Here is a 57671-nt window from a genome sequence, read left to right on the forward strand (position 1 = left end):
TGCGTAAAGAACCAGAGCGCCTAAAAGAAGTGTCATGGGCACACGAAGGTAGCGGAGGGGTATTTCAGGCGGATCTCGAGCTGCAGGCGCTCGATCGCACCGGCCTCTTAATGGAAATTACCAAGGTAGTTAGTGAGCAGAAGGTTGTTGTCCTGTCGATGAGTTCAACAGCAGCCGATGATCATATCGCGACAGTGCGCTTTAAATTTACGGTATCTGATAAAAAGCAACTGGGAGCGCTCATGGTGCAACTTCGAAACATTGAGGGCGTTTTCGATGTCTACCGAGTGCTGTGAACATAATTTAACTGCACCTCCCTCGTGCGGGTAGGTGCAGTTCCTTGCTGTTAGCTTAAATCTTCAATAATTCTCGAGCTTTAGCAACCAGGCCAAAAAGTGCCCCGAGAGCGCTAAAGATGGTGGCCGCTATACCGATCCAAGCGGTGGCTTTTTCCAGGTCGGTTTGGGGCTCTTTATCCTCTGTTGCTTCGTTATTAGTGCCACCCTTATTAGCATCTCCTCCCAGCCCGAGAAGATTGGAGAGATTACCTCCAGTGATGGCATTGATGAGAGCCAAGAGGACGTTTTTGAAGCTGGAGCCCTCTTTACTCGGTTTCTCAGGCTTAGGTTCGGTGGTAGGAGAAGGGGCTTTAGTTGTGGAGGTTTTCTCCGGGAGTGGGACCTCACTGGTGGTCTCTGACGCACTTGCGGAGGGAGTGGTGGTTACGGGTATTTGTACGGACGTCTCCTCTGGAGAAGCCATCGGCGCGCTAGTCGTCGGTACAGCAGGAGGTTCTGCTGCGGTGACTGGCGAGACGGTGGTGCTGAGCGCAATACTCAAAGCGATGGTTGTGGCTAGGTTCCGCTTTAACTTTTTCATGATTGTTTCTGAGCTTTCTTGTGGAGCGTATATGATGTTTCCTGCGTCAGCCGTCCCAGTTCCGTCTCAGAACTAAGGCGGTAAAAGTGACGGCCGTGAATCACATCAGTTGATAGAGCTGATGGTCTGCTAAAGACATTAGCAAACGTAGAAACAAGGAGACGAGTGGATTCTCTGCAAAGAGATTCCACTCGTCAAAATAACTGTACGTAGCTACGGCGTTACTGTAGTTACCGAATTAGAAAAGTTGCTTCTGAGCCTTAGCGAGGAAGCCTAGCAGGGCACCCAAAACGCTGATGACGCTGGTGATAACCCCGATCCATTCACCAATCTTCTTGGCGGAGATATTGCCGTTTGCATCCTGGGAACCAGCCTGAAGGTCCTCGGAGGATGAGCGCTCACCGGTTGGCTTAGGTGAATCAGGGGCAGTGGAGGTTGAAGTAGTGGTCGCAGCCTGGGAAACAGCGGCGGTTCCAGTGGTCAACAGAGCAGCGGTGGCAATGGAAGCCACGGCGGTGCGAATAATTTTCATACTTATCCTTTTATTAAGAGGGTAGATCTGTGTTGAGTGCTTTGATCTTAGCATGAGTGAAAGCAATGCTAAGAATGAAGCCGGGCGGAAGAAATTTTCCTCTCGCTTGTGACAGTAATTGTCTCACAACTTGTGTCAATTTCTAACTTCGCCCTTCGAGTGTTTTTAACTTGCCCCCATTCAAGGGCAACTGTCACCGCATTTGCGATAACCCGCATTAACCAAATAGGTTATTTGCTTTGCCGGCGAGGCTGGTGAGAGATTCCAGGGTGCGCAGGATATCACTGATCATTTTGATAAAATCCTTGACCTTGTCAGGGCTGGGGATGGTATTGCCGTTGGCATCGGTTTCCGAGGACATAAAGGCGAGTCCAGCAAAGAAGGAGTCATCCTTCGGGGCCTCAGCGGCGATAGCGGGGGTAGTCGCGCCACCAATCATGGCTGCAGACAGAGCCAGGGCAGCAACAGTGGAACGGGAAAAGCGCTTCATAAAAGCCTTCTTTCGAGATGAGAGTAAGTGAAGTGAATCTGGCGTTGAAGATGTCAATATTCCAGATACGCCTACAGTGACCAAGATAGGGAAGTTCTTCAGTTTTTTCAAGGGCGCTAGCCAAGATCGTAGCCTGTGCATATGGAAATACCCGATGCCAGAGGTCATTCTCGAGCATCGGGTATTTTCGCTGGGTAGGTGGCCCGGAAGATCTAAGAGCCCACGGTTACCTTAGAAATCTTGACTTCTTTGGCTGGTGCACCGTCCATCGCGTCGCCGTCGACACCTTCCTTGGCGATAGCATCTAAGGTCTTAAGACCAGCTTCATCGATCTTGCCAAAGTAGGTGTATTGGGGAGGGAGGGTGGAATCGCCGTAGTTAAGGAAGAATTGCGAGCCATTGGTATCAGGGCCTGAATTAGCCATTGCGATGGCGCCGCGGGGATAGATCACCGGTAAAGTTGCCGCATCCTCAGACGCTTCGTCGGTGGGGTACTCGTTGGCGAAACTAAAGCCAGGCCCACCAGTGCCAGTTCCGGTGGGGTCACCGCACTGCAGTACTTTCAGGCCTTCGGACGTAGTCAGACGGTGACAGACGGTGTCGTTGAAATAGCCCTCTGAAGCTAAGTGCGTGAAGGCATTAACCGTGCAGGGGGAAACCGAGCGATCGAGGTCGAGATTGATCTCGCCGCTATTCGTAGTCATTGTTGCAGATACTGTGCCAGTTGCCTGGATATTGGATGTATCTGGCAAGCTCACCTTCTTTGCAGCAGTACCAGACTCAGCGTAGTCGCAACTTACCGTATCCTGCAGAGACTCAGCGCGGGCTAGAGTCAGAGGTTCGGCTGCAAAAGAGTTCTCTTGATCGATTGACTCCGCCGCTGAATTGCTGGCGTCATCACCGGTGTACTTCACTGCGAGAACAACGCCGCCTACGATAACCACAATTGCTAAAGCTGCAGTGAGAATCAATCCCAGTGGTTTAAGGCGCTCGGCTCGATCCCGCGAAGCAATCTCCTTCTCCAAATCGCGTAGTGCTTCTTCACGACGTTGTTTGTTATCGCTCACCAAAATTCCTTAATCTTCGACGTATGCTAGTGATGGAGCAGGCTGCCCCCACCCCGTCGGTCATCAACTGCCAAGGTGGGAGTGAAGCGGGAACAGAGTTCATCAGACGATCAAGGGAAAAGCCCACGGACTGATTCGATATCGTCCCCGTTCAACGACTTTAGCCTATCGACGGTGAAGTCGGTGAAGTGGCGCTACTCTTGAAGACTATGAGTACTACACATTTCCACGGAAACGAAGTTCCACTAGTCGGAGACCTCCCGGTGGTCGGCGACAAACTACCATCATTCGCGCTCGTTAAAGGAGACCTAAGCGAAGTAACGAATGCCGATTTTGAAGGCAAGCGTCTTATACTTAATATATTCCCCTCGGTAGATACGGGGGTATGTGCCCAATCGGTTCGAGTCTTCAATGAAAAAGCCTCGCAACTGGACAATACAGTCATCCTCTGTATCTCGGCAGATCTTCCCTTCGCGCAATCTCGATTCTGCGGGGCAGAGGGCATTAACAAGGTCGAAACTGTTTCGAGTTTCCGCTCCAGTTTCGGAAAAAATATGGGAGTTCTTCTTGCTGGCTCTCCACTCGCTGGTTTGCTCGCCCGGGCGGTCATCGTGGTTGATGAGAGTGGTATCGTCCGCCACGTGGAGCTTGTCGAAGAAATCGCGCAAGAGCCTAGTTATGATGCGGCACTTGCGGTGCTGGGCTAAAAGTTAGAGTTCGTATCCCAAAACTTCTTGGAGCCCGCCCTCCAGGTGCTTTAATGTGGTTGGCATGAAGATATTCGGATTCCCCACGGGCCCCTACCAAACGAATTGCTATATTCTGACGTATGAGGGGCGGGCAACAATTATCGACCCAGGTATGCATGCCATCGATAAAGTAGTAGCTCACTGTCGCACTGAGCGAGTAGATCCCGAGCGTATCGTGCTCACTCATGGGCACCTCGATCACACTCGCAGCGCCGCCGAACTGGGGAATCGCTTTAATATACCGGTCTATATTCACCCTGACGACGCTTTTATGCTTGACGGTGGGGCCGGCCTCAGCGACGAATCGCGCGTGCTATTTCGAGCCCACCACATGCCTCAAGTAAAAAATCTACAGGCTCTCCGACATTTAGATACCTTGAATGTCGGAGAGGAGGTGCTGAGTGTTCGTCACGCGCCTGGGCACACAGCCGGATCCATACTTCTGGTTGGAAAAAAGGTCGTCTTTACTGGAGATGTGCTGTTCCAAGGAACCATTGGACGCACTGATCTACCTACTTCTTCCCCAGCAGATATGGAGAAGTCATTGAGGGAGGAAGTGATGGCCCTGGACGATACCCTCGATGTGCTTCCCGGACACGGGGCTTTGACCACGATACGTGAAGAAAAACGCTCAAATCCATTTCTTGCTAAATTCGCATAACTCACTAAGGTTGAAATTCGTGTCTGAAAAGAAGCTCTCCAAAATCTCCGCCCCTAAGGGCGTCCCCGATTATATTCCCCCACGATCGCGTGAATTCTTAGCAGTTCGTGATACATTTCTCAACCACGCCCACCGCGCCGGATTTGAGCATATCGAGTTGCCAATCTTTGAAGAAACTTCACTTTTCGCCCGCGGTGTAGGGGAATCAACGGATGTGGTCTCCAAGGAGATGTATACCTTCGCGGATCGTGGAAACCGCTCTGTGACCCTGCGCCCTGAGGGCACGGCGGGTGTCATGCGCGCGGTAATCGAGCATAACCTGGATCGCGGACAGCTTCCCGTTAAACTTTGCTATCAGGGGCCATTTTTCCGCTATGAGCGCCCGCAAGCCGGACGCTACAGGCAGTTGCAACAAATGGGCGTTGAGGCTATTGGAGTGGACGATCCCGCCCTTGATGCCGAAGTCATTGCGCTAGCTGATCGATGCTTCCGAAGCATCGGGCTCACAGGCTACCGCCTCGAGTTGACAAGTTTGGGTGACCGCCATTGCCGACCACAATACCGTGAAAAGCTGCAAGAATTCTTGTTCACTTTACCGCTCGATGAGGAAACTCGTCGCCGTGCTGCATTAAATCCGCTGCGAGTCTTAGATGATAAGCGTGCAGAGGTCCAAGAGATGACTCATAACGCTCCGCTGATGCTAGATTATCTGTCTGCCGAGAGCCAAGCCCACTTCGAAAAACTAACGGGGCATCTCGACGACCTGGAGGTGCACTATGAAATCAATCCTCGTATGGTGCGCGGCTTAGACTATTATACCAAGACCTGTTTTGAATTCGTCCACGACGGTCTGGGTGCGCAGTCCGGAATCGGGGGCGGGGGCCGCTATGATGGCCTGATGTCACAATTAGGAGGTCAAGACCTCTCCGGAATCGGTTTCGGTCTCGGAATTGACAGAGCTCTGCTGGCGCTCGATGCGGAAAACCGAAGCCTCACCGATAATAGTAAAGTTGAAGTATATGGCATCGCCTTAGGCGGCGAAGCGAAAAGCGCTATGGTGAAAATTATCGATGAGCTGCGTGCCGCGGGGATTAGTGCGGATATGGCCTACGGCGATCGCGGGCTGAAAGGGGCCATGAAGGGCGCAGATCGTGCGGGGGCGCGGATCGCTGTGGTGATTGGCGATTCCGAGCTGGCAGCCGGGGTGGTGAGCGTGAAGAACCTCAAAACTCACGAACAGATCGAGGTTGCCCGCAATAAGGTGATTGAATACGTGCTCGATATATAAAGGATCAGCCCTCTGGCGCAGCCGCTGTCTAACATTCGGTTAGAGAGACCGGCAAACCTAGGGTGACTGCGAGACCACCCGTGGAGGTTTCTTTATATTTGCTCATCATATCGCGGCCGGTTTCGGCCATTGTTTGGATGACATCGTCGAGTGAAACTCGGTGCAGACCACTGCCGAGCAGGGCCAGACGCGCCGCATTGACAGCCTTAACAGCTGCAATTGCATTTCTTTCGATACAGGGGATTTGTACAAGGCCGCCTACCGGATCGCACGTCAAACCTAAATTATGTTCAAGTGCGATTTCGGCAGCATTTTCGATATGTGAAGGGCTTGCGCCCAAAACTTGGGCCAATCCGGCACTCGCCATAGCAGCCGCAGAACCAACCTCTCCCTGGCAGCCAACCTCGGCCCCGGAAATGGAGGCATTTTTCTTGATTATTATCCCTATAGCTCCTGTGGTCAGGAGGAAGTCGCGGTGCCACATGGGGTTGCTCGGCTTCCGAAAATCTCTTATATAGTGCATGACTGCTGGGATGATACCCGCGGCACCGTTGGTGGGCGCAGTCACAACTCTTCCGCCCACTGCGTTTTCCTCATTGACAGCTAAAGCGTAGACGTTGAGCCATTCCATACCCGCTAAAATATCCTGGTGCTCTGCGTCCTCAAGGGTGGTGAGACGCGCATAAAGATCGGGCGCCCGGCGCGCAATATGCAATCCACCTGGCAGTACCCCGCGTGTTGTCAGACCCGAGCGGACGCACTCTTGCATATGTTGCCATACCAGGTCAAGATAGGCACAGACGTCGAGGCCTGAGTTATCGATAGCGCTTTCGTTGGCTACGATAATGTCCGGAATCGGGAGCCGGATACTCCGTGTCAGTTTTAATAGCTCGTGTGCGGAATGAAATGGATGAGGCTCTCGGGAGCTCGCGGAGCTGGCGGTGTTAGCTAAACGCTGAGATATCCCGAGGTCATCTGCGCTGACAACAAAGCCGCCACCTACCGAGAAATATCTACGGCTGATCGCATCAGTTGCGAAGGTGAGTGCGTTGGGGTGTTCGGCGAGGGGTACGGGTGAGAACTCTAGGTGATACGTGATTTCAGCGATCTTACCGTCTACAGGAATAGCGGTTCCATATACCGGTGTTGTATGAGGGGATATAGTTTCCGGGGCATAGCCTGCTAGACCTAAAAGTATGGCACGGTCGGTCCCGTGACCCTTCCCGGTAGCCGCAAGCGAGCCATACAGAGTGATCGTCACATGATCGCCAGGTTGCAGGGCGGCGGTTTCGGCAAAGATTTTAGCGGCCCGCATGGGTCCGACAGTATGGGACGATGACGGGCCAATCCCGATACTGAAAAGATCCTTCACGCTGATAGTCATAATTGGCGATCGTAATAAATGGCACGGAAAGGAGCACCGTTAGCTCTGCGCTAGGCGGATTGCTTCGCTTGCTGTTATCAGACGTATCGCTTTCTCATCGCGCCGCCCATGAGCTGTGATGATGACCGCCTGCGGACGTTCGGACTCACCGATTGTATTCAGTGCTGTGATAACCTCGGGGACCGTAGCGAGTTGATCGAGAAAAACTACAGGTCGGTGCTTGGCTGACTGGGCTATTATGTCCTCAACTCGCAGCGTTTCAGGGATTGTCCATTGCGAAGAACTGTCGCGCAAATAGTCGATGATATCGGCGGGAATCAATAATCTCTGGAATATATCTCCTTTGTAGATCGGGTACTTGTTCACACGAGAACTCAGCAGCTGGACAATAGGATGATGTGGTTTGAAGATGCGGACCTTTTGTGGGGGCAGCACCTGCATTACCGGAGGCGTCGTGTGTAGCATTTTCCGTAGCGCGACGATTTGGCGCACCGTTTTCTCATTGGGCTCGGCAATCGGTTCGAAGTCTTCATCATAGGCACCGTGCGCAAGGGCGTTACGAAGCTCGGCAAAATCGATCAGCATCTGAGCTTGATCTTTACTTAGTAATTTGTCTTTAACAGCACCATAGACAAGTTGCCGAAAACTTTCGTGGTGAGGGGCTTGTAATTCACCGCGCAAAAGGCTTTCGATATCATTGAAAGCTGCTAGGAAGGGCCAAGCACGGTGGACGTGGGAGTCGGTCGTCGCGGAATCCATATCTTGACTGTAACTAAAAATACTGCCGCAAGGGTCGAAAATTGTTCGATAGGTGAAACGGGTGGCGTCATTACGGATGCGGGTGGAACAGCTCAAGTCACAGAGAATAAAGAGAATAAGTGGAAGGGCGGAGATTGGAAAAATTATGGGCGCATGGTTTGCTTACCGTCCCGGTTATAGACGCGGTCAGACCTTGTGGGTTTCAGTGCGGCAATATCGGATTAAACTAGCTAGAGGGATCAAATTTATTACCCCAACACCAGCGGCTTAGTGGCTGATATGTCAAGAAGTGAGGCTTCAGAAGAGGTCGAAGAAACAGTGGGTGAGCTTTTGATTGTCCGAAGGCTGAGAGTCTAATCGGGACACGAGTACCCGGGTTTTAGCGTTCCGGATCGAGGGCCAACATTCCCCTATACAGCGCGTAAACGAGCATCAACCCTCCTTTCCTTCACTTTTGCTGGGCGCATGAAATCCAAAAGAGGTGTTATTTTTTCTCCAATATTCACGCTCACTCCAGGAACGCTTTTCTGCTATTGGACTTGCGGGGGTCCTTGAGTTTGACAGTTCGCAGTGTGGTGCGAGAGCAGGCGGCTTGGCAGCTGCCATGGTATCGCCGCACACCCAACAGCATCGACGATCTCGCATATTATCAGTTTTTAGTCTCAGCGCTTGGCTTTGCCGGCGGTGTTACAGGAGAGGACTGCATTCCAGATACGAGAGCCAGTAGAACGATAGTAGGAGATTTGGAGCCGTATCAGCGATTCCTACTAACAATAGTGCTGGCTTTAATGTCCAGGCCGCAGGCACGACTGTCGGTCGTCGACGGTTGTGACCAATTGCGCAGTATAAAGCTGTGGCAGCAGCGTATGGAAATTCTCGGAGCGTTCAGCGCTACAATGCCAGTGATCGTTAGCTCCTGCAACAGTGACACGGCGGGAATAGAGTGCATCTTTTTAAATTTGACCCATCCAGATTCACAGAACCAGGTAGACCTGGACCAGCATGCTGAATGTGGGAGAGTTAAATAGCTGTGAGTATTTTCCATATCGGCACTGAGCTGGGACGCTTTGGCCGCGGAACGTTGCCGCCGCTGGTGATTTTGGGTGTCGTCTTATTTCCGCTTCTTTTTGGTGGCCTTTCCGTATGGAGTTACTAGGACCCTATAGGTAGGCTCAACCAATTACCGGTTGCCCTGATCAACTCCGATCAGCCTGCAACAGTGAAGGGCGAGGACGTCAATGCCGGCGAGCTCGTTGCCCTAAAAAAATTATTGAGGGGAAGGCTGTTGGTTGTCATCTTGTATCTGCTGCAGAAGTAAAGAGGGGGTTCGGTAGCGGCACGTACTACTTTGGGCTGGAGATCCCTCGGGATTTTTCTCAGGCAATTGTCAGTGCCTCGAGTCCCCATCCTCTCCGAGCTATTATTAATGCCGCCTTTGATAATGCTGATGGGTTGATTGCAACCACCCTCGGTAACCACGTAGTGACACGAGTGCTCGCAACTATAAGCGAAAACTTGAGAACCGAGGTCGCCGACCAATTGGTGGTGGGATTTTCCACGATCGATAAAGGTTTAGAGCGTGCCAGTGTCGGTGCTACACCTCTCCATGTTGATTATGCTCGAGCGGAAGCGGGGGCTACCGGACTCCGTGATGGTAGCGCGGAGCTTGCACAGAGTATGCGGCGGGCTGAAGCTGGCGTTGTTGAGCTTGATAACGGTGCCACCTTACTTAGCGAGAAGCTAGGGGACGCGGTAGAGGGAGCCGCTGCACGTGCAGCGGGTATGAATCAGTTACAAACTGCCACCAATCAGCTAGGCGCTGGTGCGGAAAAGCTTTCGGAAGGCGTAGAAAAACTTACCGGCAGCGCTACTGGTCTCGTGGCCGCGCAAAAAAAGGGCTCTCGTACCACTGACTGACTAGAGTGCCGAGTTGCGGTTGACGGGCATTCCCCAAGCAGTAGCACTTGTCGACGCTGCCGATAGTCTGGTGTCCGATAGTCGAGCGCGTGGCCTAGGCTCGGGACCGGATCTCATATCTCAGATGCACCAACTGAATATGGGGCAAAAGAAATTTACCATCAGCTCAGCAACCTTGATGCTGCATATCGATCGGGTATCAATCAAGCGACTCACGGGGCAAATCGCCTAGGTCGGGCCTAAAATTGCTGCACGGCGGCTCTGCGGAACTTGTCGTGGGATTCGCACACTTGCCTCCGGCACCTCCCAGTTGGCAGCCGGATCCGAGCAACTCACGGTGGGTGCCGCACAGTTGGCTAGTGGGCTAGTTACTTTAGATGCCGGCAGTGGCGAACTAGCTTTGAAATTGCATCAAGCTCGCGATGAGATGCCCCATTGTGCCGATAATGCGGCGGCCAGCATATCGACGCGAGTCCCAATCTTAGAAACGCGGGATTCTCTCGGACTATTTGGTCCAGGACTGAGTCCCATCTTCGTTTCTTTGGGGTTGTTCAAGAGTTCCACTGTGATCGTCATGTTGCTGCGCCTTCTAGGCAGGCGCACCGTCGATTCTGGGTCGGGAGTGCTCAGCGGGGTGCTCGCTAGCTATATTCCAGCAGCGATGATCAGCTTGTCGCAGGCTACAGCGATGTTCGTAGTATAAGCAGGTGCCTTACAGTTGCGCGCTCACCATGAAGTGGGTTTGTGGTTATTCATGTGCCTGGTCTCGTTGAGCTTTGTCACCATTACGCAGGGCTTCAATGCTCTCCTGGGGCCAGCGGTTGGTCGGGTGTCGTGTATTGCAGTTATGGCTTTGCAGGTGGTTTCCTCAGGCGGGCTCCACCCACCTGAGACGCAGCCTACCTCTCTGCGCTTATTCCATACCATAGATCCCATGTCCTACTCGGTAAATCTTCTGCGGGAGATGATCTATCACGGTTCGATATTCGCTAATCACCGCGGCGTCATAGCTGTTCTGGTTCTCGTAGGTATCGGTATGGGATTTATGAGCCTATTCATGCTGGCTGCTAAGAGGCGTCGGCAGTGGACGATGCGAGATTTCCGTCCAGAGATGTCCGTTTAGCGAGTTGTATTGAGGATGGCGTCGAGGGAGCACTGGCTCATCTCTCCCGAACGATAGCCGGCATAAAAGGCCTTTTCGCGCTGATCTGAACGACCATGGGTGAAAAGGTCCGGGCGAACCTCACCGCCTCTGTGTTGTTGAATATGATCGTCACCCACACTTCGGGCGGCGGCGAGTGCATCCAACACCTGCTCCCGGGTGACGGGTTCCAGAAAAGCATCGGGTCCTTTGTCGGCAAAATGCGCCCAAATGCCAGCATAGCAATCAGCCTGCAACTCTATACGCACCGCATTCGACTCTGGGCCGGGATCGTTATAGTTGGATAGCCCCAGTGTTCCTTGCAGTTGCTGGATATGATGGCCGAATTCATGGGCCACAATATATTCTTGAGCAAAAGGAGCATTCCGGGCCCCGAGTGTTTCTAACTGGTGGAAGAATTCCGGATCAAAATAAGCGGTCCTATCACCAGGGCAATAGAAAGGCCCCGTTGCGGTACCGGCCACACCGCAGGCTGATCGCGTGCGGCCGGTAAAGATCACTAGCCCTGGCTTGTTGTAGTTAATTCCAATTTGTCGTGGTAATTCGCGTGCCCACACAGCATCTAGGGAAAGGGCCGTGAACTCGATACGGCAATCAACGTAGTTGTTGGCGTCTGCGCCAGTCTTGCAATGGTCGAGGGATTGGGCCGGACCCGCCGGCGCGCTCATCGAGGAGTCTTGGCTATTAAGGCCGTTGAGCAAGCCTAGGATTTCCTGCGGACTTCCACCAAGGGCCCACACAATCAGCACAAGGATGATGGTTCCTGCCCCTCCGCCCAAGGCGATTTTTCCGGTTCCTCCACCGGTACGAGCTCGGGGGGCAGTTTTACGTTGGTTATGACGAAAAGTCATTAGTTCCCTCTCCACCCTGATCACATCGCATGAACAGGTTTTGATCTGGTCCACAACAAGTCTCTTGATCATATACGTTTCTGCGCAAGCAGAGAGTGCCTCAGTAATCGGACTCGGTTGCGGCAGTTGAGATCACAGGGACTGAAATTCGGAGATAGGACGGTCAAGAATCTATGGGTAAAGCTGGGAGATGAATATTGGGAGCTTCGTGCAACGCGTGTAAGGTGAATTGCTTAGAAGAGAGTCTGCATTCTTGACTTATTGAGAGAAATGGAAAGGATTTGGTGCACGTGCTGCGCACTCATCTCGCCGGTGAACTCCGCAAGGAACTAGCTGGAGAAACAGTAACCCTCACTGGTTGGGTTTCCCGTCGTCGTGATCACGGTGGTGTGATATTTATAGATCTACGGGATTCCTCTGGCCTAGCTCAAGTGGTCTTCCGTGAGAGTGACGTGGCCGAAAAGGCACACCACTTGCGTAGCGAATTCTGCATTAAAATTACCGGATCTGTTGAACCACGCCCGGAGGGTTCCGAGAACCCTCAGCTTGCTAGTGGCGATATTGAGGTCAACGTCAGCGATATCGAGGTGCTCAACGAAGCAGAGCCGCTGCCTTTCCAAGTAGAGGACTCGAGTAAGAGCGGCGAAGTGGGCGAGGAAACTCGACTGAAATACCGCTACCTAGACTTGCGTCGACCAGCACAAGGGGGAGCGTTACGCCTGCGTTCGGCAGCCAACAAAGCTGCCCGTACGGTTCTCGATCACCACAACTTCGTCGAGATCGAAACCCCAACTCTCACTCGTTCTACCCCCGAAGGCGCCCGAGACTTCCTCGTGCCGGCACGTTTGCGCCCTGGTTCGTGGTACGCGCTGCCACAATCCCCTCAGCTATTCAAGCAGCTGCTCATGGTTGCTGGGATGGAGCGCTACTACCAAATTGCGCGTTGCTACCGAGACGAAGATTTCCGCGCCGACCGCCAGCCTGAGTTCACGCAGCTCGATATTGAGATGAGCTTTGTGGAACAAGACGACGTTATTGCGTTGGCCGAAGAGATTGTTAAGGAACTGTGGAAACTCATTGGCTACGAGATTTCCACGCCGATCCCACGGATGACCTACGCAGATGCGATGAAATATTATGGCTCCGACAAGCCTGATCTTCGCTTCGATATCAAGTTGGTCGAGTGCACCGATTTCTTCAAAGATACACCATTTAGGGTCTTTCAAAACGAGTACGTTGGTGCCGTTGTTATGGAAGGTGGCGCCTCGCAACCTCGACGCCAGCTTGATGCCTGGCAGGAGTGGGCCAAGCAGCGCGGCGCCCGCGGTCTCGCATATATCCTTATCGATGATCAGGGCGAACTAGCTGGTCCCGTCGCGAAAAATCTATCCGATTCGGAACGTGCTGGTATTGCCGCCCATGTCGGTGCTAAACCCGGCGATTGTATTTTCTTTGCTGCAGGTGACACCAAGAGCTCACGCGCGCTGCTAGGTGCGGCACGTAATGAGATCGCCCGCAAACTAGATCTCATCAAGGGTGGCGAGTGGGCCTTCACCTGGATTGTCGATGCTCCGCTCTTTGAGCCCTCGGCTGATGCAACCGCCTCGGGCGACGTGGCGTTGGGCCATTCACAGTGGACGGCTGTGCACCACGCATTCACCTCGCCTAAGCCTGAGTGTCTCGACACCTTTGACACCGATCCTGGTCAAGCCTTAGCTTATGCCTACGATATTGTGTGCAACGGTAACGAGATTGGGGGCGGCTCCATTCGTATTCATCGCAAGGATATCCAGGAGCGGGTATTTAAAGTGATGGGCATTAGTAAAGAGGAAGCAGCCGAGAAATTTGGTTTCCTCCTTGAAGCTTTTGCTTTTGGAGCGCCGCCTCATGGTGGTATCGCCTTTGGTTGGGACCGCATCGTATCGCTTCTGGGAGGATTCGATTCGATCCGTGATGTGATCGCCTTCCCAAAGTCAGGGGGCGGAGTCGATCCACTGACGGACGCTCCCGCTCCGATTCCCGCGCAGCAGCGTAAGGAGACCGGTGTGGATTTCAAGCCCCAGCCTAAGAAAGCTGAGAAAAAGAGCTAAGAGTTCGCAATCACCGCTAAGATGAGGGGGCTAACCATTAGTTGTAAGGGTAGCCCCCTTTAAACCTATTTGACTCGAAAAAGGTGTGGTTTCATGAATTCCCCCCAGCACAGCGAGATCATCGCAGTCGCCGAATCAGTACTCTCTCAACGTTATGGCGGAGAACAGCGACTTGCGGAGGTCGAAGAACTTGCTGGATCCGGTAGCGCTGTGGTGCTGAGAGCTAGGGTGCAACCCTCGCCATTTCTGCAGCAAAAATCACTGGTAGTCAAATATCTTCCCGGTGCCGATCATCCTGCGACCCAATCGCGGCTCATGCGGGAAATAGCGTCCTATCAATTCACCACCAGCATGCCGGAATCGGTACGTCCTGGCCCAGTGCTGCTTGCTCACGATATCACTCAAAAAATTCTCATCATCTCCGATGCTGGAGATGGTGATACCGTCGCTGATCTACTTAACGTAGCTAGTCAAACGTCTCGTGACACCCTATTGCGTGGGCTAGGGCGAGCTTTAGGACAAATGCATGCAGCTACCGCCAGCCGTGAGCCTGATTTTCGAATCCTGCTATCGAGAATGTTAAATCAAAACGATGAAATTGTAGCTCTCAATAACTACCGCGAGGAATTAATTTCGGCGTCCATCCCTTTCGGGATTAGACTGGTCGAAACAGCTGGAATAGAAGTTCCGCCCGAAGTAAAGCGGGTCGCTGCTACCGCGGCACGGCGCCTGATTTCCGGAAATCACCGGGCCTTTACCCCCTTTGATCTAAGCCCCGACAATATCCTGGTGGTCAAAAATCGCCTTCACTTCCTCGACTACGAGTGGGCTGGCTTCCGAGATGTAACATTCGATGTAGCATCTGTCATAGCTGGGTTCCCCCACTTCATTTCGGCCCAAGCCATGAGTGACGAGGAGGCAGATCTCTTTATCGACGCTTGGGTGCACGAGGTGGCAAATTTGTGGCCCAATACAGCCTCCCGAGCTCGCTTAAATATGCGCATCCTTACCGCCTTAGTAGGCTGGTCATTCTTTTCCATTGCATTGACCCATATCGATCTCGACGACCCGCAGCAGGCTAAACTACTCTCCTCGATCAACGAAGATGCTTCCAACACGGAGCGTTTGGTGCAGGCACTATATGAGGCTGTGGACCCGTGGGCCCATGAATTATTTGACGAAAACGCCCAAAAGCTCGAAGAGGACGTCTTGCTGATAAGAAAGGATTTACAGCAAACCTTCGAAGCTCTACGGCGTTTTGCCTCCCGAGATCTTGATGAAGGCATCCTAGACGTCGCACAGTTTGCCGCGTCGATGAACAGCCGGCTGAGCGTCTAAGTAGATGATTTCTGTATATGATTTTTGAGACACATCCACCTGCCCCACAAGGCGGTGATTATTTCCGTGTAAGTTCTCAAGCTCCACTTGCTGCGCGGATGCGGCCAGTATCACTGGAAGAGGTGGTCGGTCAAAAACATCTTTTAGGTGATGGGCGACCTCTGCGGCGTTTGATCGAGGGGGACGGGGCCGCCAGTGTCATTTTGTATGGTCCACCGGGGACGGGGAAGACTACGATAGCCTCACTGATTTCGCAGGCAACCAATCGCAGCTTCCAAGGGCTCTCTGCCCTCGATACGGGAGTCAAGGAGATCCGGGCAGTTATCGAACAAGCTCGGTTTGCACTGCGCAGTGGTCAGCAAACTGTGCTGTTTATTGATGAGGTCCATCGATTCTCAAAAAATCAGCAAGATGCCCTGCTTGCTGCGGTCGAGCGTCGAGATATTCTTTTGGTGGCTGCCACAACAGAAAATCCCAGCTTTTCCGTTGTTGCTCCGTTACTCTCCCGCTCTCTCGTTCTGCACCTTCAGCCTTTGAGTGAGCAGGATATCGGTGATGTTCTGCAGCGTGCAGTCGGCAGCGAGCGTGGCCTTAACTCTCGCATTTCTCTGAGCGAGGATGCTCGAGCGCTACTGGTACAGCTAGCGTCGGGAGATGCTAGACGCTCTCTTACCTATTTGGAAGCGGCTGCAGAAGCTGTTCCAGACGGGGGAGAGATAAGCGTAGATATCGTAGAGAAGAGCATGGACCGGGCGGTGGTGCGCTATGACCGCGATGGGGACCAACACTATGATGTGACAAGCGCTTTTATCAAGTCCATTCGCGGTTCTGACCCCGACGCCGCTATCCATTATTTGGCTCGCATGATCGAGGCGGGGGAGGACCCTCGGTTTATTGCACGCAGATTGATCATTCATGCTGCAGAGGACATCGGCCTAGCCGATCCGCACGCGCTAACTATTGCGGTTGCAGCAGCTGATGCGGCGGCTTTGATTGGTTTACCCGAGGCCCGTATACCGCTGGCGGAGGCCACAATTTACCTAGCCACTGCACCAAAATCGAACGCCGCCCTAAGAGCTATCGATGCAGCGATTGATGATATACGAAAAGGTAAAACTGGAACTGTCCCTGCCCACTTACGTGACGGCCACTATTCCGGTGCTAAGGAGATGGGCAATTCTTTAGGGTATATTTATCCGCACGATAGCGACCTGGCGGTGGTCGCTCAGCAATATTTGCCTGATCCGTTGTGCGGGACTGAATACTATCGTCCCACTGACCATGGCGGTGAGAAGCGGCTGCAACGGGTACTTGAGCGGCTAAGGCAACTAACTCGAGGCTAGGTGCTAGAATAACGGTTTTGTGTGTGCACCCTAGCCAAGGGCGCAAATAAGAAAGAGGAAGAATGCAAACTCACGAGATTCGAGAGCGCTTTACCAACCACTTTGTCAAGGCTGGTCACGAGGCCGTACCTTCTGCCTCGCTTATTTTGGATGACCCCAATCTGCTCTTTGTCAATGCAGGTATGGTGCCCTTTAAACCCTACTTTTTGGGGCAGCAAAATCCCCCCTTTGCTAATGGCACGGCAACGTCAATCCAGAAATGCGTGCGTACTCTCGATATCGAGGAAGTAGGAATAACTACTCGGCACAATACGTTCTTCCAGATGGCAGGAAACTTCTCGTTCGGGCAATATTTCAAAGAGGGGGCCATTAAGCACGCGTGGTCCCTTTTAACCGACTCTGTGGAGGATGGTGGTTACGGCTTTGACCCGGAAAGACTGTGGGTCACCGTTTATCTTGATGACGATGAAGCAGCAGATATTTGGCACCATCAGGTGGGCATTCCGTTAGAGCGAATTCAGCGACTTGGTATGGCCGACAATTACTGGTCGATGGGAATTCCGGGACCGTGCGGCCCGTGTTCCGAAATCTATTATGACCGTGGTCCGGCCTACGGCAAGGACGGGGGTCCAATTGCTGATGACTCCCGTTACTTGGAAATCTGGAACCTAGTTTTTATGCAAAATGAGCGGGGTGCCGGAATTGGTAAGGACAATTTTGAAATCCTCGGCCCACTACCTAAAAAGAATATCGATACTGGTATGGGCATCGAGCGTGTTGCTTGCCTTCTCCAAGGCGTAGACAATGTCTATGAAACCGACCTGTTGCGCCCTGTTATTGAGGTCGCGCAGCGTGAGACAGGAGCCGTATACGGGGCCCATCACGACAACGATATTCGCTTCCGCGTGATTGCTGACCATTCCCGCACTGCCATGATGCTGATTCTCGATGGCGTAACTCCAGGAAATGAAGGACGCGGTTATATCTTGCGTCGACTGCTGCGCCGCCTCACCCGGTCAGCACGCCTTTTGGGGGCAAAGGGACAAACAATGGAGGTATTTATGAATACCATCATGGACACGATGACCTTGTCCTATCCCGAGATTGCTGACAATCGTGAGCGCATTCTGCGGGTGGCCATAACCGAGGAAAAGGCCTTCCTGAAAACCCTCGAAGCTGGTACCCAATTATTCGAAGATGCCGCACATAAAGTCAAGGATCGCGGACAGTCCACCATCGTCGGCGCCGATGCCTTTGCGCTTCATGACACCTATGGTTTCCCAATTGATCTGACCCTGGAAATGGCTCAAGAGGCCGGCCTGACAGTGGACACCGAGGGCTTTGATAAGTTGATGAACGAGCAGAGAGCTCGAGCCAAGGCCGACTCTCAGGCAAAGAAACACGGGCACACCGATCTGTCGATCTACCGAGAGTGGGTGGATGAGCACCCGACACAGTTCGTGGGATACGACAATCTCGAAGCTGATTCTAGGGTTATTGGCTTGCTGCGAGAGGGCGAGAAGGTCTCGGAAGTCCATGAAGGTGACGTCGTTGAGGTGATCCTTGATACCACCCCGCTTTATGCGGAGGCTGGTGGACAGCTAGGTGACCGTGGACGAATCCGCTATGGTGACACGATTCTTAAGGTTAACGACGTACAAAAGATTGCTAAGAAATTATGGATTCATCGCGCAACTGTGACCGCTGGTGGCCTTGGTCTCGGTGATACCGTAACCGCAAGTGTCGATCAAGAGTGGCGACACATGGCTCGCCAAGCACACTCGGCTACCCACATTATCCACGCTGCTCTGCGTCAGGTGCTCGGTCCTACAGCCGTACAGGCGGGATCTATGAACAAGCCGGGTTATTTGCGCTTCGACTTCAACTACACAGAGGCGCTAAGTCCGAGCCAATTAGCCGAAATCGAAGCAATCACCAACCAAGCGGTCGATAGCGATTGGCAAGTGCACACTCTTGAGACTTCTCTTGAAGAAGCGAAGTCCATGGGGGCCCTTGCGCTCTTTGGCGAGAACTACGGACATGAAGTCCGAGTCGTGGAAATGGGTGGACCATTTTCCATCGAATTATGTGGCGGGACCCATGTATCCCATTCTTCACAGATTGGCCCAGTATCAGTTCTCGGCGAATCTTCCGTGGGATCTGGCGTGCGGCGGATTGAGGCTTATTCGGGCCTGAACTCTTTCCGCCACCTCTCGCGTCAAAACGCCACCGTCTCGAGCTTAGCTACAGTGCTGAAAGCGCCGAGTGAAGAAGTACCCGATCGAGTGGCGCAGCTGGCTGCCAAACTTAAAGAAGCCGAGAAAAAAATAGCTGATCTACGTCAAGCTCAACTCATGGCCAGCGCAGGTCACCTACTTGATACGGCGCAAACTATAGCCTCTTTCCAGTTAGTGACCACCACGGTAGCTGCGGGAACACAGTCTTCGGATCTGCGATCACTAGCTGCTGATATTCGCTCTAAAATCAACGGCGCCGGAGTGGTGGTGCTACTTGCACCTGACCAGGATAAAGTTCCGTTCGTGGTAGCGGTCACCCCAGCAGCTATTGATGCTGGTATTAAGGCTGGCGACTTGGTCAAGCTCATTGGTTCCTATATCGATGGCCGCGGTGGCGGAAAACCTGATCTCGCCCAAGGATCTGGCAGTAATAGAGATGGCATCGAGAGCGCATTTAACGCTGTCGAGGACGAATTGCGCAAGCACGCATAACATCAACGGTGAAACAGGAGGACAAGCTACGCTCGTTCTCCTGTTTTTTCAACATCAATCTAAGGAGAAGCAACTGACGATGGAGTCACCGCAACCCGATCAACCCGGCCACAATGATCCCGGATTGGGCCGCCGTCTGGGGATAGATGTGGGAACTGTGCGTATCGGTACAGCGCTCTCGGGAAGCAGCGCCACCATGGCCATGCCACTGGAAACTATAAAACGACAAACTGGCTTCCACGACTACGATAAAGCCGACATTGATCGTCTCGTGGATATCGTTGAAGAGAACGACGTCGTGGAAGTAGTCGTGGGCTTACCGCGTGACCTGCGTGGTCACGGATCAAAAAGTGTACTCCACGCCCAGGATATTGCAGAGCGGCTCGCCCAGAGATTGCCCGAGATTCCTATACGCATGGCTGATGAACGCTTAAGTACTGTGGTCGCGCAGCAAGCGTTAAGAACATCAGGTATCAACGAGAAGGCGGGGCGTAAGATAATCGACCAAGCGGCAGCGGTAGAAATTTTGCAGTCGTGGTTGGATGGGCGACTCGCCTATATCAACCGCCATTTGCCATAATTATAGGTAAAGCAACTAGTCTGATAATTCAATGAGTATTAGTTAAGCTGCCGAGCACTGCGAATCAACCGAGGAAATGGATACGTTGGATGGATACCGAATCATATGATGTCAAGCGCCGAGAGCGTACTGTAGCCGTAATCGTCGCTTCGGTAGTGCTTCTTATCGGAGCAATAATCTATATCGGCGCTAGTATCGCGACCCAGAAACCCTATGATTTTCAAGGCGAAGGTAGCGGAGCAGTGGAATTAGTGGTCATTGAAGAAGGCTCATCAATGGCCGAAAAGGGCCCTGAATTGGTTGAGCGCGGAATTGTTGCAAGTGACCCGGCATTTCAGACCGCAGCCGCCAACAACCCAGCCGCTGGGAATATTCAGCCGGGAGTTTACCGCCTCCGCCAGGGGATGAGTGCCGCTGCCGCGGTGCGGGCCCTCCTTGATAACGACAAACAAGTCGACCTGCTAGATATACCAGGTGGTGCCACCCTCATGGATGTCAATGTAGTCGGAGGAAAGAAACGCCCAGGCATTTATTCTCAGATATCTACGGTCACCTGTTTTGAGGGCTCGACAAATTGCGTGTCCGTCGCCGATCTGCAACAAGCAGGTGCAACAGCCAATGTGGATGACCTCCATATCCCCACGTGGGCTAGGGCACAGGTGGCCGCACGGTCAAGCGATCCGCGCCGGTTGGAGGGGCTGATCGTGCCAGGCAAATACGTCGTGGACCCGCATTTTAGCGCCGAGGAAATTCTCGCCGACCTGCTCAAGCGTTCCTCCAAAACCTTTGAAAATACCAATATCGAAGCACGCGCTCGAGCCATCGGATTGACCCCTTACGAATTGTTAACCGCAGCCTCTCTAGTAGAGCGTGAAGCTCCAGAGGGTGATTTTGACAAGGTCGCACGGGTTATTCTCAATCGTTTGGAAGAACCCATGCGCCTAGAATTCGACTCGACTGTCAACTACGGCCTCGACGATGTCGAGGTAGCTACAACTGCGGAGGACCGTGCTCGAGTGACTCCGTGGAATACCTATGCTAAAGACGGGCTTCCAGATTCTCCTATTGCAGCCGCCGGAACTACCGCTATCAAGGCCATGGAGAACCCCGCACCAGGCGAGTGGCTCTTCTTTGTGACCGTAGACAAGTCCGGTACAACCGTCTTTACCAATACCTTCGAGGAACATTTGCAGGCAGTCGATCAATCACTCGCCAATGGCGTACTAGATTCACAGCGATAGGTTGATGATCTCGTGCCCCGCGCTGCAGTTCTCGGTTCCCCTATCAAGCATTCCTTGTCGCCCTTGATCCACAATGCCGGGTATCAAGCACTTGATATGGACGATTGGAGCTACAGCGCGCACCTTGTGGAGGAAGGAGAGCTGGCACATTTCTTAAAATCGGCTGCCCCGGACTTCTTAGGTTTTTCGGTAACCATGCCGGCCAAATTCGCCGCTTTAAAGTGCGCTGACTTCAAATCAGAGCGAGCAGAGGTAATTGGATCAGCGAATACCCTCGTCCGTAGAGGCACCGAATGGGGTGCCGATAACACTGATTGTGTGGGGATCACTGGCGCCCTCGTGGCAATAGCGCGCTCACCGTTTCGACAGGCTCTTATTATCGGCGCTGGGGGAACAGCTCGGCCGGCAGTATTTGCACTAGGCCAGCTTGGTGTTCAAAAGATCACCATCGTTAACAGGAGTGACCGCGCTACCGAGTTTTCTTCTCTGGCAGCATCCGTCGGGATCGATTTGGCATTCTGCGATTTCTCTGCGGATCTTGCTACTCTAGCCGCGCGAGCCGATATTCTCATTTCCACGGTTCCCAGTAGAGCTTTGGCGGGATATGAAGATGCTCTCGCCCGCACTTCGCTACTCGATGTGATCTATGACCCGTGGCCCACGCCCCTTGTCCAGCTCGCTCAATCGCGGGGACTGGCTGCGGTCGGCGGCCACGAGATGCTACTTCATCAAGCCTATGAGCAGTTTGAGATATTCACTGGTCGTTCGGCTCCCCGAGAGCAGATGCGAAGCGCGTTTAACCAGCACCTCTCTATGGAAAACTGAGAATATTGTGGAAAAGCCCGTTTCCTAAGACAAGGGAGCTCTCGGGCATCTAGCCTTAGAGCTCATGATGGTCGTAGTGACAGGGTTTTGGATGGCAGCACTGAGCTATTTTGATATTCGCTACCATAGACTTCCTAATATTCTTACTCTTCCAGCCCTCGTACCAGCATTTTATCTATCAGATTTGTGGTGGCCAGCGATTGTCTGGTCCGGACTCTATGCGGTGATCGCTGTAGGTGCACGAATAACTGGGCAGTCATTAGCAATGGGCTTGGGTGATGTAAAACTCGCTCCCTCCTTAGGTCTCATTGCCGGCAGCCACGTCCTGTGGGCCATTATATTCGCGCAGATTTTCACCATCGCGTTAGCTTGTGCCCTTAAAAAGCAACGGATCGCCCACGGCCCCGCGATGATAGCGGGGACAGTGTGCACCTATTTCATATGGGGGTAGAATTCATAAGTACCCTTATTCGTGCAATAATTGCCACATGCTTCGATGGACTACAGCAGGCGAATCTCACGGCCAAGCTCTCATCACCGTGATGGAGGGGATGCCCGCAGGCGTGCCCATCACGACTGAGGATATTTCCTATCAACTTGCGCGGCGCCGACTAGGCTACGGGCGGGGCGCGAGGATGAAATTTGAGGCAGATGAACTTAGTCTCCTGTCGGGAATTCGTCACGGGCTAACTATGGGGAGCCCCATCGCTTTGATGATTGGAAATACTGAGTGGCCTAAGTGGACCACCGTCATGTCACCTCATCGTCTTGATGAACATGATCCCCACGTGGCTCGAGAATTGGATTCTGGTCGGGCGAAAAAACTGACGAGGCCTCGTCCAGGACATGCAGATTTCGCGGGAATGTTGAAATATGATCTTCAGGAGGCCCGTCCCGTTCTCGAGCGTGCTTCCGCTAGGGAGACTGCCGCTCGAGTTGCTATTGCTACGCTCGCCCGTAATCTCCTTCGAGAGCTCATGGGAGTCGAAGTGTTCAGCCATATTGTCTCTATAGGTCGCTCTAAGGTCGATCCCGGGTCCAGCCCTGTTGCAGCCGACGCTACAACTATTGACCAGTCGCCCGTGCGCGCGTTTTCCCCGCGAGCTGAGGCGTCAATGATCAACGAGATTGAAGCGGCTAAGAAGCAGGGAGACACCCTCGGAGGAATTTTCGAGGTAATTGTTGACGGTCTACCGATTGGACTAGGATCTCATACCAGTGCTGAAGAACGTCTAGATGCACAACTTAGTGCGGCAGTCATGAGCATACAGGCTATCAAAGGGGTCGAGATTGGCGATGGATTTGAGGAAGCTCGACGCCTTGGCAGTCAGGCTCACGATGAGATGGTGCGCGATGAATCCGGCACGGTAAGGCGTCTTTCAAACCGAGCTGGTGGTGTTGAAGGTGGTATGACTAATGGGGAACGTCTCGTGGTGCGAGGTGCTATGAAACCCATATCAACGGTACCCCGCGCCCTGCGCACTGTGGACCTCGATTCTGGACGTGCAGCCACCGGGATCCACCAGCGATCTGACGTTTGCGCAGTTCCTGCGGCCGGAGTGGTGGCTGAGGCTATGGTTGCTCTCGTGCTAGCTCGAGCCGTGCTGCAAAAATTTGGAGGCGACAGCCTGGTGGAAACTTCTCGCAATTTCGCGGCCTACCAAGACCAGATCGCCCGCAGGCTAGCGTTTTAGGAAGGAATAAAATGGCTCCCAAAATAGTTCTCGTTGGCCCCCCTGGTGCCGGCAAAACAACTATCGCCCGTCGTTTGTCCAGTGCCCTAAATATTGCGCATATTGATAGCGACGAGCTGATAGAACAGCGGACAGGTCAGCGGTGCCGTGACTTCATTGAGGCCAAAGGAATTGAGACTTTTCGCGCTATAGAGGCCGAGGTGATCGCGGAGGCGCTACAGCTTAACGGTGTGCTTAGTCTTGGTGGAGGCGCGATCGAGGAGGATGCAACCCGAAAGCTTCTGATTGATCATCCCGTGGCATGGATAGATGTGAGCATTGAGGAAGGAGACCTGAGAACTCGCGATACCACGGCGCGACCTTTACTCGATGATATGTCCTACGAAGAACTGGTGAAACCTCGAATTCCGCTTTACCGAGAGGTAGCGGATATCCGGATCCCCACCGATACCAGGCCACCTCAGCAGGTGGTAGCGGATATCTTAAGCTTTATGGAATCCTATGATGCTAAGGATTGTCAATGAGTATGTTGGCCGAGGTGAATGTGCGTGGGCCCCGCCCCTACCGGGTGTGCATAGGGGAGCGGCTCGAAGCGGAGTGCGCTGCCCACGTCTCTAGCCTGGGTCCCGGCCGGGTTGTGGTGTTATGTCAGCCAACGGTAGCTCACTATGCGCACCAGCTTATAAAGCAATGGGCTGAAATTCCGAGCACTATCATTGAGATACCCGACGCCGAGGAAGCAAAGACCTATGCGACTGCACAAAGGCTGTGGGATCGCCTCGGCGAGTTGAAGATCGGCCGACGCGACGTAATAATTGGGTTTGGTGGGGGAGCTGCCACCGACCTTGCGGGTTTTATTGCCGCAACGTGGATGCGTGGGATAGAAGTTATCCACATCCCCACTACTGTGCTAGCCATGGTGGATGCTGCGGTGGGAGGCAAAACCGGCATCAATACTCCCGGTGGCAAGAATCTAGTAGGAGCTTTCCATGAGCCCTCGGCAGTATTTATTGACATCCAATATCTAGCGTCAGTTCCTCAATCTGACCGAATTGCTGGCAGCGCTGAAATAATAAAAACAGGCTTTATTGCTGATCCCCAGATTTTGGAGCTCTATGTGCAATCTCCCACCCGCTGCCTCGATATCACAGGTGACCTTCCGGAGTTGATTCATCGGTCAGTCAGTGTCAAAGCGAATGTGGTCGCGCAGGATCTCAAGGAGTCAGGGTTGCGAGAGATCCTCAATTATGGACATACTTTTGGTCATGCAGTAGAGCGTTATGAGCAGTACCGGTGGCGACATGGTGATGCTGTAGCGATAGGGATGGCATTCGTTGCTCACCTAAGTGAGATCAAGGGTGTGATGACAGGTGATCTTGTGGCGCTTCATGAGGAAATCCTTTCCTCAATCGGTCTACCGATTCGCTATCAAAACGCTGGATTCGAGGATCTCTACGCTGCGATGAGCGTGGATAAGAAGAACAGAGATGGTCGGATAAGGTTTGTGGCCCTCAACGACGTGGCTACGCCGACGCGAATCGACGACGCAACAACTGCACAGCTTAAAGAGGCCTATGCGCGAATTTCTTAGAAGGAGAATGCGATGAGTCGCAGTATTTTAATACTCAATGGGCCCAACCTGGATCGGTTGGGTAAAAGGCAACCGCACATTTATGGTTCGACCACGCTTGCCCAGTTGGAACAGCTCCTTCATGCACATGCCAATGACATGGGTTTCACAGTTACCTGTAAGCAATCTAACTATGAAGGCGAGCTTGTGGAGTGGATACATGAAGCCGTCGATAAACAACAACCAATAATTATCAACCCTGGGGGGTTGACACATACCTCGGTAGTCCTTCGAGATGCTCTTGCTGAAATATCCGAGGGTGCAGGTTTCATCGAGGTGCATCTATCAAATATCGCAGCCCGAGAGAGCTTTAGGCACCACTCCTATCTCTCACCCATTGCCAAGGGGACAATTGCGGGTCTGGGTGTACGTGGCTATCTTTTGGCTCTCGATTATCTAATAGCGGAAGCTAGCTAGAACCCAAGGACCTGTGCAGCAGGAGTAAGATCATGCAAAGTTTGGTCGAAGGTGGCCGACTGGAGTTTCGAAGAAAGGTAATTTTCATGGTGGACGCACGTTCTTACTTTGTTAATCGCAGGAAAATACTTGCCCACGAACTTAAAGAGCTAAATCTAGATGCTCTCGTGATTTCCCACCTCACTCACGTGCGCTACTTGTCCGGTTTTACTGGCTCTAACGCTGGTTTGGTTGTCTACGCTGATGGGCAGGCAGATATCGCAACTGACGGACGATACCTAACACAAATAGCCGCGGAGGTTCCCGATATCAAGGCCCGAGAAGCCCGCGCATGTGCCCCGGATCTCATCAAGGGTCTCAGCGGCGTTGCTCGACTGGGTTTCGAAGCTGACTTTGTCACGGTAACTCAGCTGGAGATTTTAAAGAAAGCTGCTGGCGAGGGTCTCGAACTAGTCCCTGTCACCCAGGTCATTGAAAAGATGCGCCGTATTAAAGGAGAAGAGGAACAAGAGCGGTTGCGACGTGTCGCAGATATAGCAAATTCCGCCTTTCAAGAACTTCTCGATGAGGGTGGCATCCGAGCGGGTCGTAGCGAAATTGAGATTGCGGCTGACTTGGAATATAGGATGCGGGTGCGAGGCTCCGAGCGGCCCAGTTTTGACACCATCGTCGCTTCTGGCCCGAATTCTGCAATGCCGCACCACCAAGCTGGGGATCGGATACTATGCGAGGGCGATATCGTGACTATAGACTTTGGTGCCTACGCGGCGGGATATAATTCCGACACCACAAGAACCGTGATTGTCGGATATGCAACGGACTTTTCCCAAGAAATCTATGATGTGGTGCTACAAGCACAATTGGCTGGTTGCAAGGCTGCAGTACCTGGTACCTTGCTTGCCGATGTTGACAAGGCATGTCGGGATATTATTACTAAAGCAGGGTACGGCGACTACTTCGTCCATTCCACCGGACACGGTGTCGGACTCGATGTGCACGAAGCGCCAGCTGCAGCGAAGAATGCCGCGGGAGTATTGTGCGAGGGAATGACGGTAACCATCGAACCTGGCATATACATACCCGAGCGCGGAGGTGTTCGTATCGAGGATACCTTGATTGTGCAGGCTGGAGCTGCAGAAAATCTCACAGGTCTGAGCAAAGATCTCATGATCGTTTAAGAGAAATTCCCTCCCTCCCCAGGTCTGCAGTCTCGGGAGGAAGAGTTAAAATAACCGCGATGCATCATGTATTATCTTGTACGTTCACTCATGCCAATGATGAAGAAGGAAGTATAAAGGTGGCAACAACCGCTGATTTCAAGAACGGACTCGTTCTCAAGATCGACAATAAGCTCCAGCAGATTATCGAATTCCAGCACGTTAAACCAGGTAAAGGCCCAGCGTTTGTGCGTACCAAACTCAAGGACGTTGTCAGCGGAAAGGTGACCGATAAAACTTTTAACGCTGGAGTTAAGGTTGAGACAGCCACCGTGGATCGCCGAGACATGACCTACCTCTATCACGATGGTTCTTCCTTCGTGGTGATGGATGAAAAGAGCTATGAGCAGCTCGAACTTGCTGAGCATATCGTTGGCTCGGGAGCGAGGTTCCTCCTTGAGAACACAACCATCCAAGTTTCCTTCCATGAGGGAGAGCCGCTCTTTGCAGAGCTTCCCATTTCTCTTGATTTGAAAATTGCTCACACCGAACCGGGACTGCAAGGTGATCGTTCGAACGGCGGAACTAAGCCCGCTACGTTGGAAACGGGCGCAGAAATCCAAGTTCCGTTGTTCGTGGAGACCGGTAATATAGTAAAGGTCGATACCCGGGACGGCTCCTACCTCTCACGCGTGAATCACTAGATCGTGGCTGAGTCCGAAAATAATCCTATGCCAGCACCGCGAGCGCAGTATAAGCGTCATGGATCGCGCTATAAAGCGCGACGCCGCGCGGTTGATTTCCTTTACGAGTCCGAGGCCCGTGATATTGACCCGGTAGCCCTGTTATCTGATCGAGTCTCATTAGCTGCTCTTCCAGCTAGTGAGATCGCTCCAGTGAACCCATATACCAGGGAAATAGTGGCAGGGGTTGCAGAAGAGCTCGATAGAATCGATTCGGTCATAGCCTCTCATCTATCTGAGAACTGGGAACTACACCGCATATCAGCCGTTGATCGAGCTATCCTGCGGGTGGCTGTATGGGAGCTTATCTTTAATGAGGACGTTCCAGTTAAAACGGCTATCAAGGACGGTATCGAGCTAGCCTCGCAGTACTCAGTCGATGATGCATTCGCCTATATCAACGGCGTGCTTGATTCAATTGCGAAAAATATTGACGAACTGCGCGCCTTTGATGATCCAGACGGTCATGAGGACGAGCATAGTATGGGGTTCGCCGATGCCCTTGCTGAAGCGGAGGCCCATTTAACCGACGATGAGAGCTTTGATGGTCGCGACCCAGACGACTAAATATATCTAGCTTGGCTACCCCCATCATTTAAGAGTGGTGGGGGTATTTTCTCGCTATTTTGTTACAGATGTGACTAGAATGAGAGAAGTTTTTTAAATAGTCAGTTGTGTCGGATGTTTCTTGTGTTGTTGATATGGTAAGCCGCCGACTCAGCGCTTAGACATAGCCCTCAAATGAAAGTTGGTATGGCGCAGTGAAATTCAACCTGCCAGTTCTTGGTGACATCGACTTCAACTCTCCAGTGGTCCAGCAGATTATCGCCCTCATCACCTCAGTTCTCTTGTCCATAGTGGGCAGCGCCGGAATCAACGTCAGTGAGCTGAAGGCCCAGATTCCAGACAACGCGCCTACTTTGGTGAAAGATATCGGGACCACGCTATTCGACGATCCACAACTTGGGGAGACAGCCGGTCAATTAACCGCGCTCGCTACAGGATCGAGCGAGAAGCTCGACACTGTGGAGGTAAACCGATCGCGTGCCGCTGAAAGCACCACAGTGGTAATCGAGGATCCGAAGCCCACCCACGAAGAAGTTGCGTCCCCGGCTATTGTCTTTGCTGCGCCCTCCACCAATCTGCCTCAGACTGATCAGTTTATGGTGGCGAATTTTCCTAAAGCTGACGCAGCCGATAATCCCGCGCCTGTTGTCTTTAGCTTTGTGGAAAAAGTTAACGACAAAATTACTCCCGTGACAGAAGGCACATGGTCCGGAACCATTGCTGGCCGTGATATCTCCGAGATGAGGGCAGAAACTGATCGCCCGCTCGATGCTGGGATTTTAGCTCTCTCGGTCAAACCCAGTGAGTTAAGCGATATCAATATTCGATTCGATTCCAATAACTACCAGAGCGGTTTTGCCTCTGACCACATTGACCTGGACAAGGACGGCCAGACTACTCTCTTTACTCCGGGACGCTCCTCGTAGTCATCTAAGCGCGTAGCCGTACCTTCAACTCCCTAGACCACAGGGTTGGAGGTGCGGCTTTTAACTTTTGGCGGAGCAATATCTGCGATCGTGGCGCAGATTATGTTGCATTCCTCCCTACGGGTAGATTCATCGAAGTTCGCACCCAAAGTTGTATTGAGTTTTGATTCGGCTCATGAGAAGTAAAACTTTGCCATTGATCCACGTTGGTGAGCCTTTTCGTCCGAATTATGTGTGCGTGAACTGGGTTCATATTCTTAGTGGCAGCGGCCCCGTCGAGGAAACGATATCGCCCGCACGGTAGCAACCATTCCAGCTGTAGAGGACTGAAGAAAGTATTCGACGAGAGGTTCGAAGGGTTAACGCATTTGTGGATCAGAAATACCGAACGGTGGTGGATCTGTGATCTAATCTTTGGAATCGTGGCTGTGGAAACTCGATAGAGTTTCGTTCATGCGGTCGACGTGCCGACGATATCAATCAGGCGAGAGCCTCTATGGGTATATACAGGGAAAGTCTCGTAACCTGGTTATCGCTGTGCGAAACACTGAGACTTCACGTGGCGCACCACAGCTGGATAAGAAATGCCCAGGCCGCTCAGCGTCCTGGGCAGGGGAACAGTCTAAGAAGCGTCGACAAGCTCCTCATTGCCGAGTTCATGAGCCAAAGCCTGCTCAAGGCCCGGATACCTGAAAATATGCTCGCGAGCTAATAGCACTCGCGGTAGTACCCGCTGATCGGCCAGCGCAAATTCTTCGGCCCCCTGCGAACCCAGGAGGATTTTGGGACCAAGCGTTGGGACTGGGAATATCGCCGGTCGCCTTAACTGAGCCCCTAGCATCTTAGACATCTCGGCATTGGTAACAGGGTTGGGACTGGTGGCATTAATGGGGCCCGATATATGACCGTCAAGAGCCGCGGTGATGATTATGTCAGTCAGGTCATCGAGCGCAATCCATGAGAAACCTTGAGAACCATCACTGAGGTGCCCCCCTAACCCTGTCGAGAAAAGCGTGCGCATGACTGGCAGAAAACCACCACGCCCTGAAATAACGATGCCCGTGCGTAGGTTAACTACCCGCTTGCCTCCTTCAGAGGCAGGACTGGTCGCAGCCTCCCAGTTGCGAGCCAAATCCGCGAGAAATCCTTCGCCCGTGTCAGATTCTTCGTCGAGGGTCTCGCCACTACGGTCGTGACCGTAGACTCCGATCGTGGAGCCTGAGATCATCGTGTGGCAATCATCCGATTGAGCTACGAGTTGGGCGAGTTTACGGGTTGGCTCCACCCGAGAATCCCAAAGCGCCTTCTTGTGGGCCTCACTGAAGCGGCCGAAAATAGGTTCACCGGCGAGGTGAACGAGGAGATCAACATTCTCGAGAAGCTTTTTATCGGGGCACTCGGGGTCCCAAAGGCGTTGGTCACCCTCGGGATTGCTGCGCACCAAAGGGATAACTGTGTGACCCAGAGTGCTCAGTTGCGCAGCGAGAGCGCGTCCCACAGTTCCGTTCGACCCTGTGATCGCAACGCGTAGTTTCCGATCACTTATCACCTCGAATCGGGCTTTAGCCTGGAAATCGTTGATGATTTGGTGCTGTCGATACGCAAACATTGGATTCAAGCTCAAACTGGGCAGCCGGGTGCGAACATCATCGGTGATAGCAGTCGCCTGGATATCGTCGATGGAGGTGTCGTCGAAGATATGAGTATGGCGCCAGTTAGCCAGTACTTGGATCGGAGCTGTGGCACAGATATCAGTGAATTGACGTCCAGCAACATACCCCGACAGGTCGTGGCGGGCTACCCACTTCAGCCCTGCTGGGAGTGCAAAAACGGTTGTACCCGTGCTTAAGGACTCCGCCTCAGAGATCGGGTTGAAAGGGAAAAATGGAGGGGAGAGTCTTAATACTGCTCCCTTTCGATTATGCCACTCCCACACCTCACTCCTCGGGGCGGGGACAACGTGGGTGGAATGAAGACTCATAAGGATGTGTGCTCTTTCTTGATATAGCTTTAAAACTCGGCAACGTCGCTGAAACGACGTGGCAGATCTTAGGAGAACGGCCGTGTCGAATCATGGCGATAAGGAGAGCCTTGCAGGCTCTGCCTATCTTGGCGCCTAGCTAAAGGCGTAGAGATAATCGTTACCCACCAGTTTAGGGCTTTTTTGTCAATGAGGGGAGACTATGAACCAGCTAGCAGCCGCTGCCCTCATTCCAGTTTCTGCTCGGAAGCTTTACCAGTTCGGGTACACAATGGCAGTTGTGGGGGAGTTGCTCGCTCGAAATTGCTATAGTCTATTACCTGAGGTGCTATCATCTCACCTAGTTGAATCTATACGGTCGCTTTGCGGTGGCCAGCGGATCAGCCATCGCAACAATTTCATACTGTCCATCGCCCCATTCGGGGCACGACATCCTTTAACGGACCGCACAGAGAGGCGGGGAAGGAGGTCACGATGAGCGAATCTAAACCCGCTACGGTCGAGCTTTTTAAAGCTGAAGACGTGGCGCGCACTATCGCACGCATCGCGCACCAAATTATCGAAAAAACGGCCCTTGACGCCGCTGACAATTCGTCCATCCTGTTATTAGGCATCCCCTCCGGGGGCGTACCTCTGGCTAAGCGTTTACAGCAAAAAGTCGCCGAGTTTTCAAGCGTAGATATTCCTACTGGAAGCTTAGACATCACCCTTTATCGTGATGATCTCAGCTCTAAGCCACATCGCGCTCTGCAACCCACAGAAATTCCCACTCGGGGAGTTGACGGATCTCATATCATCTTAGTCGATGACGTCCTTTATTCGGGACGAACTATCCGCGCCGCACTTGATGCTCTGCGCGATTTGGGGCGGCCCCGCTCAGTACAATTAGCAGTCCTTGTTGATCGCGGTCACCGCGAATTACCCATTCGTGCTGATTATGTGGGCAAGAATCTTCCCACTTCTCGCACCGAAGATGTCACCGTACTGCTACATGAAATTGATGGCCGTGACGCGGTTATCCTAACTCGAGGAAGCGACAAGTAAAGATGAAGCACCTACTTTCCATCGGTGACCTGGGCAAAGATCAGATCCTTGCACTCATGGACGAGGCCGACCGTTTCCGCGAGGCCCTAATGGGTCGAGAAATCAAGAAGCTGCCGACGCTGCGCGGGCGGACTATATTCACGGTTTTTTATGAAAATTCCACGCGAACGCGTTCCTCGTTCGAAACCGCGGGTAAGTGGATGAGTGCCGATGTTATCAATATTTCGGCCTCATCGTCGTCGGTGCAAAAGGGAGAATCGCTCAAAGATACGGGACTCACACTCAAAGCTGTAGGCGCGGATGCCCTCATCATTCGGCATCCTTTTGCTGGTGCCGCCGCGCAATTGGCCGAGTGGGTCGCCCCAGGCGGTGATGGCCCTAGTGTCATCAACGCTGGCGACGGTGCGCATCAGCACCCTACCCAGGCTCTTCTTGATGCCGTCACTATGCGACAACGCCTGGGCGAGATTGAGGGCAAGAAGGTCGTGATCGTCGGTGACTGTCTCCATTCCCGAGTCGTACGATCCAACGTTGATCTTCTCAGCACCCTTGGAGCTCACGTAGTACTGGTAGCACCAGGTACCCTGCTTCCTCAGGGAGTGGAGAACTGGCCAGTTCGAACCTCCTATGACATGGATTCCGAGCTTAAAGACGCTGATGTCGTAATGATGCTGCGTGTTCAAAAAGAACGCATGCATGGAGGTTTTTTCCCGTCACACCGCGAATACGCAACCCTGTATGGGATGAATCGCGAGCGGGAATCCCTGCTCAAAGAGTCGGCCATTGTCATGCACCCAGGCCCAATGCTGCGCGGTATGGAAATTAGCTACGATGTCGCTGACTTACCTCGCACTGCAGTGCTACAGCAGGTGAACAATGGTGTTCACAGCCGGATGGCAGTGTTATTTACGCTGCTTGCTCATTCCGATAACCACGGCTTTTAAATCACGCGTCAGAGAAGGAAAACATAGATGTCTGATTCAGTTCATTATCCTGCCACGGGTGAGCTCGCACCGGCGGCTCCTGGAACCTTATTGCTCAAAAACATACGCCCCTATGGCGAAGGCAAACCCCAAAATATTCTCATTGACAACGGGGTCATCATCGAACTCGATTCGCAACAAACCCAAGCTGATCGGATCATCGATGGTCAGGGTGCTGTTCTACTGCCTGGGCTGGTAGATATTCACGTGCACTTACGTGAACCAGGTCGAGAAGATACCGAAACCATCGCGACGGGATCGCTCGCAGCCGCCCGCGGTGGCTTCACTGCAGTATTTACTATGGCTAATACTCAACCCGTGATGGACCAGTCGATCATCGCTGAGGCCGTGTGGGCTAAAGGCCAAGACATAGGTCTGTGCGATGTTCACCCCGTCGGATCGATTACGCAGGGCCTTGAAGGCAAGGTACTGACCGAATTTGGGATGATGGCGCGTTCACAAGCCAAGGTGCGGCTATTCTCCGATGACGGAAAATGTGTGGACAATCCGTTATTGATGCGCCGGGCTATTGAATACGCTAAGGGTACGGACGTACTCCTTGCTCAGCATTGTGAGGATCCGCGACTAACAGATGGAGCGTCGGCACATGAAGGAAAACGAGCTGCCACATTAGGTTTGCAGGGCTGGCCACGTGTTGCCGAGGAGTCCATAGTGGCTCGCGATGCTCTACTCTGTCGGGATTATGGCACCCGGATGCATATTTGTCATGCTTCCACTAAGGGCACCGTTGAGTTGGTGCGCTGGGCCAAGAGTCAGGATATTCCCATATCCGCCGAGGTTACCCCGCATCACCTGTTGCTCACCGACGAGCGTTTAGAAACTTATGATGGCGTGAATAAAGTCAACCCTCCGCTACGTGAGGAATCAGATACGGTGGCGTTACGCGATGCCCTGCTGGATGGCACCATTGATATAGTTGCTACCGATCACGCTCCTCATGGTTCTGAGGAGAAATGCTGTGAGTTTGAGAACGCTCGCCCAGGAATGCTGGGGTTGGAAACCTCGCTTGCCATCATTGCTCAACTCTTTGTCTCTTCCGGCTTGGCTAACTGGCGTTTTGTCGCAAAAGTCATGTCTGAACGGCCCGCCGAACTCGTCCGGCTTCCGGGCCACGGTCGCCCCATCGCTGAAGGCGAACCCGCGAATCTCACGCTCATTGCCGAGAATCAGCCGTGGACAGTCGATCCATTGGCCCTGGCTTCGAAGTCTTCCAATACGCCCTATGCGGGGATGACTTTTGACGCTAGGGTTATTGCCACCATTTTACGCGGTACCATCACGCAGCTTAGGGCGCCCGAAGCTCAATAAGCAGGAAAATTCTCGAAAGGCTCATATAGTGAATAACCCTATGCGCACCCCAGCGCTCCTTGTTCTAGCTGACGGCAAGGTTTTCCGCGGCTTAAGCTTCGGATCTCTTGGCCGCACTTTAGGTGAAGCGGTCTTCACCACTGCGATGACCGGATATCAGGAGACCATGACAGATCCTTCTTATCATCGACAGATCGTGGTGACCACCGCCCCTCAGATTGGAAATACTGGGTGGAATGACGAAGACGGTGAATCTCGCGATGACCGCATTTGGGTCGCTGGTCTCGTGATTCGCGATCTCTCCACCACCGTTTCCAGCTGGCGTGCTCGTCGTTCCCTGGAAGAGGAAATGGTCGCTCAGAATATCGTGGGTATCCAGGGCGTCGATACCCGTGCCATAGTGCGGCATCTACGGCATTTCGGTTCATTGACGGCTGGTATCTTCTCCGGTGACGATGCCGACAAGCCACTTGACGAACTCATCCAGATCGTCAAATCCCAACCTGAGATGGTTGGGCAGAGCCTGGCGGAGCAAGTCAGTACCGATGATGTGTATACCGTGGATAGTGAGGGAGACCCCCAGTTTACGGTGGTTGCCTACGATATGGGTATCAAATCGAATACACCACGTAATTTTGCCCGCCGCGGTATTAAAACTGTTGTTGTTCCAGCTAATACTTCCTTTGCAGATATTATGGCCCATCAGCCTGACGGTATTTTTATCTCCAATGGACCAGGGGACCCTGCTACCGCAGATATCATGGTCGGAATTGTCAAAGAGATCCTCAAACACGAAATACCTCTCTTTGGCATATGTTTCGGGAATCAAATCCTCGGCCGTGCGCTGGGACTTGAGACATATAAATTGAAGTTCGGTCACCGGGGTATCAATGTTCCCGTTCTTAATCACCTCACCGGCAAGATCGATATCACCTCCCAGAATCACGGATTCGCTCTAAAGGGGTCACCGGGTGAAAGTTTCGATACCCCCTTTGGACGAGCGCAGATAACACATACGTGCTTAAACGACGGCACTGTTGAGGGTGTAGCTCTTGTCAATGGCCGCGCTTTTTCTGTGCAGTATCACCCCGAGGCCGCAGCCGGCCCCACGGATGCCCAGCCGCTTTTTGACCAATTCGTTGCCGTGATGGCAGCGCAGCAGAAAAACTAACCAGGAGGAAGCGTACAATGCCAAAACGCCAAGATATCAAGCACGTCCTGGTTATCGGATCAGGTCCAATCGTCATTGGTCAAGCCTGCGAATTTGACTACTCGGGCACCCAAGCCTGCCGCGTTTTAAAGGACGAGGGCTTGAGAGTTAGCCTGGTTAATTCTAATCCGGCCACGATTATGACCGACCCAGAGTTTGCCGATCATACCTACGTTGAGCCGATTGAACCCGAATATATAGAGGCGATCTTCGAAAAAGAGCGTGCTCAAGGACACCCCATCGATGCAGTGCTGGCGACCCTCGGAGGCCAAACTGCGCTGAATGCCGCCATCGCGCTAGATCGGCGCGGTTCCTTCGACGCATACGGTGTTGAGCTCATCGGCGCTGATATAGCAGCCATCGAACGGGGTGAAGACCGTCAGAAATTCAAAGATATTGTAGCGAAGATTGGCGGAGAGTCTGCCCGTTCACGAGTCTGCCACAATATGGAACAAGTGCATGAAACCGTTGCAGAACTTGGTCTCCCTGTCGTTGTGCGACCCTCCTTTACTATGGGTGGTTTAGGTTCTGGTTTGGCTTATAACGAGGACGATCTTGAGCGTATAGCCGGTGGCGGCCTAGCTGCATCTCCTGAGGCCAATGTGTTGATCGAAGAATCCATCCTGGGATGGAAAGAATATGAGCTCGAATTGATGCGTGACAGCGCCGATAACGTCGTTGTTGTTTGTTCGATTGAGAATGTCGATGCTCTCGGTGTGCACACAGGTGACTCCGTGACGGTGGCCCCCGCCATGACTTTGACCGACCGCGAATTCCAGAAAATGCGCGATCAGGGTATCGCAATCATCCGCGAAGTGGGTGTTGATACTGGTGGATGTAATATCCAGTTCGCGCTCAATCCAAAGGATGGGCGCCTGATCACCATCGAGATGAATCCCAGAGTGTCGCGATCCTCGGCATTGGCCTCGAAGGCAACGGGATTTCCTATTGCCAAAATAGCAGCCAAATTAGCCATTGGTTATACCCTCGATGAGATCGATAATGATATCACCAAGGTAACGCCAGCAGCTTTCGAACCTACCTTAGATTATGTGGTCGTTAAGGCTCCTCGCTTTGCATTCGAGAAATTCGTAGGATCCGACGATACGCTTACGACCACCATGAAATCCGTAGGCGAAGCCATGAGTCTCGGGCGCAATTATATCGCAGCCTTAGGAAAGGTCATGCGGTCTTTGGAAAATAAGCAGGCTGGCTTTTGGGCCGTAGACGATGAAGTATTCGCCGGCGATCGCGCCCGAGACCTCCAGGCCGTCCTCGAGGACCTCGTTCGTCCGACCGAAGGCCGTTTATATGACGCGGAATTGGCGCTTCGTCTTGGTGCCACAATCGCGCAGGTTCACGAAAAGTCCGGAATAGATCCGTGGTTCCTGGGTGAATTGAAATCACTAGTAGATTTCCGCGAAGAAATGATCGCCGCAAAAACTCTGTCAGAAGACTTGTTGCGCCGAGCTAAGTTCTATGGCCTCTCCGACCGTCAGATTGCCCAGTTGCGACCAGAATTCGCTGGTGAGGCGGGGATTCGCCGCTTGCGTTGGTCGCTAGGAATTCGTCCGGTGTTCAAAACTGTTGATACCTGCGCGGCAGAATTTGAGGCCCAGACCCCGTATTATTATTCGGCATATGAACTCGATCCAGCCGCCGAGTCCGAGGTGAGCCCACAGAGGGAAAAGCCGAAAATTATCATCTTGGGCTCCGGCCCGAACCGCATCGGCCAGGGTATTGAGTTTGACTATTCCTGTGTGCACGCGGCTCTTGAATTATCACGGGTGGGCTACGAAACCGTGATGATCAATTGCAATCCGGAGACTGTTTCCACAGACTACGATACGGCCGACCGGCTATACTTTGAGCCACTGACCTTCGAAGACGTTATGGAGGTTTACCATGCTGAGTCCCAGTCGGGCACCGTTGCAGGTGTGATCGTGCAACTGGGGGGTCAAACTCCTCTGGGTCTCGCGGCCCAACTACGCGATGCTGGGGTTCCCGTTATCGGCACCAGCCCCGAGGCTATCGATCTCGCGGAGGATCGCGGCGAGTTTGGCGAAGTCTTGCGAAAAGCGGAACTACCAGCTCCGGAATTCGGTACCGCAACCTCCTTTAAGGAAGCCCGCGCGGTAGCCGCCGAAATTGGTTATCCCGTACTTGTGCGCCCTTCGTATGTACTGGGCGGGCGAGGTATGGAAATCGTCTACGATGAAAAATCTCTCGAGAGCTATATAGACCGAGCCACGGAAATTACGAACGATCATCCTGTTCTCGTAGACCGCTTCCTAGATAATGCTATCGAAATCGACGTTGACGCTTTGTGTGATGGCGAGAATGTCTATCTAGCAGGTGTTATGGAGCATATCGAGGAGGCTGGAATTCACTCTGGTGATTCGGCCTGTGCTCTCCCGCCAATGACTTTGGGTGCCGAGGATATCGAAAATGTGCGACGTTCCACGACGGCCCTTGCCCATGGGATTGGGGTCAAGGGATTGATGAATGTTCAGTTCGCTCTGAAGGACGATATTTTGTACGTCATCGAAGCCAATCCACGTGCCTCTCGTACAGTGCCCTTCGTATCAAAAGCAACCGGGGTCCATCTAGCCAAAGCGGCGGCACGAATCATGACAGGTGCTAGCATCGCGGAGCTGCAAGAAGAGGGAATGATCCCTACCGACCATGATGGTGGATCGCTCCCCTTAGAAAGCCCAATCGCAGTGAAGGAGGCGGTGCTTCCCTTTACTCGCTTTAGGCGCCCCGATGGCACCATGCTCGATACCTTGCTCTCTCCCGAGATGAAGTCCACGGGTGAGGTGATGGGACTGGCTGATAATTTCGGTGCGGCCTACGCCAAAGCTGAGCAAGCAGCCTTCGGAGCGCTACCAACTCAGGGTACCGTTTTCGTGTCAGTTGCCAACCGCGATAAGCGAACCCTGATTTTCCCAATTCAGCGTTTAGCATCCCTCGGATTCAAACTTTTAGCCACCTCTGGTACCGCAGCCATGTTGCGCCGTAATGGCGTTGAATGCGAGCAGGTGCTCAAACGCTCCGAAGTAGACCAGCCAGGCTACGAAGGACGTAAGTCGATTGTGGACTTAATTCACGAGGGCAAGGTAGACCTTATTCTCAATACTCCAGCGGGATCCGCAGGGGCTCTTCACGATGGCTATGAGATTCGTGTCGCCGCAGTGGGTGCAGGTGTTGCATTAGTGACCACTGTTCAAGGCGTCACGGCGGCAGTGCAGGGGATAGAGGCTAGACGTCGCGGCACTCTCTCGGTGCGAGCTTTGCAAGAACTTGATCACGCAGTGGGCCGCCATGAATCCAATTGATATGGAACAAGGTGCTGGTTTTGGTTACCGGTTGCGTGAAGCGGGGCGACGGTGGGGCCGTTTATGTGTGGGGATCGACCCACACCCTGAGTTACTGAGCGCGTGGAGTTTAGAGTACTCCCCATCTGGTATCGAGAAATTCTCTGAGATCTGCGTTGAAGCCTTCGCCGGCCATGTGGCTTTGATCAAGCCTCAAGTTGCCTTCTACGAGGCTTTCGGAGCTGCTGGTATCTCGGTGCTAGAAACTGTTCTGAGTGAGCTTAGGCAGGCTGGAACTCTAGTGCTTGCCGACGCCAAACGAGGCGATATTGGTTCCACTATGGCAGGATATGCTCGGGCGTGGTTGGATCCCTCCTCGCCGCTGGGAACCGATTCCGTAACGGTCTCCCCATATCTAGGTTTTGGCTCTCTCCAGCCTGTTATCGAGCTCGCTCACCACCATAAGGGCGGCCTTTTCGTCCTGGCTGCAACAAGCAACCCAGAGGCTCGACACCTTCAAAACCACTGTGACGCCCACGGCGTTAGGGTTTCCCAACAGATCGTTAACGCGGCCGCATCAGTCAATAACCAGCACCATACTCACTCCGTGGGTGATATCGGCGTGGTTATTGGAGCAACAGTGGATAACCCTCCTGATCTCAGTGAGTTCAACGGGCCAGTTTTGCTCCCGGGAGTGGGTGCTCAGGGAGCACAGGCGAGTGATGTTGCTCGCATTACAAAGGGGGTAACCGATTTAAGTTTCCCTAATATCTCGCGGGCGATCCTCAGATATGGGCCGAGTGCTAGCAAACTCCGCGACGAGGCTCGAAAATGTGCTGAGGAATTCTCATAACACCAGTTCAGAGGGTTTATTCAGACCGCAGGTCTACACGTTGTTGACCTGCGGTTTTAACCGAGAAATAGGGTAGTACCAGAAGATTTGCAAATTACCGTGAAGCGGGCAGAACAGCATTATTAATTTCAACGTTGTAATACAAATATTTTGTGGTAGATTTTCGCATGAGCCTTTGCGTGATCTGTGCAAAGGCGCACTACAAGAATTTTAATCCAGTATTTCCCTAACGATTTGGAGGCTCCAACGTGGCACTCCCACAGTTGACCAACGAGCAGCGTAAAGAAGCCCTGGCAAAGGCTGCAGAAGCACGTAAAGCTCGCGCTAAGCTCAAGGAAGAACTCAAGCGCGGCGACATCACTTTGAAGGAAGTCCTCGAGAAGGCTTCCGAGAACGAAATTATCGGAAAGACCAAGGTTTCTGCGCTGTTGGAGTCCCTGCCCAAGGTTGGTAAGGTCAAGGCCAAGGAAATCATGGAAGAGCTCGAAATTGCTCAGACGCGTCGTCTACGTGGTCTCGGCGATCGTCAGCGCCGTGCGCTCCTGGAGCGTTTCGGATTCTCCGAGGATTAATCACATGAGTGGCGCCAGCGCCCGTGGTCGGTTGGTTGTTTTGCTCGGTCCCTCCGCAGTGGGCAAATCCACGGTGGTGAAAAGGCTGCGCGAGGAACTACCCGACCTTTATTTTTCCGTATCGATGACAACACGGGGGCCTCGCCCTGGCGAGCAGGATGGCAGGGACTACTTCTTTGTCACTGCTGAGTACTTCCAAGAGTGCATCGACAAGGGTGAAATGCTGGAGTGGGCTGATATCCATGGAGGATTGCAGCGCTCCGGGACTCCTGCTCAACCCGTCAAGAACGCGCTTGCAGCCGGACGCCCTGTTCTCATCGAGGTCGACCTCGTAGGGGCGCGCAACGTAGTGGCTATGATGCCTGAGGCTGAATCTGTATTTTTGGCCCCACCTAGTTGGGACACACTTGTTGAGCGCCTTACTAGTCGTGGCACCGAAGATGAAGCTGCCGTCAATCGGCGCTTAGAGACCGCCCGGGTAGAGATGGAAGCGCAGCACGAATTCCGCCATATTGTTGTTAACGACGACCTCGAAGAAGCGGTTACTCGGCTGGTGCGCATCTTTCAAAGCTGAGTATCATGCCTGACTGCTCAGGCTGAGTACTTTTTGTATGCAATACCCAAGCCGGCTAATCTAAGTGCAGGGCAGGGAAAATTTATCAACACAATGAAGGTGAAGAGAAACTAACGTGAGCAACGCTAACGAGAAAAATCAGGGCGTCTACGACAAGCCTACGGGCATTACGGCACCTCCTATCGATGAGCTGCTCGGACGGGTATCTTCCAAATACGCCCTTGTCATATTTGCGGCCAAACGTGCCCGCCAAATTAACTCCTACTTTCAGCAGGAAGACGAGGGAGTGTTCGAATTTGTTGGGCCTCTAGTCACTCCGGAGCACCAAGAAAAGCCACTATCAATCGCTCTGCGAGAAATTGAATCTGGACTTCTTGACCACGAGGAAGGCTAGACGATTCCGCTGTGGGGAGTTCTCAGCGGCTTCCGCCAGCTAGCACCTTCGGCAGATTTTGTCGGAGGTGCTTTCGGTTATTATTGACCACTATCGCAGCCATCTAATTTAATAGAAGATCGTGGATATCCAAGCGAGAGGATTTTAGGTGAGTACACCGCGCACCATCGTCATTGGCGTCGCCGGAGGCATAGCTGCCTATAAGGCATGTGCCTTGATTCGTCATTTCAAGGAATGTGGGGACGATGTCATCGTGGTTCCTACTGAGGCCGCTTTGCAATTTGTCGGCTCAGCCACCTTCGAGGCGCTCAGTGGTAATCCCGTAGCTACCTCAGTTTTTGAAAATGTCGCTGGTGTCCAGCATATACGCATTGGCCAGCAGGCGGATCTGATCATCGTAGCGCCAGCAACAGCTGATTTGCTGGCTCGGGTTGCTAGTGGCCGAGCTGATGATTTGCTCGCAGCTACCATTTTAGTTTCCACATGCCCAGTGGTCTTTGCTCCTGCCATGCATACCGAGATGTGGGAGAATGCCGCCACTGTCGACAATGTCGCGGTGCTGCGATCTCGTGGTTACGTCGTGCTCAATCCAGCCCATGGACGGTTGACAGGTAAGGACTCAGGTCCGGGGCGATTGCTGGAGCCGCTCCAAATCGCCGAGCTCGCACGCAGTGTTGGTGCCGGGGTTCACCTCGAGCAGAGCTTAGTTAACCGGAAAATCGTCATCACAGCGGGGGGGACTAAAGAGGCCATCGATCCAGTGCGGTTCATCAGCAACCATTCCTCCGGGCGTCAAGGCTATGCTTTGGGCGAGATTGCCGCCCAGCGCGGCGCCAACGTGGTGATCATCGCTGGCAATACCCAAGAACTACCAGTGCCCGCCGGTGCCCGCCTGATCATCGTGGAATCTGCGCTCGATATGCATCAGGCATTAACTGAAGAGTTAGCAGATGCGGATGTGCTCATCATGGCAGCGGCGGTCTCGGACTATCGCCCAGCTCAGCTGGCGACAACAAAATTAAAAAAAGACGGCTCTGCGGCCGCACGGCTAACCACCATCGAGATGGTTGAGAATCCCGATATTCTGGCCTCGGTGGTGGAGCAGCGCGACCAAGGCACCCTACCGCAATCGCTTGTTATAGTGGGTTTTGCTGCAGAAACCGGTGATAGCACATATACAGCGCTAGACTACGGGCTGCGCAAACTGGCTAAAAAAGGCTGTGACCTGATGATGCTCAACGAAGTTGGGAGCGGGAAAGTATTCGGTCAAACAACAAATGCTGGTTATATCTTGCACCGCGACGGGCATACGAGTGAGTTAGCCCAGGCATCCAAGGCCGTTATTGCCGCAGCCATTCTCGACAGCGTCGAGTCCCATCTGGAGACCAGGTCTTTGTGATTTTAGACAGCTTGGTCTATATTAGGGTGAGTTCATTCGCATCGCTGAAGCTATGTGTGACGCGATCCTATGTAAAAGTAAAGGCCGACGCATAGGCCCCTAAAATTGAACTAGAGGAAAATTATATGTCTGAGACCACCGCACTTCGGTACTTCACAAGTGAATCCGTGACTGAGGGGCACCCAGATAAAATCTGTGATGCCATCTCGGATGGCATTCTCGATGCCATGCTCGCTAGCGACAAGGATTCTCGCGTTGCAGTGGAAACACTCGTCACCACTGGACAGGTCCACGTGGTGGGGGAAGTACGAACCCAGTCCTATGTTGATATTGCCACCCTAGTTCGCTCTACGCTCAGAGAGATTGGCTTCGTATCCTCTCATGTAGGCTTCGACGGAAGTACCTGCGGCGTCAATATAGCCATCGGCGAGCAAAGTCCAGAAATTGGCGGCTCGGTCTCAGTGTCACAAGAAGCGCGGAGCGGCGAAATTGAAGATCAAAATGATCAAGCTGGAGCGGGCGATCAAGGTCTGATGTTTGGATACGCCTCAGACGAAACTCCCGATTATATGCCGTTGCCGATTTACTTAGCGCATCGACTTGCGCGACGCCTTACCCAGGTGCGAAAGGAATCAATCGTAGGACACCTGAGACCCGATGGTAAGACTCAAGTAACACTCGCTTATGACGAAAACGATCGTCCAGTGGCACTTGACACGGTTGTGGTATCGGCGCAACACGATCCTGAGATTACGCAGGAATGGCTGGCCGAACAGATCACGACCCATGTCATCGACTGGGTGATTGCAGAAACCCAGCTCGATCAGTTGATCACAACCGCGGATAAGAAAGTACTGGTAAACCCCTCGGGGTCCTTTGTTATCGGCGGCCCCATGGGGGATGCAGGTCTGACGGGGCGCAAAATTATCGTTGATACCTACGGTGGCATGGCTCGCCATGGTGGTGGAGCTTTCTCGGGTAAAGATCCCAGTAAGGTTGACCGGTCTGCGGCCTATGCCATGCGATGGGTTGCTAAGAATATTGTGGCAGCGGGCTTGGCTCGACGGGCAGAAGTGCAGGTAGCCTATGCAATCGGCCGAGCTAACCCAGTAGGATTATACGTCGAGACATTCGGAACGGCTCTCAACGGACTCAGCGATGCAGATATCCAATATGCAGTAACGGAGGTTTTCGATCTCAGACCCGCCGCCATCATCCACGACCTCGATCTGCTGCGCCCAATCTACCGGCAGACAGCAGCCTACGGTCATTTCGGCCGTGAGGATCTGGATCTTCCATGGGAAAGGCTTGATCGGGTTGATCAACTCTCCGAGGTGGCAAACCGAATTCTAGCAGCCCGAGCCTAACAGCCGAGCGTCGCACCTATCGTATATATTTCTACTATGGCTAAAACTCGCGAACCAGCACCCTATGCTCCGGTGGCGCGGGTTTTGCCTTTATTGGGGCTATCTCAACTCGACCGAATATTCGAGTATCGTATCGACGCTGAACAATCCGAAGACTGCCAGCCAGGGGTCATGGTAAGGGTCCGATTTGCTCACCGCCTAGTTAACGCGGTGGTAATCGACCGCGTTTCTGACCCCGATCACCCAGGACAACTGAAATGGCTCGAGCGAGTGATTTCTCCCGAGGTTGTGTACACCGAGAAGTTGCGAGCCTTAATTGCCGCCTTAGCAGCGCGATATGGGGGGATCACCAGCGATCTCATACGTGCTGCCATTCCGAGCCGCCATGCAGCAGCTGAAACTTCTGATACCACAACAGCATGGGAAGACTGCGGTGAGGTTAGCGAGCCTGACCTGAGCGCATTCGCTAAATACTCTCACGGAACTAGTTTCGTCGATGCGGTACTCGCTCAGAAAATAGCTCGGGCAGCATGGCAATTTGCGCCCCAGGAGGACTGGGCGCTAGCTATGGCCAATCTAGCGGTAAAAGTCGCACTCGAGGGGCGAGGGGCACTCATCGTGGTGCCACACCAGCGTGACGTGGACCGCCTTGAGAAGGCTCTGCGTACCCTTGTTGGAACCAAGCAAATTACTATTCTTACGTCATCCTTAGGTAAGCAGGCGCGATACCGCCGCTTTCTCTCGGTCCTGCACGGCCAAGGCCGCTTAGTCATAGGTACTCGGAGTGCGGCTTTTGCACCGGTTAATAAATTATCGCTGATTATATTAAAGGATGATGGTGATGAGAATCTCGTCGACCCGCGTGCTCCCTATATACACGCCCGCGAAGTTTTAACTACTCGATCAGCTCAAGAAAAAGCGTCACTCATCCTCGCTGGGTGGACACGAACCGCCGAAAGCCAGTTGCTCGTGGAATCAGGCTGGGTTCACGATCTGAGTGCTCCCCGTGAAGTTATTAGGCGCTCGATGCCAAGAATACATGCCAGCGCGGATACCGCTCTCGCTCTCGAACGCGACCGCTATGCCCGCAACTCTCGTCTACCCAGTAGTGCCTTCCAAGCGATCCGCTCCAGTCTAGAGAAAGGGCTTCCTGCTCTTGTTCAGGTACCTAGAAAAGGCTATATTCCTGTTCTCAGTTGCGGCAATTGTAGGCATCCCGCCCGCTGTCGAGGGTGCAACGGACCATTAGGAATTTCTAACTCTCGGATGCATCCTCGTGCCCTCACACCATCGGACAGGCACTATCCGGTTGCTGCAGCGGTTCCGGAATGTAAGTGGTGTGGCCGCCAAGAACCGAATTATCGATGTATGGAATGTGGCAAACAACAGCTACGCGCAGTCGTCTTAGGGCAAGAAAGGACTGCTGAAGAATTCGGACTAGCTTTCCCACAGACGCCAATCCGAACGTCGGGAGGGAAAAATATACTCGCCACCGTCGTAGACAAGCCAGCCATCGTTATTGCCACACCGGGGGCGGAGCCGACCGTTGACGGTCTCGGCTATGGAGCAGCGGTGTTATTGGATACATGGTCACTCCTAGGGCGGCAAGATCTGCGGGCCACCGAGGAGGCTTTTAAATCTTGGATGTCCGCCTCCAGCTTGGTCATTCCCGGTCGGCATGGGGGAGAGGTTGTGATCGTTGCGGACCCAGGCTTAGCCGTTGTGCAGCATTTGATCAGGTGGGATGCCCCTGGGCACGCGGCTCGAGAATTAGCCGAACGCTCCGAAGTAAATTTGCCCCCTGCCGTTCATATGGCAGCCATTGATGGCGCTGCGGGTGCCGTGGAACAATTTTTGAGAATCGTCGAACTGCCACCATCCGCCGTAGTTTTAGGACCTGTGGATCTGCCACCTGGACAGAGTTTACCCGGTGAATATGATCAGGATTCCTTCGGTCCACCACAGCGGATTCTTATTCGAGCTCCTCTTTTCCCCAAGGACGAGCTTGGCAGGGCGCTCTCCAAAGCCGCATATGCGAGGGCACTCAAGAAGCAAACATTACCCCTGCGCATTCAAGTGGATCCTCTCCGGATTGGCTAAGCCTATCTCTCCTGGTGCTCTCTAGCTCGAGAGCTCACGCTATTTTTCTGCAAAGGATTTCGAGTCGCTTATAGTAGGGAGCAGAAAATACAAGCTAAATGTGGAAAAGTCCTCGCCAGTACAGAAAGAAAAACTATATGCGTCTAATTTTCGCAGGGACCCCAGAGCCCGCGGTCGGAGCCTTAGAAAAACTTATTGCCTCAGATCACGAGGTTGTGGCTGTCCTGACCCGACCTGACGCTCGCCAAGGACGAGGGCGTGCCCTTCATCCTTCACCGGTGGCGCAGCTTGCTATTGACAACGGCATAGAAGTGCTACGGCCGCATACGCTGAAAGCGGGAACCGAAGATGGAGATGAATTTCGCGCAGCGTTATCGCGACTCAATCCAGACTGTGTCCCTGTCGTTGCTTACGGAAATATGATCCCCAGTGATCTGCTGGATGCGGTACCTTTCGGTTTTATCAATCTCCACTTCTCCCTGCTACCTCGGTGGCGCGGAGCAGCCCCCGTTCAAGCTGCTATTGCTGCCGGTGATCGACTAACTGGAGCAAGCACGTTTAGGATCGATGAGGGACTTGATACTGGTGCGCTCATCGACACCGTGGAATACCCCATGATCGGTACTGAGACGGCGGGAGAGTTATTGGCTCACCTTAGCGATCTGGGAGCGGATCTCCTCGTCTCGTCGGTGGATCAGTTAGCCTCGGGTACGGCGCTGCTGAAACCCCAGGAAGGTTCTGTAACACATGCGGCCAAGATCAACGTTGCTAACGCTCGGGTCGATTGGACACTCAGCGCTGCGCATATCGATAGACATATCCGAGCCCATCTTCCAACGCCCGGGCCTTGGACAATGCTGGGCGCCGACAGGATAAAACTTGGGCGCGTGCATCTCTGCGAGGACCATGCGGCTTATTCATTGGCGCCCGGGGAGCTTCTGATCGAGAAGAGACGAGTTCTGGTAGGAACCGGTTCAGGTAGTGTGGCTTTGACTGAAGTTCAAGCGCCGGGCAAAAAAATGATGAACGCTGCTGACTGGGCGCGGGGTTTGAGTACTACAGAAGGGTTGGTTATGCAATGACATTTTCGGCTGGTGGCTTTCGCTCCCGTTCCAACGCTAAGAAGGGCATCCAAGCTGTCCCGCCCTCATCGGACTCTCAGAGCCCGCGATCACAGCGCAGCAAAACCTATGAGAAAAGCTCGTCACGTTTTTACTACACTCCCGGTGGAGACCCACATGATCTGCTGAACGTCGACCTCGCCCGCGCGGTGGCCTTCGATATTATTTACCGCGTCAACGAGGAAGGGGCATACGCGAACCTGGCTCTTCCGCAACTACTGCGTGACTACCGCTTGAAGCGCCGCGACGCCGCTTTCGCCACGGAGTTGACCTATGGATTACTCCGCGTACAAGGGGTCGTCGATGCCGTGATCGCGCATTGCTCTTCACGCCCGCTGCCAGAGATCGACAAGGGCGTTTTGGCCGCTCTGCGGCTCGGAACCTACCAACTCCTCTACACCAGGGTTGACCCCTATGCCGCAGTTGACTCCACTGTCACGCTCGTAGGGGCTATCGGGCAGGAGAAAGCCAAAGGCTTTAGTAATGCGATTTTGCGCCATATCTCCCGAAAAGATAAAGAAAAGTTGCTGGAATCGCTGACACCTCACGGCGAATTAGAGGCGATTGCTTTTCGTCATGCACATCCTGAATGGATCGCGCGAAGCTTCGCTGAAATTCTCGGTTTAGGAGAATTAGAGGAGGCGCTTCATGCTGATTCCTTGCGTCCTACAGTGCACCTTGTGGCGCGTCCCGGTGAGATCTCTGCGGAGGAATTGGCTGCTATAACTGGGGGAGAGATCGGGAAATATTCCCCCTATGCCGTTTATCTAAAATCAGGTGATCCGGGACGTCTCGAACCAGTCAGGGAAGGACTTGCAGCAGTCCAGGACGAAGGTTCGCAGCTTATTGCTAGAGCCTTGGTAGAGGCTGAATTAGAAGGCGACGACACCGGCCGGTGGGCAGACTTATGCGCCGGTCCGGGGGGAAAGACTGCACTGATCGCGAGCCTCGCACGTATGGAGGGGGCTCGTGTAGACGCAGTAGAACTACAGCCACACCGTGCCCAGTTAGTGGCCCAAACTGTGCGCAATCTACCGGTGACGGTTCATACCGCTGATGGTCGAGACTCTGGACTGCAACCAGGCTTCGATCGCATTCTCGTCGATGCTCCTTGTTCCGGTTTGGGTGCTCTCAGGCGTCGCCCCGAAGCACGGTGGCGCAAACAAGAAGCGGATATCACCCAACTTTCTACCTTGCAGTATGAGTTGCTGGAATCGGCGATTACCTTAGTGCGGCCAGGTGGAGTAGTGGTGTATTCCACTTGCTCTCCTGATCTCCGCGAAACTCGCGCCATCGTCGACAAGGCGGTAGAAAAACTCCCGGTGACAGAGTGCGATGCTCACCCGTTTGCTCTCGGTATGGAGCAGACTGGAGATGAGTTGTCTGTACAGATGTGGCCACATCGACATGGCACAGATGCCATGTTCTTCGCTGTATTAAGGAAGAACTAACGCATTCAACAGAAGCGACTACGATGGGGGCATGAGTGATTTAGAATCCCGCGCCATTATTGCCCCATCCATTCTGGCTGCTGATTTCGCCCACCTGGCCAAGGACATTAAGACGGTATCCAATGCTGACTGGATCCACGTCGATATTATGGATGGTCACTTCGTTCCTAATCTTTCGTTTGGTCCGATGGTCACAGAAACCGTGCACCAGCTCACTTCGCAAGAACTCGACGTTCACCTGATGATTGAGGAACCTGAGAAGTGGGTAGACTCCTATATCGATGCGGGCGCCGCGTGCGTCATCTTTCATGTGGAAGCAACACATGACCCTGTGGCACTAGCGCGTCATATTCGCAGCCGCGGGGTCAGGGCAGGATTTTCCCTACGCCCAGGGACGGACCTAACGCCGTATATAGACGTACTCGCCGAATTCGACCTTGTATTAGTGATGAGCGTTGAGCCAGGCTTCGGAGGCCAGTCGTTTATGCCAGAGCAATTGGAGAAGGTCCGGCAGTTAAGAAAGGAAATCACCCATCGCAATCTCTCCACACTCATAGAGATCGACGGCGGCATTGGAACCGATACGATCGAGCAGGCAGCCGCCGCAGGTTGCGATGCTTTTGTAGCCGGCTCTGCAGTTTTTGGCTCTCCAAACCCGCACGCGGTTGTAGCTCACCTCAGAGAACTAGCTACTCGAGCTGCAACCAATAGCTAAACGTGGTTAGCTGCTAAAAACCCCAAACCAGACTCGTCGATCGATTAAGGTTAGATATTTAGGGTTGTGACTTGGGTCGTGGCTATCTGCTATGGGAAGAAGAACCGTTCGTGTTCACTGGAATCATCGAAGAAGTGGGAATTGTAAAAGATATTCGCAAAGGCGACCACTGCACCGAGATTGAATTCGCCGCACAAAAGGTTCTTAGTGATGCCGATAATGGCGCGATCATCGCCGTAAATGGTGTGGGTCTAGCCATCAAATCGCTTGGGGAGAGCGGTTGGGTGAGTGATATCACCACGCACACCTTAGATCACAGCAATTTAGGGCGCCTCCTACGAGGGGCCCACGTTAACCTTGAACGCCCACTGCACGCGCATGCACGACTTGAAGGACATATAGTCGAAGGGCACATCGACACCGTGAGCACGCTGAGAACGCGGGTCAAAGGTCATAGCGGTGACATTCTGAGGTTCGGCATTCCCGTCGGCTGTGCGAAATATCTGGTTCTCAAGGGATCGGTAGCTTTGAACGGCACCAGTTTGGCCGTCGAACAGCTAGGCCCAGAATTCTTTGAGGTAGCGGTACCGACAACACCCAATAATCTGGCCAAGGTTGTCGCCGGCGATATCGTTAACGTGGAATTTAATATAGTGGGCAAGTATCTCGCGCGCTTCAAAGAGCTCCGTAGCCCCACCGTACTAGCTTCGGAGATTGCACTTGATATGGGTGGAGAGGGTTAAGCCAGTAGCCTGGGTTACCAAGCACCCTTTGAAATATCGGTATAATCCCCAGTGGAAGATATCGTCCAGGATCATTAGCTATGCTTCTATGAAACATATTGAATGGCCACTACGACGACTGTGATCAGAAAAGTAGGGGAGCAGTGGAAGAAAAAAAGCCCACCAGCATGAATGAGCGCACGCTCCAGAACTATGTGGCAGCAGATGCGGCTCTTACCACCACCAAGCCGTGGATGCTTGATATATCCAGCGGCAAAATGCGACTATACGCCATCGTATTTTCCCTGATTACCGTAGCGCTGCATACCTTTTTGGCCTTTATCGTTGCCGTCGGAGACACCGGAGCGGCCGTTACCCTCATTGATCAGATAGGATATTTTCTCGTTGGCTGCGTTTTTGCCACAGTAATCTATATCGCACTCTCACGGCCTCGGCTACGTGCAAACGAAGATGGGGTGGAGGTCCGCAATTTCATTGGCACTCAATTTTATCCGTGGGCAGTCATTTACGGTCTGGACATCCCTCAACGAGCATGGATGGCGCGTCTCGAGTTACCAGACTTCGAATACGTTCCCATTTGGGCCATTCTCAAGGCCGATGGCCTGCGTTCTGTCGACGCGGTAGAGAAGTTCCGCGCCCTTGAGGCTAAATTCATGCCGGAAGATTAAGAGTGGCAGATCCAGCTAGCTACCGCCCGGCCAAAGGGACCATCCCAAGCGAGCCGGGCGTCTATAAATTTCTCGACCCCAATCGGCGGGTGATCTACGTCGGGAAAGCTAAGAATCTCCGTAACCGTCTGAGCAACTATTTTCAAGATCTTTCTCAGCTACATCCACGTACTCGCCAAATGGTCACCACTGCAGCGGCAGTGGAATGGACAGTCGTCGGTAGCGAGGTTGAGGCGCTACAACTGGAATATACGTGGATTAAAAAATTCGACCCGCAGTTCAACATTAAGTACCGAGATGATAAGTCCTACCCAGTGTTGGCGGTCAGCGTCGGTGAACGCTTTCCCCGAGCGTTTTTCTACCGCGGCCCGCAACGAAAGGGAATTAGGTATTTCGGGCCCTTTTCCCACGCGTGGGCGGTGCGGGAAACCTTAGATCTTTTGACTCGCGTTTTTCCCATGCGCACGTGCACCAAGGGAGTGTTCCAACGCCACGAATCGCTGGGCCGTCCATGTTTGTTGGGCTATATCGATAAATGCAGTGCGCCGTGCACAGGGAAGGTCGATGAAGCGGAGCACCGTGCGATCGTTAATGGTCTAGTGAGCTTTATGTCTGGCAGTACCGACTCAGTGGTTAAACGAATAGAACGGGAGATGCTCGCAGCAGCTGAAGAGCTCGACTTTGAGAAGGCGGCCAGGTTGCGTGACGACCTGGGGGCAGTCAATAAAATCACCGAACAGCAGGCAATCGTGCTCAGCGATGGCACCGATGCCGATGTTATAGCCCTTGCACACGATCCTCTCGCCGCCGCCATTCAACTCTTCCACGTGCGCCAGGGCAGGGTGCGCGGTCAACGGGGATGGGTGGTAGACCGCACCGATGATACAGAGGCGGAGTTGCGCGAAGTTATGCAAAATTTCCTCATCCAATTTTATTCACAAGCGCTCGAGCAGGAAAGCTATACGCTCGAATCTGAGAAGAAAATCATCAGGCGCGGTGTTGATCAGCAATCGCACAATTCTGATCATGCGGCACGGCGCCCTGGAGACGTAGTACCACGCCAGGTGCTAGTACAGATTCCACCCGCGGATGTGGATCACACCCGTGCTTTTCTCGAGGATCTAAGGGGTAGTGGCGTCGATATCCGAATTCCACAACGCGGTGATAAGCGCACGTTGATGACAACAGTTGAACGCAATGCTGAGGAAGCACTGAAGCAACATAAAATCAAACGCGTCGGTGATCTCACAGCTCGATCGGCAGCCCTTCAAGAGATCCAGGATGCACTCTTCCTCGAACAAGCACCGCTACGCATTGAATGCACCGATATCTCCCATATCCAGGGCACAGATGTTGTAGCTTCTCTCGTAGTTTTCGAAGATGGTCTACCGAAGAAATCCGACTATCGACGCTATAAAATTAAAGAGGCAGCGGGGGATGGGCATTCTAATGATGTCGCCTCAATAGCCGAGGTAACACGGCGTAGATTCCTGCGCTATCAAGAAGATAAGCGTGCCATGCCCGAGGACACTAGCGATGTTTTCAGCGATGAGGAATTGAACGAGGACCAGGGTCAGCGCTTTGCCTATGCGCCTCAGCTTTTCGTCGTCGACGGCGGCCTCCCTCAAGTCAACGCAGCCCAGGCTGTCCTTGATGAATTAGGGATAACCGATGTGGCAGTGATTGGAATCGCAAAACGTCTAGAAGAAGTGTGGATACCCCAGGAGGAGTACCCGCTCATTCTGCCACGAAATTCCGCAGCGCTCTTCCTCATTCAACAGTTACGCGATGAAGCCCACCGCTTCGCTATAACTTTTCACCGACAGCAGCGCAGTACTCGTATGCGCCGGAGTGAGTTGGACGATATTCCAGGGTTAGGAACCTATCGACGTTCTCAACTAGTTAAACATTTTGGCAGCGTTAAAAAATTAAAGGCTGCAACCGAAGAAGAAATCCGTGAGGTTAAGGGATTCGGCCCAGCACTTGCGGCTCAGGTTTTCCAAGCCTTGCATAAAGATTCCTGATCCCCGCATCCAGCTTTAAGCCCGCGGAAGCTTCTGAGACCGTTATAATCTTTGGTATGCACACTGACTCTATAGCTAATCCTGAGTACCCACCGGTCATTATTACGGGGATGTCGGGAGCCGGACTATCATCGGCAGCTCGAGTGCTCGAGGATATGGGCTGGTACGTCACCCAAAATATACCTCCACAATTGCTAGTCAATTTGGTGGAATTCTGCGCGCGAGATAGCTCCCCTGTCAATAAGCTCGCAATAGTTTCAGATGTGCGGTCTCTTGACTTCTCTTTTGGCCTCGATGAAGTCATCGATGAGTTGAAGAAAAAGGGACTGCAACCGCTGGTCATGTTCATGGATGCGCGTGACGATGTGCTCATCAAGCGTTTTGATAACTTGCGTCGTACCCATCCCCTCCAAGGCAGCGGCACTCTACTGGTCGGCATTGAGCGCGAACGCGAACTCATCGCCACCATCAAGGAATCCGCTGATGTCGTTATCGATACCTCTGATCTCTCAGTACATGACTTGCGCCGATCAATCGAGCCAAACTTCTCGGATTTCTCTGGCCAAAAACAGCATATTACCGTTCAATCCTTCGGCTTCAAGCACGGCACCCCACGAGATACCGATATCATGGTGGACGTCCGCTTCCTGCCCAATCCGTTCTGGGTTCCGGAGTTGCGGCCGTTCCGAGGTATCGATGCGCCAGTAGCCCGATATGTTCTGAGTCAACCGGCAGCAGAAGAATTTCTCGACAATTTTTTCCGCATGCTCGTGGATATGCGCGAGGGCTTCGCCCATGAAGGCAAGCGTTTTATCACTGTATCGATCGGATGTACTGGTGGACATCACCGCTCAGTTGCCATCGCGGAGGAGATCGGGCGGCGGCTCAGTGCTATCGACGATCTTGATATCACCGTTAGCCATCGCGATATCGATCGCCACTAGGCTGGACTAATGTTTTTTGATACTCGAGTGGCAAGTTTCGGCGGCGGCCATGGCCTCTTCCAAACCCTACGCGCGGTGCGCCAACTTAGCCCGCACCAAATCACTGCGATCGTAACCGTCGCAGACGACGGAGGATCTTCTGGTCGAATCCGCCGCGAACTTGGTCAAATACCTCCAGGGGATCTGCGGATGGCTCTCGCAGCTCTTGCTCCAAACGATGAGCGGGGAAAACTGTGGGAGGAAACTCTACAGCACCGCTTTGGAGGGCACGGAGCGTTAGCAGGACACGCAGTGGGCAATATGCTCATCTCTGGTCTTTATGACGTGCTCGGTTCCGAAGTGGCGGCTCTCGATGCCGTTGCTGAGATGATACGAGCGGAGGGTCGCGTACTACCGCTTGCTGATCAACCACTTGATATCGAGGCGGAGGTCCAAGGGCTGGAATCGGATCCAAGAATTATGCGCGAAGTGCGGGGGCAAGTAGCTGTTGCCACCACTGTGGGCCAGGTGCGCCGAGTGCGGCTTATCCCCGATAAGCCGTCGGCATGCATTGAAGCACTTTGCGCAGTGGAGCAGGCCGATGTGATTACTTTGGGACCTGGATCTTGGTTTTCCTCGGTCTTGCCGCATTTGCTTGTTCCTGAGATGGTGGAAGCCATTAATCAAAGCTCCGCGCTCCGTATCGTCATACTCAATTTGGATGCCGAACCAGGGGAGACAGCCGGCTTTAGTGCGGAACGACACTTGCATATTATGCGACAGCATGCGCAGAACTTTAGCGCCGATATCGTTATTGCTGATTCCTCTGCATTGGGTACACAAGCTGATCGCACTCACCTCGAGCGTGCTGCTGAGAGCATAGGAGCACAATTAAAATTCTACGATCTAAGAGAAGCAGACTATAGGGGGGCTTATACTTCACGTCACGACCCCCGGAAATTGGCAGCTGCACTGCGACAGGAGTATTCAGATCGGGCGGGTGAGGGGGAGGGAACTCTCCATTCTCGCCACAGCTAGTACAATATCTCCTTGGCGAGCAGCCAATCCTGATGAGTCGAGGTGAATGCTGGCCGCCCAATTATAGAGATCACTGGAAAAGAAGGTGTGTCGTATGACCGGACTAAGCGCTCAGATAAAGCAAGAACTGTGCACTGTGACGGTCACTCGGCGAAGCTCACGCATTGCCGAAATCGCAGCCGTTATACGTTTGGCGGGGACAATCGAGCACCTTCCGCATCATATCGTCGTAGAGATAGAGCTCGATGCGCTCTGCGTGGCGCGCCGCGTCAAGGAAGAGATCGAGGATCTATTTGGAAACCACGTTTCCCTGATGGAACTAGGTGCGCATTCCTCAAGGAAAGCCCCCAAATACTTGCTGAGAATAAGCGAGGATGCTGATAAGCTCATCCGGCGCGTGGGACTCGTCACTCGCTCAGGACATACCGTTGTTGGTCTACCACCCCAAGTCATTGCAGGGGCGGTCACAGACCAAGAGGCGGCATGGCGAGGAGCTTTCCTGGCTGCGGGCACGCTAGGCGACCCAGGGCGCAGCAGCGGTTTAGAGATCGCTGCCCCCGGACAAGAGGCATCCCTGGCTTTGGCTGGGTGTGCGAGGCGTTTTGGCATAACCGCAAAGACTAAAGAGTCACGGGGACAGGAGAAAGTAACTATTCGCGACGGCGAGGCCATTTCGGCACTGCTATCGCGGCTTGGCGCTCATTCCAGTCGCATCCAGTGGGACCAAAAACGTCAGCGCTTGGACGCTCGCCCAACCGGGAATAGACTGGCCAATTTCGACGATGCCAATCTCCGTCGCTCAGCGCGTGCCGCAGTGGCGGCGGCTGCCCGGGTAGAACGAGCCATGGCGATCTTAGGGGACGATGTTCCCGACCATCTTGCAGAAGCAGGCTTACTGAGGGTGAGACACCGCCAAGCTTCATTGGAGGAGCTAGGGAGGCTTGCTGATCCCCAAATGACCAAAGATGCAGTGGCCGGTCGAATCAGGCGGCTCTTATCCATGGCTGACAAACGCGCAGAGGAACTTGGTCTTCCCAATACCCTGACCGCGGTTACCGAGGAGCTACTGGACGAGCTATAGCTGTTATTGGACTATCTTTTTCACGAAGTCCGATCCTCATTCTCTTCGCATGAGATAGCGGTGTGACCATATTCACCCGGCCTCACTAAAGAAGTGGGAATCCCACATACGATTGTTATGAACTATGGGATAGGGGTGGCACCTTTGGGGGTAGACATGCCTAGCTATGTGGTTTTTGAGAACCGGATTCTCAATTTTCAGGGGTTATATCGCAGGAAAGTACCCCCAAAGATGGCAGAGAAGCCGAAATGGCCGCTATACGCTCGATGAAATCATCCGTGCGCAAAGACCCATAACTCGCTACACTGTAAAGGTGACGGCACAAAGCTTTCGAAGCATTTGCGTAAGTGAGAAATTCCCATACGGGATCTAACTCAGCTTCGAACTCATATGTCGGACAAAACAAGTATTTCTACTTTTTCAAGGAGATAATCAGTGACTATTCGTGTTGGTATTAACGGCTTCGGTCGTATTGGCCGCAACTTCTTCCGTGCCATTGAGGCGCGCGGCGCCGATATCGAGGTTGTAGCAGTTAACGACCTGACCGATAACAAGACCCTTTCTCACCTGCTCAAGAACGACTCCGTTCTAGGCCGCTTGGGTAAAGAGGTCGCTTTCGACGACGAGTCCATCACCGTAGATGGCCACAAGATCGTTGTCACTGCAGAGCGCGATCCAAAGAACCTCAAATGGGGCGACCTCAACGTTGACATCGTTATCGAGTCCACTGGTTTCTTCACCAACGCTGATGCAGCGAAGGCTCACCTCGAGGCCGGAGCGAAGAAGGTTATCATCTCCGCTCCAGCAAAGAACGAAGATGCAACCTTCGTTGTTGGTGTCAACCACACCGACTACGATCCTGCGAACCATCACATCATCTCCAACGCATCCTGCACCACTAACTGCCTGGCACCTCTTGCTAAGGCCCTTAATGATGGTCTTGGCATTGAAAAGGGTCTCATGACCACCATCCACGCTTATACCGGTGATCAGCGCATCCACGATGCACCTCACAGCGACTTGCGCCGTGCCCGCGCTGCAGCCGTGAATATCGTGCCTACCTCCACCGGTGCAGCCAAGGCTGTTGCCTTGGTTCTCCCAGAGCTCAAAGGCAAACTTGACGGCTTTGCAATGCGCGTTCCAGTTATCACTGGTTCCGCTACCGACTTGACCTTCACCGCTTCCCGCGAGACCAGCGTTGAAGAAGTCAATGAGATCGTGAAGAAGGCCGCTGAGGGCGCGCTCAAGGGTGCTCTTACCTACAGTGATGAGCCTTTGGTATCCACTGATATCGTTACCCACCCTTCCCCTTCCATCTTCGATTCCGGTCTGACCAAGGTCATCGGCGACCAGGTGAAGGTTGTTTCTTGGTACGACAACGAGTGGGGCTACTCCAACCAGCTTGTTGCTCTCACCGAGTACGTGGGCGAGCGCCTCTAAGAAACGTGATCTGAGCCGCTCGTGAGTCATCGTCATAGTACCTCTAGCGGCACAGACTAGTGAAAGTCCCGGCACTTACCTCACGGTAGGGGCTGGGGCTTTCCTCTTGTTTTCTCCTCATTACCTCTAGAAAGGCTTGTCTTAAAATGGCTGTCAAAACTCTCCAAGATCTCATCAAAGAAGGCGTGAGCGGACGCCACATCCTCGTGCGCTCTGATTTCAACGTTCCACTCAACGACGCCCGTGAAATTACCGACGCCGGTCGTATCACTGCCTCGCTGCCTACTATTAAGGCTCTTTCCGAAGCCGGTGCCCGCGTTATTCT

The 57671-nt window shown here is 53.1% G+C and carries 55 protein-coding genes (2 of these 55 only partly in view); 47 read left to right on the forward strand and 8 right to left on the reverse strand.

Features of this window, described 5'->3' with window-relative positions; genetic code table 11:
* A protein-coding gene (locus tag NXT00_RS01325; protein WP_259076622.1) for a bifunctional (p)ppGpp synthetase/guanosine-3',5'-bis(diphosphate) 3'-pyrophosphohydrolase crosses the window boundary here: on the forward strand, positions 1–296 show its final stretch. It extends 1978 nt beyond the left edge of the window; 296 of the gene's 2274 nt are visible here — the last part of the coding sequence; the start codon falls outside the window, past its left edge; its stop codon occupies positions 294–296.
* A 55-nt stretch (positions 297–351) separates the two neighbouring features.
* Here NXT00_RS01325 and NXT00_RS01330 read toward each other — a convergent pair whose 3' ends face one another.
* The 4 genes from NXT00_RS01330 to NXT00_RS01345 form a co-directional block, all read right to left on the reverse strand.
* Complete coding sequence (locus NXT00_RS01330; protein WP_259157765.1) at positions 352–879, reverse strand: hypothetical protein; 528 nt, start codon at positions 877–879, stop codon at positions 352–354.
* A gap of 238 nt (positions 880–1117) precedes the next feature.
* The gene (locus NXT00_RS01335) at positions 1118–1411 is read right to left on the reverse strand and encodes a hypothetical protein (RefSeq protein ID WP_259076636.1); all 294 of its coding nucleotides are present in this window, start codon (positions 1409–1411) and stop codon (positions 1118–1120) included.
* A 217-nt stretch (positions 1412–1628) separates the two neighbouring features.
* Positions 1629–1901 (reverse strand): hypothetical protein, encoded by a 273-nt coding sequence (locus tag NXT00_RS01340; RefSeq protein ID WP_259076639.1) that lies wholly within the window; start codon positions 1899–1901, stop codon positions 1629–1631.
* 212 nt (positions 1902–2113) lie between these two features.
* Positions 2114–2968, reverse strand: a complete 855-nt coding sequence (locus NXT00_RS01345) for a peptidylprolyl isomerase (RefSeq protein WP_259157767.1) — start codon at positions 2966–2968, stop codon at positions 2114–2116.
* Positions 2969–3177: 209 nt separating this feature from the next.
* On the opposite strand from NXT00_RS01345, the gene tpx reads away from it, so the two are divergent.
* The 3 genes from tpx (at position 3178) to hisS (ending at position 5666) form a co-directional block, all read left to right on the forward strand.
* Positions 3178–3675 carry a thiol peroxidase gene (gene tpx / locus NXT00_RS01350; protein ID WP_259076643.1) on the forward strand — a complete coding sequence of 166 codons (498 nt, stop codon included), beginning with the start codon at positions 3178–3180 and terminating at the stop codon, positions 3673–3675.
* A 64-nt stretch (positions 3676–3739) separates the two neighbouring features.
* Complete coding sequence (locus tag NXT00_RS01355; protein WP_259076645.1) at positions 3740–4378, forward strand: MBL fold metallo-hydrolase; 639 nt, start codon at positions 3740–3742, stop codon at positions 4376–4378.
* A gap of 19 nt (positions 4379–4397) precedes the next feature.
* Positions 4398–5666, forward strand: coding sequence for a histidine--tRNA ligase (hisS, locus tag NXT00_RS01360; protein ID WP_259076648.1), 1269 nt, complete (start codon positions 4398–4400; stop codon positions 5664–5666).
* Positions 5667–5694: 28 nt separating this feature from the next.
* On the opposite strand, the gene NXT00_RS01365 is transcribed toward hisS, so the two are convergent.
* Both NXT00_RS01365 and NXT00_RS01370 read right to left on the reverse strand, forming a co-directional pair.
* Positions 5695–7050 (reverse strand): L-serine ammonia-lyase, encoded by a 1356-nt coding sequence (locus NXT00_RS01365; protein WP_259076650.1) that lies wholly within the window; start codon positions 7048–7050, stop codon positions 5695–5697.
* Between the two features lie 39 nt (positions 7051–7089).
* Positions 7090–7809, reverse strand: coding sequence for a hypothetical protein (locus tag NXT00_RS01370; RefSeq protein ID WP_259076652.1), 720 nt, complete (start codon positions 7807–7809; stop codon positions 7090–7092).
* Positions 7810–9261: 1452 nt separating this feature from the next.
* Here NXT00_RS01370 and NXT00_RS01375 point away from each other — a divergent pair.
* From NXT00_RS01375 to NXT00_RS01390, 4 genes are read left to right on the forward strand one after another with little or no spacing between them, the layout of a single operon-like run.
* Entirely contained in the window at positions 9262–9726 is a 465-nt protein-coding gene (locus NXT00_RS01375; protein ID WP_259076655.1) for a hypothetical protein, read from the forward strand.
* Positions 9727–9739: 13 nt separating this feature from the next.
* On the forward strand, positions 9740–9958 hold the full coding sequence (locus tag NXT00_RS01380) for a hypothetical protein (protein ID WP_259076658.1): 219 nt from the start codon (positions 9740–9742) through the stop codon (positions 9956–9958).
* A 48-nt stretch (positions 9959–10006) separates the two neighbouring features.
* Complete coding sequence (locus tag NXT00_RS01385; RefSeq protein WP_259157855.1) at positions 10007–10429, forward strand: hypothetical protein; 423 nt, start codon at positions 10007–10009, stop codon at positions 10427–10429.
* Between the two features lie 15 nt (positions 10430–10444).
* On the forward strand, positions 10445–10849 hold the full coding sequence (locus tag NXT00_RS01390) for a YhgE/Pip family protein (RefSeq protein WP_259076660.1): 405 nt from the start codon (positions 10445–10447) through the stop codon (positions 10847–10849).
* Here the strand turns inward: NXT00_RS01390 and NXT00_RS01395 are convergent.
* Positions 10846–11739 carry a neutral zinc metallopeptidase gene (locus NXT00_RS01395; protein ID WP_259076661.1) on the reverse strand — a complete coding sequence of 298 codons (894 nt, stop codon included), beginning with the start codon at positions 11737–11739 and terminating at the stop codon, positions 10846–10848. The two genes, NXT00_RS01390 and NXT00_RS01395, sit on opposite strands and share 4 nt — an antisense overlap.
* Before the next feature lie 290 nt (positions 11740–12029).
* On the opposite strand from NXT00_RS01395, the gene aspS reads away from it, so the two are divergent.
* The 16 genes from aspS (at position 12030) to NXT00_RS01475 (ending at position 29019) form a co-directional block, all read left to right on the forward strand.
* Positions 12030–13829, forward strand: coding sequence for an aspartate--tRNA ligase (gene aspS / locus NXT00_RS01400; RefSeq protein WP_259157769.1), 1800 nt, complete (start codon positions 12030–12032; stop codon positions 13827–13829).
* 93 nt (positions 13830–13922) lie between these two features.
* Positions 13923–15167 (forward strand): phosphotransferase, encoded by a 1245-nt coding sequence (locus NXT00_RS01405; RefSeq protein ID WP_259157770.1) that lies wholly within the window; start codon positions 13923–13925, stop codon positions 15165–15167.
* A 17-nt stretch (positions 15168–15184) separates the two neighbouring features.
* A complete protein-coding gene (locus NXT00_RS01410) occupies positions 15185–16510 on the forward strand; it encodes a replication-associated recombination protein A (protein WP_259076670.1) in 1326 nt (441 codons plus the stop codon).
* 62 nt (positions 16511–16572) lie between these two features.
* Entirely contained in the window at positions 16573–19239 is a 2667-nt protein-coding gene (alaS, locus tag NXT00_RS01415; protein WP_259076674.1) for an alanine--tRNA ligase, read from the forward strand.
* Between the two features lie 79 nt (positions 19240–19318).
* Positions 19319–19819 (forward strand): Holliday junction resolvase RuvX, encoded by a 501-nt coding sequence (gene ruvX, locus NXT00_RS01420; protein ID WP_259076677.1) that lies wholly within the window; start codon positions 19319–19321, stop codon positions 19817–19819.
* A gap of 89 nt (positions 19820–19908) precedes the next feature.
* On the forward strand, positions 19909–21060 hold the full coding sequence (gene mltG, locus NXT00_RS01425) for an endolytic transglycosylase MltG (protein WP_259076680.1): 1152 nt from the start codon (positions 19909–19911) through the stop codon (positions 21058–21060).
* Positions 21061–21072: 12 nt separating this feature from the next.
* Positions 21073–21885 (forward strand): shikimate dehydrogenase, encoded by an 813-nt coding sequence (locus NXT00_RS01430; protein WP_259157771.1) that lies wholly within the window; start codon positions 21073–21075, stop codon positions 21883–21885.
* Positions 21886–21949: 64 nt separating this feature from the next.
* On the forward strand, positions 21950–22336 hold the full coding sequence (locus NXT00_RS01435) for an A24 family peptidase (protein ID WP_259076694.1): 387 nt from the start codon (positions 21950–21952) through the stop codon (positions 22334–22336).
* 37 nt (positions 22337–22373) lie between these two features.
* A complete protein-coding gene (aroC, locus tag NXT00_RS01440) occupies positions 22374–23579 on the forward strand; it encodes a chorismate synthase (RefSeq protein WP_259076696.1) in 1206 nt (401 codons plus the stop codon).
* 11 nt (positions 23580–23590) lie between these two features.
* Positions 23591–24103, forward strand: coding sequence for a shikimate kinase (locus tag NXT00_RS01445; protein ID WP_259076698.1), 513 nt, complete (start codon positions 23591–23593; stop codon positions 24101–24103).
* 5 nt (positions 24104–24108) lie between these two features.
* A complete protein-coding gene (gene aroB / locus NXT00_RS01450) occupies positions 24109–25170 on the forward strand; it encodes a 3-dehydroquinate synthase (RefSeq protein ID WP_259077098.1) in 1062 nt (353 codons plus the stop codon).
* 12 nt (positions 25171–25182) lie between these two features.
* On the forward strand, positions 25183–25626 hold the full coding sequence (gene aroQ, locus NXT00_RS01455) for a type II 3-dehydroquinate dehydratase (protein ID WP_259076700.1): 444 nt from the start codon (positions 25183–25185) through the stop codon (positions 25624–25626).
* A gap of 86 nt (positions 25627–25712) precedes the next feature.
* Positions 25713–26804, forward strand: coding sequence for a Xaa-Pro peptidase family protein (locus NXT00_RS01460; protein ID WP_259157772.1), 1092 nt, complete (start codon positions 25713–25715; stop codon positions 26802–26804).
* A 119-nt stretch (positions 26805–26923) separates the two neighbouring features.
* Positions 26924–27487 (forward strand): elongation factor P, encoded by a 564-nt coding sequence (efp, locus tag NXT00_RS01465; protein WP_259076705.1) that lies wholly within the window; start codon positions 26924–26926, stop codon positions 27485–27487.
* A gap of 27 nt (positions 27488–27514) precedes the next feature.
* Complete coding sequence (nusB, locus tag NXT00_RS01470) at positions 27515–28093, forward strand: transcription antitermination factor NusB (RefSeq protein WP_259076707.1); 579 nt, start codon at positions 27515–27517, stop codon at positions 28091–28093.
* Between the two features lie 194 nt (positions 28094–28287).
* Positions 28288–29019, forward strand: coding sequence for a hypothetical protein (locus tag NXT00_RS01475; protein ID WP_259157773.1), 732 nt, complete (start codon positions 28288–28290; stop codon positions 29017–29019).
* Between the two features lie 622 nt (positions 29020–29641).
* Here NXT00_RS01475 and NXT00_RS01480 read toward each other — a convergent pair.
* Positions 29642–31000, reverse strand: coding sequence for a TIGR01777 family oxidoreductase (locus tag NXT00_RS01480; RefSeq protein WP_259076713.1), 1359 nt, complete (start codon positions 30998–31000; stop codon positions 29642–29644).
* A gap of 474 nt (positions 31001–31474) precedes the next feature.
* Here NXT00_RS01480 and pyrR point away from each other — a divergent pair, with 474 nt between their 5' ends.
* From pyrR to NXT00_RS01595, 23 genes are all read left to right on the forward strand, one after another.
* The gene (gene pyrR / locus NXT00_RS01485; RefSeq protein WP_259076715.1) at positions 31475–32044 is read left to right on the forward strand and encodes a bifunctional pyr operon transcriptional regulator/uracil phosphoribosyltransferase PyrR; all 570 of its coding nucleotides are present in this window, start codon (positions 31475–31477) and stop codon (positions 32042–32044) included.
* 2 nt (positions 32045–32046) lie between these two features.
* Positions 32047–32988 carry an aspartate carbamoyltransferase catalytic subunit gene (locus tag NXT00_RS01490; RefSeq protein WP_259076717.1) on the forward strand — a complete coding sequence of 314 codons (942 nt, stop codon included), beginning with the start codon at positions 32047–32049 and terminating at the stop codon, positions 32986–32988.
* A gap of 27 nt (positions 32989–33015) precedes the next feature.
* A complete protein-coding gene (locus tag NXT00_RS01495) occupies positions 33016–34356 on the forward strand; it encodes a dihydroorotase (protein WP_259076719.1) in 1341 nt (446 codons plus the stop codon).
* A 40-nt stretch (positions 34357–34396) separates the two neighbouring features.
* A complete protein-coding gene (carA, locus tag NXT00_RS01500) occupies positions 34397–35527 on the forward strand; it encodes a glutamine-hydrolyzing carbamoyl-phosphate synthase small subunit (protein WP_259077099.1) in 1131 nt (376 codons plus the stop codon).
* A 17-nt stretch (positions 35528–35544) separates the two neighbouring features.
* Positions 35545–38904, forward strand: coding sequence for a carbamoyl-phosphate synthase large subunit (gene carB / locus NXT00_RS01505; protein WP_259076726.1), 3360 nt, complete (start codon positions 35545–35547; stop codon positions 38902–38904).
* Positions 38891–39736, forward strand: a complete 846-nt coding sequence (pyrF, locus tag NXT00_RS01510) for an orotidine-5'-phosphate decarboxylase (RefSeq protein ID WP_396124691.1) — start codon at positions 38891–38893, stop codon at positions 39734–39736. Before carB ends, pyrF begins: the two co-directional genes overlap by 14 nt.
* A 248-nt stretch (positions 39737–39984) precedes the next feature.
* Positions 39985–40308 carry an integration host factor, actinobacterial type gene (gene mihF, locus NXT00_RS01515; RefSeq protein WP_259076728.1) on the forward strand — a complete coding sequence of 108 codons (324 nt, stop codon included), beginning with the start codon at positions 39985–39987 and terminating at the stop codon, positions 40306–40308.
* 4 nt (positions 40309–40312) lie between these two features.
* Positions 40313–40882 (forward strand): guanylate kinase, encoded by a 570-nt coding sequence (gene gmk, locus NXT00_RS01520; RefSeq protein ID WP_259157774.1) that lies wholly within the window; start codon positions 40313–40315, stop codon positions 40880–40882.
* A 115-nt stretch (positions 40883–40997) separates the two neighbouring features.
* Positions 40998–41276, forward strand: a complete 279-nt coding sequence (gene rpoZ / locus NXT00_RS01525) for a DNA-directed RNA polymerase subunit omega (protein ID WP_259076734.1) — start codon at positions 40998–41000, stop codon at positions 41274–41276.
* A gap of 148 nt (positions 41277–41424) precedes the next feature.
* Positions 41425–42675 (forward strand): bifunctional phosphopantothenoylcysteine decarboxylase/phosphopantothenate--cysteine ligase CoaBC, encoded by a 1251-nt coding sequence (coaBC, locus tag NXT00_RS01530; RefSeq protein ID WP_259157776.1) that lies wholly within the window; start codon positions 41425–41427, stop codon positions 42673–42675.
* A 125-nt stretch (positions 42676–42800) separates the two neighbouring features.
* On the forward strand, positions 42801–44042 hold the full coding sequence (metK, locus tag NXT00_RS01535; RefSeq protein WP_259076739.1) for a methionine adenosyltransferase: 1242 nt from the start codon (positions 42801–42803) through the stop codon (positions 44040–44042).
* 36 nt (positions 44043–44078) lie between these two features.
* Positions 44079–46142 (forward strand): primosomal protein N', encoded by a 2064-nt coding sequence (locus NXT00_RS01540; protein ID WP_259076742.1) that lies wholly within the window; start codon positions 44079–44081, stop codon positions 46140–46142.
* 137 nt (positions 46143–46279) lie between these two features.
* Positions 46280–47224 (forward strand): methionyl-tRNA formyltransferase, encoded by a 945-nt coding sequence (gene fmt, locus NXT00_RS01545; RefSeq protein ID WP_259157777.1) that lies wholly within the window; start codon positions 46280–46282, stop codon positions 47222–47224.
* Positions 47221–48714 (forward strand): RsmB/NOP family class I SAM-dependent RNA methyltransferase, encoded by a 1494-nt coding sequence (locus NXT00_RS01550; protein WP_259076747.1) that lies wholly within the window; start codon positions 47221–47223, stop codon positions 48712–48714. The genes fmt and NXT00_RS01550 overlap by 4 nt, the downstream gene beginning before the upstream one ends.
* A 31-nt stretch (positions 48715–48745) precedes the next feature.
* Positions 48746–49429 (forward strand): ribulose-phosphate 3-epimerase, encoded by a 684-nt coding sequence (rpe, locus tag NXT00_RS01555; protein ID WP_259076749.1) that lies wholly within the window; start codon positions 48746–48748, stop codon positions 49427–49429.
* Positions 49430–49539: 110 nt separating this feature from the next.
* A complete protein-coding gene (locus NXT00_RS01560) occupies positions 49540–50172 on the forward strand; it encodes a riboflavin synthase (protein ID WP_259076759.1) in 633 nt (210 codons plus the stop codon).
* A 167-nt stretch (positions 50173–50339) separates the two neighbouring features.
* Positions 50340–50840, forward strand: coding sequence for a PH domain-containing protein (locus NXT00_RS01565; RefSeq protein WP_259076772.1), 501 nt, complete (start codon positions 50340–50342; stop codon positions 50838–50840).
* A gap of 2 nt (positions 50841–50842) precedes the next feature.
* On the forward strand, positions 50843–52864 hold the full coding sequence (uvrC, locus tag NXT00_RS01570) for an excinuclease ABC subunit UvrC (RefSeq protein WP_259076776.1): 2022 nt from the start codon (positions 50843–50845) through the stop codon (positions 52862–52864).
* Positions 52865–52920: 56 nt separating this feature from the next.
* A complete protein-coding gene (gene rapZ, locus NXT00_RS01575) occupies positions 52921–53808 on the forward strand; it encodes an RNase adapter RapZ (RefSeq protein WP_259157778.1) in 888 nt (295 codons plus the stop codon).
* A 9-nt stretch (positions 53809–53817) separates the two neighbouring features.
* Complete coding sequence (gene yvcK, locus NXT00_RS01580; protein WP_259076781.1) at positions 53818–54825, forward strand: uridine diphosphate-N-acetylglucosamine-binding protein YvcK; 1008 nt, start codon at positions 53818–53820, stop codon at positions 54823–54825.
* A 94-nt stretch (positions 54826–54919) separates the two neighbouring features.
* Positions 54920–55906, forward strand: coding sequence for a DNA-binding protein WhiA (gene whiA, locus NXT00_RS01585; RefSeq protein WP_259076796.1), 987 nt, complete (start codon positions 54920–54922; stop codon positions 55904–55906).
* A 435-nt stretch (positions 55907–56341) separates the two neighbouring features.
* A complete protein-coding gene (gene gap, locus NXT00_RS01590) occupies positions 56342–57346 on the forward strand; it encodes a type I glyceraldehyde-3-phosphate dehydrogenase (protein ID WP_259076798.1) in 1005 nt (334 codons plus the stop codon).
* Positions 57347–57492: 146 nt separating this feature from the next.
* On the forward strand, positions 57493–57671 hold the beginning of the coding sequence (locus NXT00_RS01595; protein WP_259076801.1) for a phosphoglycerate kinase. It continues 1036 nt past the right edge of the window; the window shows 179 of its 1215 coding nt (coding positions 1–179); it begins with the start codon at positions 57493–57495; the stop codon falls past the right edge of the window.

The organism is Corynebacterium sp. ES2715-CONJ3, assembly GCF_024814365.1.
Taxonomy (GTDB): domain Bacteria; phylum Actinomycetota; class Actinomycetes; order Mycobacteriales; family Mycobacteriaceae; genus Corynebacterium.

Bases quoted from the DNA above. Each gene is read 5' to 3' on its own strand.
- NXT00_RS01330 (WP_259157765.1), bottom strand. From the start codon at position 879: ATGAAAAAGTTAAAGCGGAACCTAGCCACAACCATCGCTTTGAGTATT.
- NXT00_RS01335 (WP_259076636.1), bottom strand. From the start codon at position 1,411: ATGAAAATTATTCGCACCGCCGTGGCTTCCATTGCCACCGCTGCTCTG.
- NXT00_RS01340 (WP_259076639.1), bottom strand. From the start codon at position 1,901: ATGAAGCGCTTTTCCCGTTCCACTGTTGCTGCCCTGGCTCTGTCTGCA.
- tpx (WP_259076643.1), top strand. From the start codon at position 3,178: ATGAGTACTACACATTTCCACGGAAACGAAGTTCCACTAGTCGGAGAC.
- NXT00_RS01355 (WP_259076645.1), top strand. From the start codon at position 3,740: ATGAAGATATTCGGATTCCCCACGGGCCCCTACCAAACGAATTGCTAT.
- NXT00_RS01365 (WP_259076650.1), bottom strand. From the start codon at position 7,050: ATGACTATCAGCGTGAAGGATCTTTTCAGTATCGGGATTGGCCCGTCA.
- NXT00_RS01370 (WP_259076652.1), bottom strand. From the start codon at position 7,809: ATGGATTCCGCGACGACCGACTCCCACGTCCACCGTGCTTGGCCCTTC.
- NXT00_RS01395 (WP_259076661.1), bottom strand. From the start codon at position 11,739: ATGACTTTTCGTCATAACCAACGTAAAACTGCCCCCCGAGCTCGTACC.
- NXT00_RS01405 (WP_259157770.1), top strand. From the start codon at position 13,923: ATGAATTCCCCCCAGCACAGCGAGATCATCGCAGTCGCCGAATCAGTA.
- NXT00_RS01410 (WP_259076670.1), top strand. From the start codon at position 15,185: ATGATTTTTGAGACACATCCACCTGCCCCACAAGGCGGTGATTATTTC.
- alaS (WP_259076674.1), top strand. From the start codon at position 16,573: ATGCAAACTCACGAGATTCGAGAGCGCTTTACCAACCACTTTGTCAAG.
- ruvX (WP_259076677.1), top strand. From the start codon at position 19,319: ATGGAGTCACCGCAACCCGATCAACCCGGCCACAATGATCCCGGATTG.
- mltG (WP_259076680.1), top strand. From the start codon at position 19,909: ATGGATACCGAATCATATGATGTCAAGCGCCGAGAGCGTACTGTAGCC.
- NXT00_RS01435 (WP_259076694.1), top strand. From the start codon at position 21,950: ATGATGGTCGTAGTGACAGGGTTTTGGATGGCAGCACTGAGCTATTTT.
- aroC (WP_259076696.1), top strand. From the start codon at position 22,374: ATGCTTCGATGGACTACAGCAGGCGAATCTCACGGCCAAGCTCTCATC.
- NXT00_RS01445 (WP_259076698.1), top strand. From the start codon at position 23,591: ATGGCTCCCAAAATAGTTCTCGTTGGCCCCCCTGGTGCCGGCAAAACA.
- aroQ (WP_259076700.1), top strand. From the start codon at position 25,183: ATGAGTCGCAGTATTTTAATACTCAATGGGCCCAACCTGGATCGGTTG.
- NXT00_RS01460 (WP_259157772.1), top strand. From the start codon at position 25,713: ATGGTGGACGCACGTTCTTACTTTGTTAATCGCAGGAAAATACTTGCC.
- nusB (WP_259076707.1), top strand. From the start codon at position 27,515: ATGCCAGCACCGCGAGCGCAGTATAAGCGTCATGGATCGCGCTATAAA.
- NXT00_RS01480 (WP_259076713.1), bottom strand. From the start codon at position 31,000: ATGAGTCTTCATTCCACCCACGTTGTCCCCGCCCCGAGGAGTGAGGTG.
- pyrR (WP_259076715.1), top strand. From the start codon at position 31,475: ATGAGCGAATCTAAACCCGCTACGGTCGAGCTTTTTAAAGCTGAAGAC.
- NXT00_RS01490 (WP_259076717.1), top strand. From the start codon at position 32,047: ATGAAGCACCTACTTTCCATCGGTGACCTGGGCAAAGATCAGATCCTT.
- NXT00_RS01495 (WP_259076719.1), top strand. From the start codon at position 33,016: ATGTCTGATTCAGTTCATTATCCTGCCACGGGTGAGCTCGCACCGGCG.
- carA (WP_259077099.1), top strand. From the start codon at position 34,397: ATGCGCACCCCAGCGCTCCTTGTTCTAGCTGACGGCAAGGTTTTCCGC.
- carB (WP_259076726.1), top strand. From the start codon at position 35,545: ATGCCAAAACGCCAAGATATCAAGCACGTCCTGGTTATCGGATCAGGT.
- pyrF (WP_396124691.1), top strand. From the start codon at position 38,891: ATGAATCCAATTGATATGGAACAAGGTGCTGGTTTTGGTTACCGGTTG.
- gmk (WP_259157774.1), top strand. From the start codon at position 40,313: ATGAGTGGCGCCAGCGCCCGTGGTCGGTTGGTTGTTTTGCTCGGTCCC.
- metK (WP_259076739.1), top strand. From the start codon at position 42,801: ATGTCTGAGACCACCGCACTTCGGTACTTCACAAGTGAATCCGTGACT.
- NXT00_RS01540 (WP_259076742.1), top strand. From the start codon at position 44,079: ATGGCTAAAACTCGCGAACCAGCACCCTATGCTCCGGTGGCGCGGGTT.
- fmt (WP_259157777.1), top strand. From the start codon at position 46,280: ATGCGTCTAATTTTCGCAGGGACCCCAGAGCCCGCGGTCGGAGCCTTA.
- NXT00_RS01550 (WP_259076747.1), top strand. From the start codon at position 47,221: ATGACATTTTCGGCTGGTGGCTTTCGCTCCCGTTCCAACGCTAAGAAG.
- rpe (WP_259076749.1), top strand. From the start codon at position 48,746: ATGAGTGATTTAGAATCCCGCGCCATTATTGCCCCATCCATTCTGGCT.
- NXT00_RS01565 (WP_259076772.1), top strand. From the start codon at position 50,340: ATGAATGAGCGCACGCTCCAGAACTATGTGGCAGCAGATGCGGCTCTT.
- rapZ (WP_259157778.1), top strand. From the start codon at position 52,921: ATGCACACTGACTCTATAGCTAATCCTGAGTACCCACCGGTCATTATT.
- yvcK (WP_259076781.1), top strand. From the start codon at position 53,818: ATGTTTTTTGATACTCGAGTGGCAAGTTTCGGCGGCGGCCATGGCCTC.
- whiA (WP_259076796.1), top strand. From the start codon at position 54,920: ATGACCGGACTAAGCGCTCAGATAAAGCAAGAACTGTGCACTGTGACG.